Source organism: Paenibacillus sp. TSM33 (genome assembly GCF_056099025.1).
The window spans coordinates 1-55,667 of record NZ_JBLZXB010000021.1 but is presented as its reverse complement, the minus strand read 5'-3'; the positions used below and the strand labels follow the sequence as shown (position 1 = coordinate 55,667).

The 55,667-nt window shown below is 45.1% G+C and carries 71 protein-coding genes, 1 rRNA gene and 1 other annotated feature (1 of these 73 running past the window's edge); of the genes, 70 read left to right on the top strand and 2 right to left on the bottom strand.

Going from position 1 to position 55,667, the window contains the following annotated elements:
• The 67 genes from clpC to ACN6NF_RS22020 form a co-directional block, all read left to right on the top strand.
• A protein-coding gene (gene clpC / locus ACN6NF_RS22350) for an ATP-dependent protease ATP-binding subunit ClpC (protein WP_016818634.1) crosses the window boundary here: on the top strand, positions 1–246 show its 3' portion. Its footprint begins 2,199 nt before the window's first position; the window shows 246 of its 2,445 coding nt (coding positions 2,200–2,445); its start codon lies beyond the left edge, outside the window; the stop codon is at positions 244–246.
• A 242-nt stretch (positions 247–488) separates the two neighbouring features.
• On the top strand, positions 489–1,862 hold the full coding sequence (gene radA / locus ACN6NF_RS22345; protein WP_474319604.1) for a DNA repair protein RadA: 1,374 nt from the start codon (positions 489–491) through the stop codon (positions 1,860–1,862).
• Between the two features lie 12 nt (positions 1,863–1,874).
• Positions 1,875–2,951 (top strand): DNA integrity scanning diadenylate cyclase DisA, encoded by a 1,077-nt coding sequence (gene disA / locus ACN6NF_RS22340; protein WP_474319603.1) that lies wholly within the window; start codon positions 1,875–1,877, stop codon positions 2,949–2,951.
• A 54-nt stretch (positions 2,952–3,005) separates the two neighbouring features.
• Complete coding sequence (pssA, locus tag ACN6NF_RS22335; protein ID WP_474319601.1) at positions 3,006–3,749, top strand: CDP-diacylglycerol--serine O-phosphatidyltransferase; 744 nt, start codon at positions 3,006–3,008, stop codon at positions 3,747–3,749.
• Between the two features lie 190 nt (positions 3,750–3,939).
• A complete protein-coding gene (locus tag ACN6NF_RS22330; RefSeq protein WP_474319600.1) occupies positions 3,940–5,025 on the top strand; it encodes a PIN/TRAM domain-containing protein in 1,086 nt (361 codons plus the stop codon).
• Positions 5,026–5,095: 70 nt separating this feature from the next.
• Positions 5,096–5,794 (top strand): 2-C-methyl-D-erythritol 4-phosphate cytidylyltransferase, encoded by a 699-nt coding sequence (ispD, locus tag ACN6NF_RS22325; RefSeq protein ID WP_474319598.1) that lies wholly within the window; start codon positions 5,096–5,098, stop codon positions 5,792–5,794.
• Complete coding sequence (gene ispF / locus ACN6NF_RS22320; RefSeq protein ID WP_474319597.1) at positions 5,791–6,267, top strand: 2-C-methyl-D-erythritol 2,4-cyclodiphosphate synthase; 477 nt, start codon at positions 5,791–5,793, stop codon at positions 6,265–6,267. The genes ispD and ispF overlap by 4 nt, the downstream gene beginning before the upstream one ends.
• A gap of 39 nt (positions 6,268–6,306) precedes the next feature.
• Positions 6,307–7,767: a glutamate--tRNA ligase gene (gene gltX, locus ACN6NF_RS22315; protein ID WP_474319596.1), complete on the top strand. Its 1,461-nt coding sequence runs from the start codon at positions 6,307–6,309 to the stop codon at positions 7,765–7,767.
• 480 nt (positions 7,768–8,247) lie between these two features.
• Entirely contained in the window at positions 8,248–8,928 is a 681-nt protein-coding gene (cysE, locus tag ACN6NF_RS22310) for a serine O-acetyltransferase (RefSeq protein ID WP_013373284.1), read from the top strand.
• 24 nt (positions 8,929–8,952) lie between these two features.
• The gene (gene cysS, locus ACN6NF_RS22305) at positions 8,953–10,350 is read left to right on the top strand and encodes a cysteine--tRNA ligase (RefSeq protein WP_474319595.1); all 1,398 of its coding nucleotides are present in this window, start codon (positions 8,953–8,955) and stop codon (positions 10,348–10,350) included.
• A complete protein-coding gene (locus ACN6NF_RS22300; RefSeq protein WP_474319594.1) occupies positions 10,347–10,805 on the top strand; it encodes a Mini-ribonuclease 3 in 459 nt (152 codons plus the stop codon). The genes cysS and ACN6NF_RS22300 overlap by 4 nt, the downstream gene beginning before the upstream one ends.
• Before the next feature lie 56 nt (positions 10,806–10,861).
• Complete coding sequence (rlmB, locus tag ACN6NF_RS22295; protein ID WP_474319593.1) at positions 10,862–11,608, top strand: 23S rRNA (guanosine(2251)-2'-O)-methyltransferase RlmB; 747 nt, start codon at positions 10,862–10,864, stop codon at positions 11,606–11,608.
• Positions 11,609–11,612: 4 nt separating this feature from the next.
• Positions 11,613–12,134: an NYN domain-containing protein gene (locus ACN6NF_RS22290; RefSeq protein ID WP_474319592.1), complete on the top strand. Its 522-nt coding sequence runs from the start codon at positions 11,613–11,615 to the stop codon at positions 12,132–12,134.
• 162 nt (positions 12,135–12,296) lie between these two features.
• A complete protein-coding gene (sigH, locus tag ACN6NF_RS22285) occupies positions 12,297–12,941 on the top strand; it encodes an RNA polymerase sporulation sigma factor SigH (protein ID WP_016324748.1) in 645 nt (214 codons plus the stop codon).
• A 333-nt stretch (positions 12,942–13,274) separates the two neighbouring features.
• Positions 13,275–13,424, top strand: coding sequence for a 50S ribosomal protein L33 (gene rpmG / locus ACN6NF_RS22280; protein WP_013373278.1), 150 nt, complete (start codon positions 13,275–13,277; stop codon positions 13,422–13,424).
• Positions 13,425–13,444: 20 nt separating this feature from the next.
• Entirely contained in the window at positions 13,445–13,636 is a 192-nt protein-coding gene (secE, locus tag ACN6NF_RS22275) for a preprotein translocase subunit SecE (RefSeq protein WP_013312170.1), read from the top strand.
• A 22-nt stretch (positions 13,637–13,658) separates the two neighbouring features.
• Positions 13,659–14,192, top strand: coding sequence for a transcription termination/antitermination protein NusG (gene nusG, locus ACN6NF_RS22270; RefSeq protein WP_007432596.1), 534 nt, complete (start codon positions 13,659–13,661; stop codon positions 14,190–14,192).
• 73 nt (positions 14,193–14,265) lie between these two features.
• Entirely contained in the window at positions 14,266–14,691 is a 426-nt protein-coding gene (gene rplK, locus ACN6NF_RS22265; RefSeq protein ID WP_007432595.1) for a 50S ribosomal protein L11, read from the top strand.
• A gap of 87 nt (positions 14,692–14,778) precedes the next feature.
• Complete coding sequence (gene rplA, locus ACN6NF_RS22260) at positions 14,779–15,471, top strand: 50S ribosomal protein L1 (protein WP_007432594.1); 693 nt, start codon at positions 14,779–14,781, stop codon at positions 15,469–15,471.
• Positions 15,472–15,539: 68 nt separating this feature from the next.
• Positions 15,540–15,691: a sequence feature (ribosomal protein L10 leader region), on the top strand.
• A 73-nt stretch (positions 15,692–15,764) separates the two neighbouring features.
• Positions 15,765–16,268 (top strand): 50S ribosomal protein L10, encoded by a 504-nt coding sequence (rplJ, locus tag ACN6NF_RS22255; RefSeq protein ID WP_025715687.1) that lies wholly within the window; start codon positions 15,765–15,767, stop codon positions 16,266–16,268.
• A 68-nt stretch (positions 16,269–16,336) separates the two neighbouring features.
• The gene (gene rplL, locus ACN6NF_RS22250; protein WP_013373275.1) at positions 16,337–16,702 is read left to right on the top strand and encodes a 50S ribosomal protein L7/L12; all 366 of its coding nucleotides are present in this window, start codon (positions 16,337–16,339) and stop codon (positions 16,700–16,702) included.
• A gap of 156 nt (positions 16,703–16,858) precedes the next feature.
• A complete protein-coding gene (locus tag ACN6NF_RS22245; protein WP_474319591.1) occupies positions 16,859–17,461 on the top strand; it encodes a class I SAM-dependent methyltransferase in 603 nt (200 codons plus the stop codon).
• Positions 17,462–17,817: 356 nt separating this feature from the next.
• Positions 17,818–21,363 (top strand): DNA-directed RNA polymerase subunit beta, encoded by a 3,546-nt coding sequence (gene rpoB, locus ACN6NF_RS22240; RefSeq protein ID WP_013373273.1) that lies wholly within the window; start codon positions 17,818–17,820, stop codon positions 21,361–21,363.
• A 140-nt stretch (positions 21,364–21,503) separates the two neighbouring features.
• Complete coding sequence (gene rpoC, locus ACN6NF_RS22235; protein WP_474319590.1) at positions 21,504–25,118, top strand: DNA-directed RNA polymerase subunit beta'; 3,615 nt, start codon at positions 21,504–21,506, stop codon at positions 25,116–25,118.
• A 221-nt stretch (positions 25,119–25,339) separates the two neighbouring features.
• Positions 25,340–25,591, top strand: a complete 252-nt coding sequence (locus ACN6NF_RS22230; protein ID WP_474319588.1) for a ribosomal L7Ae/L30e/S12e/Gadd45 family protein — start codon at positions 25,340–25,342, stop codon at positions 25,589–25,591.
• Positions 25,592–25,735: 144 nt separating this feature from the next.
• Entirely contained in the window at positions 25,736–26,158 is a 423-nt protein-coding gene (gene rpsL / locus ACN6NF_RS22225) for a 30S ribosomal protein S12 (protein ID WP_007432587.1), read from the top strand.
• A 50-nt stretch (positions 26,159–26,208) separates the two neighbouring features.
• Positions 26,209–26,679 carry a 30S ribosomal protein S7 gene (gene rpsG, locus ACN6NF_RS22220; protein ID WP_007432586.1) on the top strand — a complete coding sequence of 157 codons (471 nt, stop codon included), beginning with the start codon at positions 26,209–26,211 and terminating at the stop codon, positions 26,677–26,679.
• A 47-nt stretch (positions 26,680–26,726) separates the two neighbouring features.
• Entirely contained in the window at positions 26,727–28,805 is a 2,079-nt protein-coding gene (gene fusA / locus ACN6NF_RS22215; protein WP_430188830.1) for an elongation factor G, read from the top strand.
• Between the two features lie 92 nt (positions 28,806–28,897).
• Positions 28,898–30,088 (top strand): elongation factor Tu, encoded by a 1,191-nt coding sequence (tuf, locus tag ACN6NF_RS22210; protein WP_013373267.1) that lies wholly within the window; start codon positions 28,898–28,900, stop codon positions 30,086–30,088.
• Positions 30,089–30,428: 340 nt separating this feature from the next.
• The gene (gene rpsJ / locus ACN6NF_RS22205) at positions 30,429–30,737 is read left to right on the top strand and encodes a 30S ribosomal protein S10 (RefSeq protein ID WP_005544556.1); all 309 of its coding nucleotides are present in this window, start codon (positions 30,429–30,431) and stop codon (positions 30,735–30,737) included.
• Positions 30,738–30,769: 32 nt separating this feature from the next.
• A complete protein-coding gene (gene rplC, locus ACN6NF_RS22200; protein WP_013312161.1) occupies positions 30,770–31,393 on the top strand; it encodes a 50S ribosomal protein L3 in 624 nt (207 codons plus the stop codon).
• 26 nt (positions 31,394–31,419) lie between these two features.
• Complete coding sequence (gene rplD, locus ACN6NF_RS22195; RefSeq protein WP_013312160.1) at positions 31,420–32,043, top strand: 50S ribosomal protein L4; 624 nt, start codon at positions 31,420–31,422, stop codon at positions 32,041–32,043.
• A complete protein-coding gene (gene rplW / locus ACN6NF_RS22190; protein WP_013373266.1) occupies positions 32,043–32,333 on the top strand; it encodes a 50S ribosomal protein L23 in 291 nt (96 codons plus the stop codon). The genes rplD and rplW overlap by 1 nt, the downstream gene beginning before the upstream one ends.
• A 30-nt stretch (positions 32,334–32,363) precedes the next feature.
• Entirely contained in the window at positions 32,364–33,194 is an 831-nt protein-coding gene (gene rplB / locus ACN6NF_RS22185) for a 50S ribosomal protein L2 (RefSeq protein WP_016818651.1), read from the top strand.
• Between the two features lie 72 nt (positions 33,195–33,266).
• Positions 33,267–33,545 (top strand): 30S ribosomal protein S19, encoded by a 279-nt coding sequence (rpsS, locus tag ACN6NF_RS22180; protein WP_007432579.1) that lies wholly within the window; start codon positions 33,267–33,269, stop codon positions 33,543–33,545.
• Between the two features lie 35 nt (positions 33,546–33,580).
• Positions 33,581–33,913: a 50S ribosomal protein L22 gene (gene rplV, locus ACN6NF_RS22175; RefSeq protein ID WP_007432578.1), complete on the top strand. Its 333-nt coding sequence runs from the start codon at positions 33,581–33,583 to the stop codon at positions 33,911–33,913.
• Positions 33,914–33,926: 13 nt separating this feature from the next.
• Complete coding sequence (gene rpsC, locus ACN6NF_RS22170) at positions 33,927–34,592, top strand: 30S ribosomal protein S3 (RefSeq protein WP_007432577.1); 666 nt, start codon at positions 33,927–33,929, stop codon at positions 34,590–34,592.
• Between the two features lie 2 nt (positions 34,593–34,594).
• Positions 34,595–35,029: a 50S ribosomal protein L16 gene (gene rplP, locus ACN6NF_RS22165; protein WP_007432576.1), complete on the top strand. Its 435-nt coding sequence runs from the start codon at positions 34,595–34,597 to the stop codon at positions 35,027–35,029.
• Complete coding sequence (gene rpmC / locus ACN6NF_RS22160) at positions 35,019–35,216, top strand: 50S ribosomal protein L29 (RefSeq protein ID WP_007432575.1); 198 nt, start codon at positions 35,019–35,021, stop codon at positions 35,214–35,216. The genes rplP and rpmC overlap by 11 nt, the downstream gene beginning before the upstream one ends.
• Positions 35,217–35,266: 50 nt before the next feature.
• Entirely contained in the window at positions 35,267–35,530 is a 264-nt protein-coding gene (rpsQ, locus tag ACN6NF_RS22155) for a 30S ribosomal protein S17 (protein ID WP_007432574.1), read from the top strand.
• A gap of 34 nt (positions 35,531–35,564) precedes the next feature.
• The gene (rplN, locus tag ACN6NF_RS22150) at positions 35,565–35,933 is read left to right on the top strand and encodes a 50S ribosomal protein L14 (RefSeq protein WP_007432573.1); all 369 of its coding nucleotides are present in this window, start codon (positions 35,565–35,567) and stop codon (positions 35,931–35,933) included.
• Between the two features lie 36 nt (positions 35,934–35,969).
• The gene (gene rplX / locus ACN6NF_RS22145; RefSeq protein WP_013312155.1) at positions 35,970–36,323 is read left to right on the top strand and encodes a 50S ribosomal protein L24; all 354 of its coding nucleotides are present in this window, start codon (positions 35,970–35,972) and stop codon (positions 36,321–36,323) included.
• A gap of 31 nt (positions 36,324–36,354) precedes the next feature.
• Positions 36,355–36,900: a 50S ribosomal protein L5 gene (rplE, locus tag ACN6NF_RS22140; RefSeq protein ID WP_007432571.1), complete on the top strand. Its 546-nt coding sequence runs from the start codon at positions 36,355–36,357 to the stop codon at positions 36,898–36,900.
• 75 nt (positions 36,901–36,975) lie between these two features.
• The gene (locus ACN6NF_RS22135; protein ID WP_010348808.1) at positions 36,976–37,161 is read left to right on the top strand and encodes a type Z 30S ribosomal protein S14; all 186 of its coding nucleotides are present in this window, start codon (positions 36,976–36,978) and stop codon (positions 37,159–37,161) included.
• A 32-nt stretch (positions 37,162–37,193) separates the two neighbouring features.
• Positions 37,194–37,592, top strand: coding sequence for a 30S ribosomal protein S8 (gene rpsH, locus ACN6NF_RS22130; protein ID WP_007432570.1), 399 nt, complete (start codon positions 37,194–37,196; stop codon positions 37,590–37,592).
• Positions 37,593–37,625: 33 nt separating this feature from the next.
• Entirely contained in the window at positions 37,626–38,168 is a 543-nt protein-coding gene (rplF, locus tag ACN6NF_RS22125; RefSeq protein WP_025715677.1) for a 50S ribosomal protein L6, read from the top strand.
• Positions 38,169–38,281: 113 nt separating this feature from the next.
• Complete coding sequence (rplR, locus tag ACN6NF_RS22120; protein WP_007432568.1) at positions 38,282–38,650, top strand: 50S ribosomal protein L18; 369 nt, start codon at positions 38,282–38,284, stop codon at positions 38,648–38,650.
• 27 nt (positions 38,651–38,677) lie between these two features.
• Entirely contained in the window at positions 38,678–39,175 is a 498-nt protein-coding gene (gene rpsE / locus ACN6NF_RS22115; protein WP_013373261.1) for a 30S ribosomal protein S5, read from the top strand.
• 12 nt (positions 39,176–39,187) lie between these two features.
• Positions 39,188–39,373 (top strand): 50S ribosomal protein L30, encoded by a 186-nt coding sequence (gene rpmD, locus ACN6NF_RS22110; RefSeq protein ID WP_013373260.1) that lies wholly within the window; start codon positions 39,188–39,190, stop codon positions 39,371–39,373.
• A 43-nt stretch (positions 39,374–39,416) separates the two neighbouring features.
• Positions 39,417–39,857, top strand: coding sequence for a 50S ribosomal protein L15 (gene rplO / locus ACN6NF_RS22105; protein WP_013312149.1), 441 nt, complete (start codon positions 39,417–39,419; stop codon positions 39,855–39,857).
• Complete coding sequence (gene secY / locus ACN6NF_RS22100) at positions 39,857–41,155, top strand: preprotein translocase subunit SecY (protein ID WP_013373259.1); 1,299 nt, start codon at positions 39,857–39,859, stop codon at positions 41,153–41,155. Before rplO ends, secY begins: the two co-directional genes overlap by 1 nt.
• 90 nt (positions 41,156–41,245) lie before the next feature.
• The gene (locus ACN6NF_RS22095) at positions 41,246–41,890 is read left to right on the top strand and encodes an adenylate kinase (protein WP_013373258.1); all 645 of its coding nucleotides are present in this window, start codon (positions 41,246–41,248) and stop codon (positions 41,888–41,890) included.
• 5 nt (positions 41,891–41,895) lie between these two features.
• The gene (locus ACN6NF_RS22090) at positions 41,896–42,435 is read left to right on the top strand and encodes a M24 family metallopeptidase (protein WP_474319587.1); all 540 of its coding nucleotides are present in this window, start codon (positions 41,896–41,898) and stop codon (positions 42,433–42,435) included.
• Between the two features lie 9 nt (positions 42,436–42,444).
• The gene (locus tag ACN6NF_RS22085) at positions 42,445–42,753 is read left to right on the top strand and encodes a KOW domain-containing RNA-binding protein (protein ID WP_013373256.1); all 309 of its coding nucleotides are present in this window, start codon (positions 42,445–42,447) and stop codon (positions 42,751–42,753) included.
• 2 nt (positions 42,754–42,755) lie between these two features.
• Positions 42,756–42,971, top strand: a complete 216-nt coding sequence (gene infA / locus ACN6NF_RS22080; protein ID WP_006212898.1) for a translation initiation factor IF-1 — start codon at positions 42,756–42,758, stop codon at positions 42,969–42,971.
• 118 nt (positions 42,972–43,089) lie between these two features.
• On the top strand, positions 43,090–43,203 hold the full coding sequence (rpmJ, locus tag ACN6NF_RS22075) for a 50S ribosomal protein L36 (RefSeq protein WP_003333770.1): 114 nt from the start codon (positions 43,090–43,092) through the stop codon (positions 43,201–43,203).
• 21 nt (positions 43,204–43,224) lie between these two features.
• Complete coding sequence (gene rpsM / locus ACN6NF_RS22070; RefSeq protein WP_007432560.1) at positions 43,225–43,593, top strand: 30S ribosomal protein S13; 369 nt, start codon at positions 43,225–43,227, stop codon at positions 43,591–43,593.
• A gap of 19 nt (positions 43,594–43,612) precedes the next feature.
• Entirely contained in the window at positions 43,613–44,008 is a 396-nt protein-coding gene (gene rpsK / locus ACN6NF_RS22065; RefSeq protein ID WP_007432559.1) for a 30S ribosomal protein S11, read from the top strand.
• Positions 44,009–44,143: 135 nt separating this feature from the next.
• Entirely contained in the window at positions 44,144–45,088 is a 945-nt protein-coding gene (locus ACN6NF_RS22060; protein WP_013373254.1) for a DNA-directed RNA polymerase subunit alpha, read from the top strand.
• Positions 45,089–45,122: 34 nt separating this feature from the next.
• A complete protein-coding gene (rplQ, locus tag ACN6NF_RS22055) occupies positions 45,123–45,488 on the top strand; it encodes a 50S ribosomal protein L17 (protein ID WP_013373253.1) in 366 nt (121 codons plus the stop codon).
• Between the two features lie 151 nt (positions 45,489–45,639).
• Entirely contained in the window at positions 45,640–46,425 is a 786-nt protein-coding gene (gene truA, locus ACN6NF_RS22050; RefSeq protein WP_025365929.1) for a tRNA pseudouridine(38-40) synthase TruA, read from the top strand.
• A gap of 183 nt (positions 46,426–46,608) precedes the next feature.
• Positions 46,609–47,046 (top strand): 50S ribosomal protein L13, encoded by a 438-nt coding sequence (gene rplM / locus ACN6NF_RS22045; RefSeq protein WP_013373251.1) that lies wholly within the window; start codon positions 46,609–46,611, stop codon positions 47,044–47,046.
• Positions 47,047–47,066: 20 nt separating this feature from the next.
• Positions 47,067–47,459 carry a 30S ribosomal protein S9 gene (gene rpsI, locus ACN6NF_RS22040; protein WP_013373250.1) on the top strand — a complete coding sequence of 131 codons (393 nt, stop codon included), beginning with the start codon at positions 47,067–47,069 and terminating at the stop codon, positions 47,457–47,459.
• 1,016 nt (positions 47,460–48,475) lie between these two features.
• Positions 48,476–49,168 carry a phosphoadenylyl-sulfate reductase gene (locus tag ACN6NF_RS22035; protein ID WP_019688711.1) on the top strand — a complete coding sequence of 231 codons (693 nt, stop codon included), beginning with the start codon at positions 48,476–48,478 and terminating at the stop codon, positions 49,166–49,168.
• Positions 49,169–49,223: 55 nt separating this feature from the next.
• Entirely contained in the window at positions 49,224–50,393 is a 1,170-nt protein-coding gene (gene sat, locus ACN6NF_RS22030; RefSeq protein WP_474319586.1) for a sulfate adenylyltransferase, read from the top strand.
• Between the two features lie 68 nt (positions 50,394–50,461).
• The gene (gene cwlD / locus ACN6NF_RS22025) at positions 50,462–51,238 is read left to right on the top strand and encodes an N-acetylmuramoyl-L-alanine amidase CwlD (protein WP_457906016.1); all 777 of its coding nucleotides are present in this window, start codon (positions 50,462–50,464) and stop codon (positions 51,236–51,238) included.
• 59 nt (positions 51,239–51,297) lie between these two features.
• The gene (locus ACN6NF_RS22020; protein WP_474319585.1) at positions 51,298–52,404 is read left to right on the top strand and encodes an Mrp/NBP35 family ATP-binding protein; all 1,107 of its coding nucleotides are present in this window, start codon (positions 51,298–51,300) and stop codon (positions 52,402–52,404) included.
• Positions 52,405–52,437: 33 nt separating this feature from the next.
• Here the strand turns inward: ACN6NF_RS22020 and gerD are convergent, their stop codons facing one another.
• Positions 52,438–53,169 (bottom strand): spore germination lipoprotein GerD, encoded by a 732-nt coding sequence (gene gerD / locus ACN6NF_RS22015; protein WP_474319584.1) that lies wholly within the window; start codon positions 53,167–53,169, stop codon positions 52,438–52,440.
• Between the two features lie 108 nt (positions 53,170–53,277).
• On the bottom strand, positions 53,278–54,057 hold the full coding sequence (gene pdaB, locus ACN6NF_RS22010; RefSeq protein ID WP_474319583.1) for a polysaccharide deacetylase family sporulation protein PdaB: 780 nt from the start codon (positions 54,055–54,057) through the stop codon (positions 53,278–53,280).
• Between the two features lie 96 nt (positions 54,058–54,153).
• On the opposite strand from pdaB, the gene ACN6NF_RS22005 reads away from it, so the two are divergent.
• The 3 genes from ACN6NF_RS22005 to ACN6NF_RS21995 form a co-directional block, all read left to right on the top strand.
• Positions 54,154–54,768: a stage II sporulation protein M gene (locus ACN6NF_RS22005; RefSeq protein ID WP_474319582.1), complete on the top strand. Its 615-nt coding sequence runs from the start codon at positions 54,154–54,156 to the stop codon at positions 54,766–54,768.
• 196 nt (positions 54,769–54,964) lie between these two features.
• Positions 54,965–55,195 carry a hypothetical protein gene (locus ACN6NF_RS22000; RefSeq protein ID WP_013312131.1) on the top strand — a complete coding sequence of 77 codons (231 nt, stop codon included), beginning with the start codon at positions 54,965–54,967 and terminating at the stop codon, positions 55,193–55,195.
• Positions 55,196–55,562: 367 nt separating this feature from the next.
• Positions 55,563–55,667: ribosomal RNA gene (locus tag ACN6NF_RS21995) — 16S ribosomal RNA — on the top strand; the annotation flags it as partial.

Below are 55,667 nucleotides of genomic sequence, written 5' to 3'. Positions count from 1 at the left end.
CGTCTGAATGAGTATGAGGTTGACTTTGAGTTGACAGACAAGGCTAAAAATTTCCTTGCCAAGGAAGGCTTCGATCCAGCGTATGGTGCGCGTCCATTGCGTCGTGCAATCCAGAAGCATATTGAAGATCGCCTGTCCGAGGAACTGTTGACTGGAAACATTTCTAAAGGCGACTCTCTCTACATTGATGAAGAGAACGGTGCATTGACAGTAACGAAAAAGGATAATGTATCCGCGAAGTCCTAAAGCAGTTTAGTAAATAAAACATTAGAAAAGGGTGTCTCGCAGGCTGGAAAGCTATTGCGAAGGCACCCTTTTTGTGTATGGAACACCTTGAAAGGGTAGGGTAAAAGCTTTGGGAAAGTTTGTGATATTGCTTTACGTCCGCCAAGCTTCAATGGTAAACTTTTATTGTTACAGCTCTTTCAGGTGCTGTGTGAAGATAAATTTGACATCATCGTTGTCAAGAAGGAGCCAGGGAATAAAGTATGGCTAAAGTGAAAACTAAATTTTCCTGTACGGAATGTGGCTATGAATCGCCTAAATGGTACGGAAAATGTCCTGGATGCCAGGCATGGAATTCCATGGTCGAAGAAACGGAAAGCGTTGTAAAAACTCAAGGAATGGGATCTTCCATTCTTACTCATAGCACAAAAGACAAACCGCTTCCTATTATTGAAGTAGAGAGTGGCAAAGAAACACGAATTTTGACCGGAATAGGTGAATTAAATCGTGTACTTGGTGGAGGTGTGGTGCCAGGTTCGCTTGTTCTGGTAGGTGGTGATCCGGGGATCGGCAAGTCTACGCTTATGCTGCAAACCTCTAATGAGCTGGCTTTAACTGGTTTAAAGGTACTGTACGTGTCTGGTGAGGAATCCGTCCGCCAAACGAAGCTACGTGCAGACCGCCTAGGTGCCTTATCTCCCAGTCTATACGTATTATGTGAGACGAATTTGGAGACGATTGAAGAAGCAGTAGACAGTTTGAAGCCAGAGTTTTTGGTCATCGACTCGATACAAACTGTATATTTGCCTGAGGTGACAAGTGCGCCTGGTAGTGTAGCCCAGGTGCGTGAGTGTACTTCACGATTTATGCGGATTGCCAAGGGATTAGGTATTGCTACAGTATTGGTAGGACATGTGACCAAGGAAGGTGCTATTGCAGGTCCGCGTTTGTTGGAGCATATGGTTGATTGTGTACTTTATTTTGAAGGAGAGCGCCATCATACGTATCGGCTGTTGCGTGCGGTTAAGAATCGTTTCGGTTCTACGAATGAAATTGGTATTTTTGAAATGGCCGAAAGTGGTTTGCGTGAGGTGGCGAATCCTTCTGAGCTCTTCCTGTCCGAACGGCCACTGGGGGTGGCTGGTTCCACTGTCGTTGCCAGTATGGAGGGAACCCGGCCTGTGTTGGTTGAACTGCAAGCACTCATTGCGGCTACACATTTTCCATCTCCACGCCGAATGGGTACGGGGATTGACCATCATCGGATGGGATTAATAATAGCCGTACTAGAAAAGCGGATGGGCATGTTTTTGCAAAACCAGGACGCTTATCTCAACGTTGCTGGAGGCGTAAAGCTGGATGAACCAGCGGTGGATTTAGCTATAGCGGTGAGCATTGCTTCCAGCTTTAGGGATGCTCCTACCAAGCCGTACGATGTGATTTTTGGTGAAGTAGGACTGACAGGCGAGGTGCGGGCTGTATCCCGAGCAGAACAGCGAGTGCGAGAAGCAGAGAAATTAGGTTTCAAACGGGTGATCATGCCCGAGAAAAGCTTGAAGGGCTGGACACATCCGAAAGGGATACAAATTATAGGAGTTGGAACGGTGGCAGATGCACTAGCAGCCGCATTAGATTAGGGGGCAATGAGAATGAAGGAAGCGAGCCAACTGGATAAAATGAACGATTTGCTGCGGCTTGTGGCACCGGGAACTCCCTTTCGCGACGGATTGGAAAACGTTTTGCGTGCCAAAACGGGAGCCCTTCTGGTCGTTGGCTATAGCCCGGAAGTAATGGAAGTCGTGGATGGCGGTTTCTCTATTAATTGTGACTTTTCGCCGAACTATTTGTATGAGCTAGCTAAAATGGACGGCGCAATCATATTAAGTGAGGATTTAAAACGAATTTTATATGCTAATACACAATTGATTCCCGATTCCTCCATTTCGTCCATAGAAACAGGGATTCGGCATCGGACGGCGGAACGAGTTGCAAAGCAGACTGGCAAACTGGTTGTGTCTATTTCCCAGCGTCGTAACATTATTACGTTGTATCAGGGGACTTTACGGTATGCGCTCAAGGAAATCGGGGTTATTTTAACGAAAGCTAATCAGGCTATTCAGACGTTAGAAAAATATAGATCCGTATTGGGGCAAGCCTCAACGAATTTAACTGCATCTGAATTCGAAGAACTGGTTACCATGCCGGAGGTCGTTAATGTCATTCAACGGATCGAAATGGTGCTGCGCATCAAAATGGAGATCAAACGGTTTATTAACGAGCTTGGGAATGAGGGCAGGCTGATCAGCATGCAGATGGAGGAGCTTGTCAGCAATATTGAGGAAGAAGCTTGGTTGTTGTATAAGGATTATGCCAAAGACGACAGCGACGAGAAGATTCGTGAAATTATATTGGGACTCAAACGTTCTACAGACGACGAATTACTGGATGTGAATCATATTGTACGTTTATTAGGCTACCCTTCTTCAGCAGCGACATCAGAAGAATATATTGCTGCACGCGGCTATCGGGTGCTGAACAAAATACCTCGTTTGCCTAATGTAATTATTCATAATCTGGTGGAACGATTTGAACGTTTTCCACATGTCATGACAGCAACGATTGAAGAACTGGATGAAGTGGATGGTATAGGAGAGGTTCGGGCGCGTACGATTAAAGAAGGGCTTAAACGTTTGCAGGAACAAGTTTTCATTGACAGACAAATGTAAATGTAATACAGTGAAAGGATTATAATGGAACAATTCATACATTGAGGTGAAGAGATGATTACCAAATCAATTCCGAACATGTGTACCTTGGGTAACTTGTTTCTCGGAATGATCGCCATTTTATTGGCCGTAGACGGAAAATACAGTCTTGCCGCTATTATGGTTATTGTCGCCATGTTGTTGGACGGACTGGATGGAAGGATGGCCCGGGCCCTCAATGCCCAGAGCGAATTCGGTAAAGAACTGGACTCCTTATCAGATATGATATCTTTTGGTGTTGCTCCCGCAGTTATTATGTACTTGGTTGCTTTTCACGATGCGAATTCGGCTCTAGCTTGGACGGTTACAGCCATTTTTCCGATGTGCGGAGCATTGCGTTTGGCTCGCTTTAACGTACGTCCCGGTGTACCAGGTTATTTCACAGGTTTGCCCATTCCGGCAGCAGGTGGAGTATTAGCCACTTTGTCCTTATTCCATAACGAGATTTCTTTGTTATACATGTCGATTGCTATGTTGCTAGTCTCTTATTTGATGGTTAGCTCCATGAGATATCCGAATTTCAAAAAGGTCGGCCTTCCGAAAAAAGCGATCTGGGTTGCTCCATGGGTTGTAATTGCAGCGGTGATTCTGGCTGTTAAATTTCCCGATCAGCTGTCGAAGCTGATTTTTGTGCCACTAGTGCTATATGCATTGTACGGTATGAAGCTGAACATTCGGAAGCTATCACGCAGACGTGGACGTGAGCGGGATCGTTCTAAGGAAGAACAGGACGACCAATATCGTCATTCGCAACGTTAGTGTCAGACAAGAATTAGAAGAAGCATTTATTTCCTTGATTCATTCAGGGAGATAAATGCTTTTTTTATGCATAAAAAATGAAAACACAGGGTTAGTTATGTGGGAAATGGATCATACTGGTAAGGAAAGTGCTATGTATCCAATAAATAGCAGACTATTGAAAAGAAAATAAAGGAGGTATAGAGACTCAATGTGGAGAAAGGCTATTTTAACTTTTACAGGATTGTGCGGCGCGTGGTTTGGCTATACGTTATACCAGCGGATAGGAGGCTTCGTATCGTGGATGCCACAATGGTTGAGTGATGGTTCTTTACCAGGGGTGGCTGTTTGGATGTTAGCGGGAGCGGTACTATTTATGGCTGGCTGCTCATTCGCAGGGGCATCCGTGGCGAATCGATTGCAGCAGGGTATTGAAGGCTTGGTACGAATTCCGATGAATGAGATGATGGCAGGTGTGATGGGCTTAGCGGTGGGGCTGATCCTTTCCTTGGCAGTTTACCCACTCTTATCAGGGTTGGGGGCACCTGGTTTACTTATCCAGACCGCGGTTACCTTGGTATGCGGATATGTGGGATTAATGGTTGGGCTAGAAAAACGAGACGAGCTGTCATCCTTTTGGAGTTCAGGCTTTTTTGGTCGAGGAACGGATGTAGAAGAACGCAAGCTGGAGGAACATAAAATTTTGGACACCAGCGTCATTATAGATGGACGTATTGCGGATATCTGCAAGACAGGTTTTATTGAAGGAACCATTGTGATTCCTGAATTTGTGTTGGAGGAGCTTCAGCATATCGCAGATTCTTCAGATTTACTTAAGCGTAACCGTGGGCGGCGGGGTCTGGATATTTTGAATAAAATCCAAAAAGAGCTAGATGTGAATGTGCTGATTTATGAGGGAGATTTTGAGGAAATTTCAGAGGTCGACAGTAAGCTGGTTAAGCTTGCAAAGGTGTTGCAGGGTAAAGTTGTAACTAATGATTTTAACCTGAATAAAGTATGCGAACTTCAAGGTGTGTCTGTGCTGAACATCAATGATTTGGCGAATGCAGTGAAGCCTGTCGTACTGCCTGGTGAGGAGATTATGGTACAGATTATCAAAGACGGCAAGGAGCATGGGCAGGGTGTGGCTTATCTGGATGATGGTACGATGATTGTTGTAGAGGGTGGACGTGACTATATTGGCTCTCTCATGGAAGTACTGGTCACAAGCGTACTTCAGACCTCTGCGGGTCGCATGATCTTTGCTAAACCGAAATTATTGGAAAAAGCTCAATAAACGAGGTATGATGAAGTAGATGTGTTATCATACGGATCGTCCAAGTGCGATCAGGGCAGGAGTTATTTGAATGAATAATCAGGTAGGAGTCGTGATTGTGGCGGCCGGGCGCGGCTCCCGTATGGGAACGCAGGAGAGCAAGCAATTTCTGCTTTTGCGAGACAAGCCCATCTTCATACATACACTTGAAATATTCGCAGCAATACCTGAAGTGGATGAAATGGTGATGGTTACTGGTGCTGGAGATGTGGAACGCTGCAGAGACTGGATTCATCAATACAAGATTGGTAAAAATGTACGGGTGGTGGCTGGTGGCAGTGAACGCCAGCATTCGGTTTATCGCGGTTTGCGCCACTTGCAAACAGATTGGGTGATGGTGCATGATGGTGTGCGTCCACTGATTCAACCTGAGCTTGTACGTTCATGCCTGGAGGCTGCTCAGCGTACTGGTGCTTCTGTAGCGGCAGTACCTGTAAAGGATACGATCAAGCAAGTGAACGGGGATGGTATCATTACAGCAACGCCGGATCGCCGAAGTCTGTGGAGTATTCAAACGCCACAGACTTTTCGTCTTTCCGATCTGCTGCGGGCCTATGAGGAAGCGGAGCAGGCAGGATTTTTGGGGACAGATGATTCTATGTTGGTGGAGCGGCTAGGCATTCCGGTTACTGTCGTTCAAGGCAGCTACAAGAACATCAAAATTACTACGCCTGAGGATTTGGAGATGGCGGCGTTATGGGTAAAGACAGAGGGAGAGGATATCAAATGATCAGAGTGGGGCAAGGATTTGACGTCCACCAGCTGGTGGAAGGAAGGCCATGCATCATCGGAGGCGTAAATATTCCGTATGAAAAAGGTTTACTGGGTCATTCCGATGCAGACGTGTTGCTGCATGCCATTAGCGATGCTATCCTGGGTGCGCTTGGTTTGGGAGACATCGGAAAGCATTTTCCAGATAACGACCCTGAATTTAAGGATGCGGATAGTCTTAAGCTACTAGAGCATGTGTGGGGGCTGGCTAAAGAGCAGGGATATCGATTGGGGAACATCGATTCTACGATTATTGCGCAAAAGCCCAAGATGGCGTCGTACATCCCGCAGATGAATGAAATCATCGCCCGGGTGCTGGAAGCAGAGGAGTCATCCCAGGTAAATGTCAAGGCGACGACGACAGAGCAACTCGGGTTTGCCGGGCGAGGCGAGGGAATCGCGGCTCAGTCGATTGTCTGTCTAATCAAGTAAATGCTATCATCTTGAGTAATTCTATTTGGAGGAGATTATATGAGCACGGAAGTTCGTGTACGCTATGCACCAAGTCCAACAGGACATCTGCATATTGGAAATGCTAGAACGGCATTATTTAATTATTTGTTTGCCCGCAATCAAGGTGGGAAATTTATCATTCGCATCGAAGACACAGATGTGAAGCGCAATATAGAGGGTGGAGAAGAAAGCCAGCTTAAATATTTGAAATGGTTGGGTATGGACTGGGATGAAAGTATAGATGTGGGCGGCGAGTTTGGACCTTATCGCCAGACCGAACGCTTGGACATTTACAAAACATACTGGCAGGATTTGCTGGATCGTGGTTTGGCATACCGCTGTTATTGCACGGAAGAAGAGCTTGAACGCGAGCGTGAAGAACAGATGGCACGTGGGGAGACACCACGTTACTCAGGAAAACACCGTGATTTAACAGAAGAACAGTGCCAAGCATTTGAAGCAGAGGGTCGTGTACCAAGTATTCGTTTTCGCGTACCAGAAGATCGAGAATATACGTTTGACGATATGGTTAAAGGTCAAATTACGTTTAATTCCAAAGAAAGCGGCGATTTTGTTATCGTCAAAAAAGACGGTATTCCGACATATAACTTCGCTGTAGCGGTTGACGACTACTTAATGAAAATATCGCATGTACTACGGGGCGAGGATCATGTGTCCAATACACCGCGGCAGTTGATGATTTTTGAAGCTCTCGGTTGGGAGCCTCCACGCTTTGGTCATATGACGCTGATCGTGGGCGAGGATCACAAAAAGCTCAGCAAACGAAATGAATCCATTATTCAGTTCATGGAGCAGTACGATAAGCTGGGCTATCTGCCGGAAGCTATATTCAATTTTATTGCACTGTTGGGCTGGTCTCCGGAAGGGGAGGAAGAGATCTATGATCGGGAACAACTAATTTCGATTTTCGATCCTAATCGCTTGTCCAAAAGCCCAGCTGTATTTGATACGAACAAGCTTGCTTATTTGAATAATCATTATATTAAAAAAGCTGATCCTGAGCGGATTGCTAGCATGGCAATTCCACATTTGCAGGCAGCAGGGTTGTTGCCAAATGAATTATCCGCGGAACAACAGGATTGGGCTAAAGCTCTTGTCCGCTTATACCAAGAACAAATGACTTCAGCGTCTGATATTGTAGCGTTGTCTGAGTTGTTCTTCCGTTCACATCTGGAGCTGGACGCCGATGCAGCGGCTGTCCTGGCCGAAGATCAGGTTCCTGATGTACTTAGAGCCTTTGCGGGTAAGGTTGAAACGAGCGAGGAATTTACGGCTTCACAAATGGCCAAGCTGATCAAGGAAGTGCAAAAGGAAACTGGTTTTAAGGGGAAACAGCTGTTCATGCCGATTCGTGTGGCCTTAACAGGTCAAACTCATGGACGGGATCTGAATGAGACTATCTATTTGCTTGGACGTGACAAGGTGTTGGACCGTCTTAAGGCACAAATTAAAGGCTGATATTTCTTGTCAATTTGTTGTCTTTTCGCTATAATGACTCCATTGATATGGATTATACTTACGTGTAAAGGCTGCGAACAGGAGAAGTACACTGCATAAGGGCATCTGCCAGAGAGGACGGTCGAGGGGAAACCCCAGGCTGAGAACCGTCTAGATGACCTGCGGAGGAAATGCGCCTGGGAGCCGTGCGCCCGAACCCTCGTTAGCCTACAATGCTAATGTGGCAAGGGCTTGCCGATTCGTTCCCGTTACAGGACGCCAAAGACGGACCTTTCTGCTTTTTTTGTAGCAGATATGTTCGAAGCAGAGTGGGACCACGTATATGCGTCTCTGCAGCCTAGGCTGCGGAGGCGCTTTTTCATTTTTATCAGATTCAGACTCGCTGTAGACTGAAAATTGTCGAAGAATGCTGGTGACTACGAAAATTGGCGAAATGTGAAGTGTGATGCGGCAAGGATATGGAGGGAATAGGAGGGCGACATGTTCAGGCATTTCAAATCCGATATTCAAACTGTTTTGGATAATGATCCGGCCGCCCGGAGTAAGCTGGAAGTCATTTTTACGTATTCTGGCGTTCATGCCCTTTGGGCACACCGAATTGCACATTGGTTTTATTTGCGAAAGTGGTGTACTCTAGCCCGTGTTATATCCCAGGTATCGAGGTTTATGACAGGAATTGAAATTCATCCTGGCGCTCGTATCGGAGATCGGCTGTTCATTGACCACGGCATGGGTGTTGTCATTGGCGAAACCTGTGAAATTGGCGATGATGTCGTATTGTATCAGGGGGTTACTCTTGGAGGAACTGGAAAAGAGAAAGGGAAGCGCCACCCCACCATTGGGAATAATGTCGTTATAGGCTCCGGTGCAAAAATATTGGGTTCATTTACGATTGGGGCGCAATCCAATATTGGCTCCAACTCGGTTGTGCTAAAAGAAGTTCCGCCAAACAGTACGGTAGTGGGTATCCCCGGGCGAGTGGTCAGACAGGATGGCAGACGTCCAGATCGACTTAGTCACCAGTTGCCTGACCCGGTCGTCGATTCCATACGGTCTCTTCAAATGGAAATAGAACGATTACGAGCAGAATTGTCTGATTTGAAGGAGGAGCAATCTGCTCAGAAACATCAGGTGACCCAAGAGAATAAATTACAAGGATAATTTTCATGAGGGAGGAACATAACGATGTCGCTTCAAATTTATAATACAATGACAAGGAGCCGGGAGCCTTTTGTGCCACTGGAGCCTGGAAAGGTTAAAATGTATGTATGTGGTCCTACAGTGTATGATTACATTCATATTGGTAATGCACGACCTGTAATTGTGTTCGACGTGGTACGCAGCTACTTGGAGTATTTGGGCTATGATGTAAACTATGTGGTGAATTTTACGGACGTTGATGATAAGTTGATCCGCAAAGCTCGGGAACTTAATATGGAAGTTCCGGCAGTTGCCGAGAAGTTTATTGCTGCCTATCATGAGGATCTGACAGGATTGAATGTTCCTGCTGCCAGCATAAATCCTCGTGTAACCGAAAGCATGGATCTGATTATTGATTTTATCAAGGACCTGGTAGACAAAGGCTATGCCTACGAGAATGATGGTGATGTCTTCTACCGGACCAAAATGTTCAAAGACTACGGACAGCTGTCAGGCCAAAATTTGGAGGAACTCCAGTTTGGGATTCGCATCAATGTGGATGAACGCAAGGAGAATGCCGAGGATTTTGTACTCTGGAAAGCAGCGAAACCGGGAGAAATTTACTGGTCAAGTCCTTGGGGGGATGGACGCCCAGGCTGGCATATCGAATGCTCTGCTATGGCTCGTCACTATTTGGGGGATACATTGGACATTCATGGAGGCGGACAGGATCTGCAATTTCCGCATCATGAATGTGAATGCGCACAATCCGAAGTCGTCACAGGTAAACCATTATCACGCTACTGGATGCATAACGGATATATTCGCATAGATAATGAAAAAATGTCGAAATCACTCGGTAACGGTATTCTGGTTAAAGATCTGCGGGCTCGTCACAAGCCCGAAGCTTTACGTTATTTTATGCTGTCGACACATTACCGCAATCCTTTAAACTACAACCAAGAGACGATGAGTCAGGCGGAGAATAGTGTCGAACGGATTGCGAATGCAGTCGCCAACGTAAAGCATCGTTTAGCCATTGCTTTAGAAGGAGAAGTGTCGGCTGAGCTGCAAATGAAGCTTGACGGGATATTACGGCAATTCGAGGAAAAAATGAATGATGATTTCAATACACCTGATGCCATTACTGCGGTATTCGAGTGGGTCAGCGAAGCCAATCTTTTGTTGCAGCGTGATGTTGTCAATCAGGCGGAACTACAGGCTGTGCTGCAAACCTTCCACTCGATGAATAGTGTACTTCGCATTTATTCAGAACCGAGTGAAGAACTGCTGGATGACGAAATAGAGCAGTTAATTGCAGAACGTGTCGAAGCTCGTAAAACCAAAAATTGGGGTAGAGCGGACGAAATTCGCGATCTATTGGCTGCTAAAGGTATTGTGCTTGAAGATACGGCGCAGGGGATGCGGTGGCGGCGGAAATGAGTGATAATCCATTGAACTCAGGAGCTGTGGAAGGCGCGGGAAACTGGTTTCCGTATCCTGCGTCCAAGCCGGCTCGCTTGATGCCCCCCATTGCGTTAGCTTACATTGGTGATGCAGTGTATGAGGTGGCTGTCCGGCAATATCTGTTGGCACAGCCCAACCTGCGTCCCAATCATTTACATCGACGAGCTACAAAGCTAGTCTCCGCCAAGGCACAGAGCCGTATGTTGGGATTGCTAGAAACGGTGCTGACGGATGAAGAACGTGATATTGTCCGACAAGGGAGAAATGCCAAATCAGGGAGCCTGCCCAAAAATGCTGATGTGCTTGAGTATCGGCATGCCACGGCGCTGGAAGGCTTGATTGGTTATCTTTACTGTGATGGACATTTGGACAGATTGAGAGAGTTGGTTACGTACGGAATTGCACAAATGGAAAATACCGAAAAAACATAAATTGGGAACGGGTTGAATAGGTTTGTATTTGACCGTTTTCCGGGAGGAAGCTAGAGATGGAAGAAGAATGGATTGCCGGTAAGCACTCGGTAACAGAGGCGCTGCGTTCAGGCAGGACGATAAATAAAATATGGATTGCGGATAATGCACAAAAGCATTTGACACTGCCGATTACGGCTGAAGCGAAAAAAGAAGGAATCATTGTCTTGCAGGTGGACAAGCGTAAGCTCGACCAAATGGTTCCAGGCATTCAGCATCAGGGAGTGGTTGCGCAAGCTGCGCCTTTTGCCTATGCTGAAGTGGAAGATTTGCTTGCTAGTGCTCGTGCTAAGGGAGAAGAGCCGTTTTTGATTTTGTTGGATGAGATTGAAGACCCTCATAACTTGGGCTCCATCCTTCGTACGGCGGACTGCACTGGAGCACACGGTATAATAGTGCCGAAAAGGCGTTCAGCAGCTGTAACTGTAACGGTGTCTAAAACATCGGCAGGTGCTGTAGAATATGTCCCAGTGGCGCGTGTAAGCAATCTGGGACAAACCATTGACCGTCTTAAAGAAGAAGGTGTATGGGTAGTTGGCACGGATGTTACAGCAACCGATCCCGTCTTTGGGAATGGAGTATTTACCGGTCCTGTAGCGATTGTCATTGGTAACGAAAATAAAGGAATGGGCCGTTTGATCCGTGAGAAATGTGATGTACTCGTCAAGTTGCCAATGGCGGGACAAATCAATTCCCTCAATGCTTCTGTAGCTGCAGGTGTCGTCATGTACGAAGTCTTGCGCGGTCGACAGGCACGGGTCTAACGATATGGCTGACACGCGGGATGTTCTGCTTGTGGACGGTTACAACATGATTGGAGCCTGGCCCGAACTTTCCGCACTGGTACAATCTGGTATGCAGGAAGCGAGGGACAGACTTCTTGAACGACTGGCGGATCATCAGGCGTATTCGGGCAGAAGAGTCATTGTCGTGTTTGATGCTTACAGGGTGCCAGGATTAGGTAAAACCTTTGCCCAGAGCAAAGTCCAGATTTATTTTACGAGAGAAAAAGAGACAGCCGACGAGTGCATCGAGCGATTGGTTCGGGAGCTGAGCAGCAAGAGGAGAAGCATTTACGTAGCGACAAGTGATCAGGTCGAGCAGCATGTGGCCTTTGGTCAGGGAGCACTCAGAGTATCGGCACGAGAATTACTGATTGAGATTGAGGAATCTGAATGGGAAGTTCAGAAGCGAATTCAGCAGGATAACGCCAAATTGTCCCGCAACTCGTTGGACGCCAAACTGAGTCCGGAGCTTCGAAAGCTGTTCGAACGATGGAGAAGAGAATAGCCCAACAATTGGGATACTCTCCATTTTGAAACCATTGACAATTTTGTTAGCGCTCTTCTTTTTTAGGTTGTTGTGGTTGACGGTATCAGGTTACATCGCGTATACTTGTCGTATATTTGAGAGAGTAACGGGTACCTTGCGTTGCAGCCGGAGGGATTGTTAGTGAGTGTGGACCTCAAAGATATCATGTTGTCAAAGTTTGATTACAAAAATGATGAAGACATTGTCGGAGCAGTCCATGAAGGTGATGGGGAAGCGCTGGAGTTTCTGATTAACAAATACCGGAACTTTGTGCGGGCCAAGGCCAGATCCTACTTCCTGATTGGTGCTGATCGCGAGGATATTATTCAGGAGGGCATGATTGGTCTCTACAAATCCATTCGTGATTTTAAGGGAGACAAGCTTGCTTCGTTCAAGGCTTTCGCCGAGTTGTGCATTACACGACAGATTATTACGGCAATTAAGACGGCTACACGACAAAAGCACATTCCTCTGAACTCTTACGTATCTCTGGACAAGCCCATCTATGATGAAGAGTCAGACCGGACGTTGCTCGATGTGATTTGCGGAACACAAGTAAGTGACCCTGAAGAGCTGATTATCAATCAGGAGGAGTTTGTGGGTCTTGAGGACAAAATGTCCGAGATTCTGAGCGAGCTAGAACGCAAGGTACTTATGTTGTATCTGGACGGACGTTCGTATCAGGAGATTGCTGAAGATCTGGATCGTCATGTGAAATCCATTGATAACGCGCTGCAACGGGTCAAGCGTAAACTTGAAAAGTACCTGGAAGTAAGGGATAGTTGAAAGTAGAGGCTGACATGGAAAAGGCTCGAGTTTGAGTCTTTTTTTATTCGTTTTGGGTAAGCTGTGCAGGTTTATAAGTGTTGTAAATGATTTATACTAAAAAAGATGAATAATAGATATCGCTTTGATTTTGAAGCAGTATTTCAGAGAAATGCTTCAAAGGATGGACAGATGTAAAAATGCACCACAACCGGGACTGCGAAATGTATGCAAACATTCGTTGACATGGAAAACCCCGTGTGATAAAGTGTTTTAGGTAGGCCTAAATTCGCGGTTTTTTTTAGGATCAATTATGAGACTTCCGGTGTTGGATGTCTTCGGGAGGTGCACATCATGCGGGTAATTATTACTTTGGCTTGTACAAATTGCAAACAAAGAAATTACACAACGACGAAAAACAAGCGTAATCACCCCGACCGCATGGAGATGAAGAAATTCTGTAAGTCCTGTAACGAACAGACTTCTCATCGGGAAACCAGATAGTTTTTGGAGGTGTAGTCGGCGTGAAACGCAGTTTCAAGTCTCTGTTTTCCTTTTTCTCTGAAAGCTGGGCTGAACTCAAGAAAGTTCGCTGGCCCAATCGTAAAGAACTGACCAACTATACGCTGATTGTCATAGGGACGATTGCGTTCGTCACGATTTATTTTTGGGTTCTCGATATCGGCATTTCCGCTGTGATCGAAGCGATTATCTAGGAAGGGTTCCAGGTGGCTTGATATGGAAAAAAGATGGTACGTCGTTCATACCTATTCAGGGTATGAGAACAAAGTCAAAGCCAATTTGGAAAAACGCGTTGAGTCCATGGGCATGGAAGACAAGATATTCCGTGTTCTTGTTCCTATGGAAGAAGAACTGGTAACCAAGGACGGTAAGAAAAAAACCGTTATGCGTAAAGTCTACCCTGGTTATGTCTTGGTCGAAATGGTCCAAACTGATGATTCTTGGTATGTTGTACGCAACACACCAGGTGTTACGGGATTTGTAGGGTCGACAGGCTCGGGTTCCAAGCCGACGCCATTGCTTCCAGAAGAAGTTGAACAGATTCTGAAGCATATGGGCATGGTAGAGCCGAAACCGAAGATTGAATTCGATGTTAAGGAATCCGTGCGAATTAAAGTTGGTCCTTTTGCGAATTTTGTGGGCTCCGTGGAAGAAATTTTGGTTGAGAAGAGCAAGCTTAAGGTTCACGTCAACATGTTTGGACGGGAAACCCCGCTTGAGTTGGATTATACTCAAGTGGAGAAAATATAGATTTTTCTTACAGGTTTCTTGTGGGAGGATCAATAGGTCCGTCTACCACTATTGAGTCAAGGAGGTGTCATCCATGGCAAAAAAGGTAATTAAAATGGTAAAACTGCAGATTCCTGCAGGGAAAGCTAATCCAGCGCCTCCAGTAGGTCCAGCTTTGGGTCAAGCAGGTGTCAACATTATGGCATTCTGTAAAGAGTTCAATGCTCGTACTGCTGATCAAGCAGGCCTGATTATTCCGGTTGAAATTTCGGTATTTGAGGATCGTTCTTTTACGTTCATCACCAAAACTCCACCGGCTGCTGTTCTGTTGAAAGTTGCTGCTAAAATCGAAAAAGGTTCCGGTGAACCGAATAAAACGAAAGTTGCAACTGTAAATCGCGCTGCTGTTCGTCAAATTGCAGAGCAAAAAATGCCTGACCTTAACGCAGCTTCCGTAGAATCGGCAATGCGTATGGTTGAAGGTACTGCTCGCAGCATGGGTATCACCATCGTAGATTAATTTTATTAATCTACGTGTGCCGGCAGTTTGACTGTCCGGTAAGTGTGGGAGGAATATCCGCTAATACCACATAAGGAGGAAAACATTATGGCTAAACATGGTAAGAAGTACCTGGAAGCTGCTAAGCTGATTGACAGCGAAGCAACTTATGAGCCTTTGGAAGCCGTTGAATTGGTGAAAAAGGCTGCAACTGCTAAATTCGACGAAACCGTTGAAGCTGCAGTTCGTCTGGGCGTAGATTCCCGTAAACAAGACCAGGCTGTTCGTGGTGTTGTTGTCCTGCCACATGGTACGGGTAAAACACAACGCGTTCTGGTATTTGCAAAAGGTGACAAAGTGAAAGAAGCGGAAGCGGCTGGCGCTGATTTTGTTGGTGATCAAGATATGATCAACAAGATTCAACAAGGCTGGTTCGAATTCGACGTCTGCGTTGCGACACCTGATATGATGAGTGAGGTTGGTAAACTGGGTCGTTTGCTTGGTGGTAAAGGTTTGATGCCTAACCCTAAAGCCGGCACAGTTACTTTCGACGTTGCCAAGGCTGTTCAAGAAATTAAAGCTGGTAAAATCGAATACCGTCTCGACAAAGCAGGTCAAATTCACGCACCAATCGGCAAAGCATCTTTCAGTGCTGAACAACTGAACGAAAACCTTAAAGCCTTGATTGAAGCCTTGAACCGTGCGAAGCCAGCGGCTGCTAAAGGTGTATACCTGAAGAATATCGCTATTTCTTCGACTATGGGACCAAGTGCACGTGTGAACGCATCTGTTTACAGATAATATTTTGGTTGACATGTTCAATCAAATTTGTTATTCTGTAAAAGTTGTGAGTCCTTGTGACTGACCGTTAAAGTTGAATATGCTTACCGTAGACAGTAGGTGCCTTCGGGCTTAATTTCCTACCGAGGTGTTATGATAGAACGTTTCATGCGACGGGCTTGTCCCGTCCATGTGGATTTATCAAGCCTTCGTACTCTACGGAGGCTTTTTTCATGCTCAAGAAAACGACTTTGGTAGAGCACCAGAATGGGTGTTTCGAACAAAGTAGATAAATTGATCAGGAGGTGTACAGTTTGGCAAATGCAAAGGTGATTCAAGCAAAACAAGAAGCTGTTGAAGTTGTAGCTGCAAAATTGCGCGAGAGCGTAACAACTGTGGTTGCAGACTATCGCGGTCTGAATGTTGCCCAAGTAACTGAGCTGCGTAAGCAGCTTCGCGAAGCCGGAATCGAATTTCAAGTGCTGAAAAACACACTGCTCCGCCGTGCAACTGCGGCAGCAGAATTGACTGAACTGGACGCAGTATTGACAGGTCCTACTGCAATCGCGTTCGGCAAAGATGATGCAGTGTCTGCAGCTAAAATCTTGAACGATTTCGCTAAGAAAAACAATGCATTGGAACTGAAAGGTGCAGTTGTAGAAGGTCGTGTGATCGGTGTTGAGGAAATCAAAGCACTGGCAGAACTGCCATCCCGCGAAGGTCTCCTTTCCATGCTCCTCAGCGTGCTTCAAGCTCCTATGCGCAACTTCGCGCTTGCAGTTAAAGCTGTTGCAGAAAAAGAAGAGCAAAGCGCTTAAGTTTGGAATTAAACCTGCTGTATAGCAGTTAAGAACAAAAAAATACGAATTTAAATGGAGGTTCAACCATGAGTAAAGAGCAAATCTTGGAAGCAATTAAAGGTATGTCCGTATTGGAACTGAACGATCTCGTGAAAGCAATCGAAGAAGAATTCGGCGTAACTGCAGCAGCTCCAGTAGCTGTAGCAGGTGGCGCAGCAGGTGGCGCAGCAGAAGCTGAGCAATCCGAGTTCGACGTAATCTTGACAAGCGCTGGCGCTTCCAAAATCAACGTTATCAAAGCAGTTCGCGAAATCACAGGTCTTGGCCTGAAAGAAGCAAAAGAACTGGTTGACAACGCTCCAAAACCACTGAAAGAAAAAGTTGCAAAAGAAGAAGCTGAATCCGTTAAAGCAAAATTGGAAGAAGCAGGCGCTTCTGTAGAAGTGAAATAATTGACTGCTCTCTAGTAGACAATGAATTAAAACAAACCCCTTGAGGTGATCTTCAAGGGGTTTGTTGCTGTAAAACGGTATTATAAACAGGTCTGAGATATTATTCTAAAGGCTATGATGTTAGTACGACCGTACAACCGAAAGAGGTGGACGTGAATGGCTGATCATTATTACTCCAAGCGGCCAGAGACGGCACATGAACGACGAAGTTTAGAAGCAGTGCTGCGTGGGCGTTCATATCGATTTGCCAGCGATTCAGGTGTTTTTTCAAAGCAGGGGATTGATTATGGGAGTCGTGTGCTGATTGAAGCTATGCAGCTTCCTGCAAACGCCTCGGTGTTGGATGTTGGATGTGGTTACGGACCGATTGGTTTGACGGCGGCTGCGCTTGTCCCGGACGGACACGTTACAATGGTTGATATTAACGAGCGAGCCGTTCAACTAGCCATAGAGAATGCGGAGCGTAATGGAATTAAAAATGTCACCATTAAGCAAAGTGATTTGTTTGCAGAAGTGCAACACGAACGTTTTGACGTGATCTTGACGAATCCTCCTATACGTGCAGGTAAAGAAACGGTGCATACCATATTTGAACTTGCATATGAACATTTAAACGAGGGCGGAGCTTTGTGGGTCGTCATTCAAAAAAAGCAGGGTGCTCCTTCGGCAAGTGCTAAAATAGAGAGTCTTTTCGGTCATGTGGAGGAAGTTACGAAGGATAAAGGTTATCGGATTTTAAAGGCAGAAAAAAAGTTTTAGAAAAATGCAATAGGACCATTGACTTGAATCCTGGTCTGTGATATCATTATAAAATGTCAGTATTAGGATGCCCTCCATGGCTTTAGTTTGTTGAAATGTCAATAGATTTATGCGTATCAGGGTATAGTATTTATATCTATTACGTATAATATAACCATTTTGGGCAAATCTACAAGTGATGAAGATCTTCCGGTATGAGGATTCTGCAGATACGTCGCTCTTTTTTCGAATGCATTCGAGTAAGGGCTTTTCTGTATTTGTAAGATCGAATCTTCTGTATGTGTCTTATTATAAGGTCACAAACAGAGGTTCGCAATGTATTTTTAAAGTGAGTAGACATGAGGGGTGAGTTTAAGTTGGCAGGACATCTTGTTCAATATGGTCGACGCACTCGGCGCAGTTATGCACGTATTAATGAGGTACTCGAGGTTCCCAACCTGATTGAGATCCAACAAAAATCTTATGATTGGTTTTTGGAGGAAGGACTACGGGAAATGTTTCGGGATATTTCTCCAATTCAAGATTTCACAGGAAATCTGATTCTGGAGTTTATCGATTACTCTCTCGGAGAACCCAAATATACCGTTGACGACGCAAAGGAACGCGACGTTACGTATGCAGCACCGCTTCGGGTAAAAGTCCGGCTTATTAATAAAGAAACCGGGGAAGTGAAAGAGCAGGAAGTATTCATGGGAGACTTCCCGCTGATGACTGAAACGGGTACGTTTATTATTAACGGTGCGGAACGGGTTATTGTCAGCCAGTTGGTTCGCTCTCCCAGCGTCTATTTCAGCACAAAAGTCGACAAGAATGCGAAAACGACATACACCGCAACGGTAATTCCTAACCGGGGGGCTTGGCTCGAACTGGAGATGGATGCGAAGGATATTATCTATGTCCGGATTGACCGTACCCGTAAAATTCCGGTTACGGTGTTGCTGCGTGCGCTTGGCTTTGGCACTGATGCTGAGATTCTGGATTTGCTCGGCAATGACGAATATATCCGCAACACACTTGATAAAGACAACACAGATTCCACGGAGAAAGCGCTGATTGAAATTTATGAGCGTCTTCGTCCGGGTGAGCCACCAACATTGGATAACGCAAAGAGCTTGCTTGTTGCACGCTTCTTTGATCCAAAACGTTATGACCTGGCTAACGTAGGCCGTTACAAAATCAATAAAAAGCTTCATATCAAAAACCGTCTATTCAATCAACGTCTTGCTGAGACACTGATTGATACGACAACTGGTGAAATCATCGCTGAAGCAGGGCAAATGGTAGATCGCCGCCTGTTGGACGAGATTTTGGCTCAACTGGAAGAGTCGGTTGGACACCGTACGTATCATGTTGCTAGTGGCGTATTGGAAAGCAACGATATTCCGCTTCAAACGATTGATGTATTCTCGCCAATTGAAGACGGTAAAGTAGTAAAACTGATTGCCAATGGGAATATCGATAAATCGGTTAAGAACATTACGCCTGCCGATATTATTTCCTCCATCAGTTATTTTATTAACTTGCTTCACGGAATCGGAAGTACGGACGATATTGACCATTTGGGTAACCGTCGTTTGCGTTCTGTAGGTGAGTTGCTTCAAAATCAGTTCCGGATCGGTTTGTCCCGTATGGAACGCGTGGTGCGCGAAAGAATGTCGATTCAGGATGCTAATGTAATCACGCCACAGGCGCTGATTAACATACGTCCGGTAATTGCGTCGATTAAAGAGTTCTTTGGTAGCTCCCAGTTGTCTCAGTTTATGGATCAGACAAACCCGCTTGCTGAATTAACGCACAAACGTCGTCTGTCTGCACTCGGACCCGGCGGCTTGACGCGCGAACGCGCGGGTATGGAAGTACGTGACGTCCATCCAAGTCACTACGGCCGTATGTGTCCTATCGAGACACCAGAGGGACCGAACATTGGTTTGATCAACTCTTTGTCCACTTTTGCACGTATCAACGAGTACGGATTTATCGAAGCTCCTTATCGTTGGGTAGATCCGAAAACCGGAAAAGTTACAGACCAAATTGATTACCTGACTGCTGATGAGGAAGATAACTACATCGTTGCACAGGCAAATGCGGAATTGACGGAAGAAAATACCTTTAAGGATGAAATCGTTATTGTCCGCTATAACAAGCAGTCTGACAACATTATTCCGATGGCAAGTAGCCGTGTCGATTACATGGACGTATCGCCTAAACAGGTCGTATCGGTCGCAACTGCACTGATTCCGTTCCTGGAGAATGATGACTCGAACCGCGCATTGATGGGTTCCAACATGCAGCGGCAGGCTGTCCCACTGCTGATTCCGAAAGCGCCTTTGGTAGGAACAGGGATGGAACATAAGTCTGCAAAAGATTCTGGTGTTTGCGTTGTGTCCAAGTACAACGGGGTAATTGAACGTTCTTCGGCTAACGAAATTTGGTTGCGTCGTATTGAAACTGTAGATGGTACTGAAGTAAAAGGCGATATTGTTAAGTATAAATTACACAAATTTATGCGTTCTAACCAAGGAACATGCATTAACCAGCGTCCAATCGTAAACAGAGGCGATATTGTCAAGGTTGGCGATATTCTAGCGGATGGTCCATCCACAGAAATGGGCGAGTTGGCATTGGGACGTAACGTTGTCGTTGCGTTCATGACTTGGGAAGGTTACAACTACGAGGATGCGATCTTGCTGAGCGAGAAGCTGGTTAAAGAGGATGTATACACTTCGATCCATATCGAGGAATATGAATCTGAGGCCCGTGATACGAAGCTTGGACCAGAAGAAATCACTCGTGATATTCCGAACGTTGGTGAAGAAGCGCTTCGCAATCTAGATGAGCGCGGCATCATTCGCATCGGTGCGGAAATCGCCGCAGGTGACATTCTTGTTGGTAAAGTAACACCTAAGGGTGTGACTGAGCTGACAGCTGAAGAACGTCTCTTGCATGCAATCTTCGGTGAGAAGGCGCGCGAGGTTCGCGATACTTCCTTGAGAGTTCCTCACGGAACTGACGGGATCGTTGTAGATGTTAAAGTATTTACACGTGAAAATGGCGATGAGCTGCCACCGGGTGTAAACCAGCTGGTACGCGTATACATTGCTCAAAAACGTAAAATTTCCGAAGGCGATAAAATGGCCGGACGTCACGGTAACAAGGGTGTCGTTGCCCGTATTCTGCCTGAAGAAGATATGCCATTCTTGCCAGATGGTACCCCAGTACAAGTCGTTCTGAACCCACTGGGCGTACCTTCACGGATGAACATTGGACAGGTGCTCGAAGTGCATCTGGGTATGGCTGCAATGCGTCTTGGTATTCATGTGGCAACTCCAGTATTCGATGGTGCCAAGGAGTATGACGTATTTGATACTATGGAAGAAGCGGGTATGCAACGCAATGGTAAGACGGTGTTGTATGATGGGCGTACAGGTGATCGTTTTGAACGTGAAGTTACTGTCGGTGTCATGCACATGATCAAACTGGCGCACATGGTCGACGATAAGATCCATGCTCGTTCTACAGGTCCTTACTCTCTTGTTACGCAACAGCCGTTGGGTGGTAAAGCCCAATTCGGTGGTCAGCGCTTCGGGGAGATGGAAGTATGGGCACTGGAAGCCTACGGTGCAGCGTACACGCTTCAGGAAATTTTGACTGTGAAATCCGATGATGTGGTTGGACGTGTTAAAACTTACGAATCCATCGTCAAAGGTGAAAATGTCCCTGAACCGGGTGTTCCTGAATCATTCAAGGTCTTGATCAAAGAGCTGCAAAGCTTGGGTATGGACGTGAAGATTCTGTCTGAAGACGAACAAGAGATTGAAATGAGAGAGCTTGATGATGAAGATGACACAACTGGCGATAAGCTGAGTTTGAATCTGGAAGGCTCTGAGGTTGGCGTAGAGTAATTTGACTGCTGACTTACTCATATCAGCTTTGTTATATGCCTTGATCCATTTTTGGATGGATCAGGCTTCTTGATACCGCCCGGTGCTGCCGGGCGGTATCAAACCTAAAAACTCAGGATTTGGTTAAGGAGGGTTGCTCCTTGTTGGACGTTAACAATTTCGAATATATGAAAATCGGGCTTGCTTCCCCCGAAAAGATTCGTTCTTGGTCCCGCGGAGAAGTCAAAAAACCGGAGACGATTAACTATCGTACGCTTAAACCGGAAAAAGAAGGACTATTTTGCGAGAAAATTTTCGGACCTACGAAAGATTGGGAATGTCATTGTGGTAAGTACAAACGTGTACGCTATAAAGGTGTTGTCTGCGACCGCTGTGGAGTAGAAGTTACTCGCGCTAAGGTTCGTCGTGAGCGTATGGGCCACATTGAGTTGGCAGCTCCTGTATCGCACATTTGGTACTTCAAAGGCATTCCGAGTCGTATGGGTCTTGCTCTTGATATGTCTCCAAGATCTTTGGAAGAGATCATTTACTTCGCATCTTATGTTGTAACCGATCCAGGAGATACGCCTTTGGAGAAAAAGCAACTCCTGTCCGAGAAAGAATACCGTAGCTATCGTGAGAAATATGGGTACGGATTCCAGGCGGGAATGGGCGCTGAGGCGGTTAAAAAGCTTCTTCAAGATTTAGATATAGACAAAGAATTGGAATTTTTGAAGGAAGAGCTGCGCACAGCTCAAGGACAACGTCGAAACCGTGCGATCAAGCGCCTTGAAGTTATTGAGGCATTCCGTAACTCTGGCAACCAACCGGATTGGATGATCATGGACGTACTGCCTGTTATTCCTCCTGAGCTTCGTCCAATGGTACAGCTGGATGGTGGACGTTTTGCTACTTCTGACCTTAATGATCTGTATCGTCGTGTTATTAACCGTAATAACCGTCTGAAACGCTTGTTAGATCTGGGTGCGCCAGATATTATCGTGCAAAATGAAAAACGGATGCTGCAGGAAGCTGTTGACGCTCTAATTGATAATGGTCGTCGTGGTCGTCCTGTTACAGGTCCGGGTAATCGTCCTTTGAAATCCCTCAGCCACATGCTGAAAGGTAAACAAGGTCGTTTCCGTCAAAACTTGCTCGGTAAACGTGTTGACTACTCCGGTCGTTCTGTTATCGTAGTAGGTCCGTACTTGAAGATGTACCAATGCGGTCTGCCTAAAGAAATGGCGCTGGAGCTGTTTAAGCCTTTTGTTATGAAAGAGCTTGTTAACAAAGGTTTGGCACACAACATTAAGAGCGCGAAGCGTAAAGTAGAGCGTGTGAGTGCTGAAGTGTGGGATGTACTCGAAGAAGTAATCAAGGAGCATCCGGTTCTTCTAAACCGTGCCCCTACGTTGCATAGATTGGGTATTCAAGCGTTTGAACCGATTTTGGTTGAAGGTCGTGCGATTCGTTTGCATCCGCTCGTATGTACGGCATACAATGCCGACTTTGACGGTGACCAAATGGCGGTTCACGTTCCGTTGTCTGCAGAAGCTCAAGCGGAAGCTCGTTTGCTCATGCTGGCGTCCGGCAACATTTTGAATCCAAAAGACGGCAAGCCTGTTGTTACTCCTTCCCAGGATATGGTCCTTGGTTCATTCTATTTGACAATGGACAACAAGGAAGAAGAAGGAAGCAACATGATCCTTCGCAACCCGAATGAGGCTATCTCAGCTTACCAGCGCGGAACAGCGGGGCTTCATGCTCGTGTAGCTATTCCGGTTAAAGCTTTGAATAAAACGAGCTTTACAGAGAAGCAACAGGATGCGATGTTGATTACAACTGTGGGTAAAATTATCTTTAATGAGATTTTCCCAGCAAGCTTCCCGTATATCAATGACGCTACTCGTGCCAACCTGCTTTATGGTACTGCTGAAGAGTTCTTTGTTTACGAGAAAGGTGTAAACCTTACTGAAGCCATCCAGAACGCTCCGCAAGCTAGTGGAGTGGGCAAGGATTACCTTGGTAATATCATCGCCCGTTGCTTTGAGATTTACCATACGACAGAAACCGCTGTGATTTTGGATAAAATTAAACAGCTTGGCTTTACGTATTCTACTCGTGCAGGTGTGACGGTCGCTGTGGCGGACGTAGTTGTACCTCAAGAGAAACAGGATATCCTTAAGGCATCTGATGATAAAGCACAAGTCGTGACTAATCAGTACCGTCGTGGTCTGATTACGAACGAGGAACGCTATGACCGGATTATTGATATTTGGTCCAAGGCTAAAGACGATATCACAGACATTTTGATGAAATCCATGGATCGCTACAACTCTATCATGATGATGGTTGACTCCAAAGCGCGTGGTAACAAATCGCAGATTACCCAGCTTGGCGGTATGCGTGGACTGATGGCGAATCCATCTGGTCGTATTATTGAGCTCCCAATCAAATCAAATTTCCGTGAAGGTCTGACAGTACTCGAGTACTTCATCTCCACTCACGGAGCGCGTAAAGGTTTGGCGGATACAGCCTTGCGTACGGCTGACTCTGGTTACCTGACTCGTCGTCTCGTTGATGTGGCGCAGGATGTTATCGTGCGCGAAGATGACTGCGGAACGGATAAAGGCTTTACAGTAAGTCGTATCCAGGACGGTAAAGAAGTCATTGAGGATCTGTACGATCGTCTGGAAGGTCGTTATTGCTTCGAAACCGTACGTCATCCTGAAACGGGCGAAATCTTGGCTAGACGCAACGAACTGATTGACTCCAATAAAGCTGAAGCGATCGTTAAAGCTGGTGTGGATAAAGTTCAAATTCGTTCCGTACTAAGCTGCCGTGCCAAACATGGCGTCTGCAAAAAATGCTACGGCCGTAATTTGGCTACTGGCAAGCACGTTGAGATTGGTGAAGCGGTTGGTATTATCGCGGCTCAATCCATCGGTGAACCAGGGACACAGCTCACCATGCGCACGTTCCACACAGGTGGTGTAGCGGGTGACGATATCACGCAAGGTTTGCCTCGTATCCAGGAGCTTTTCGAAGCACGTAATCCTAAAGGTCAGGCAACCATCAGTGAAATTGACGGTGTAGTTAAAGAGGTTCGTGAAGGGAAAGATCGTCGCGAAATCGACATTCAAGGTGAAGCTGAAACAAAAACCTATTCGGTCACTTATGGTTCACGTCTACGCGTAAGCGAAGGCATGACTGTTGAAGCAGGGGACGAACTGACGGATGGTTCGATCGACCCTAAAGAAATGCTGCGTATTAAAGGTATTCGCGGGGTGCAGAACTATATCCTTCAGGAAGTTCAACGTGTATACCGGAACCAGGGCGTAGAAATCAACGACAAGCACGTAGAAGTTATGATTCGTCAGATGTTGCGTAAAATTCGTATCATTGATGCGGGTGACACAACACTACTTCCAGGTTCATTTGTGGATGTGCATGAGTATGAAAATGCAAACAAGATAGCGATTCTCAGCGGCCAAGAACCAGCGGTAGCCAAACCGGTTCTCCTTGGTATTACCAAGGCCTCTCTGGAAACTGACTCCTTCTTGTCAGCAGCTTCCTTCCAGGAAACTACTCGTGTCCTGACAGATGCAGCTATCAAAGGAAAAGTCGATCAGTTGCTTGGATTGAAAGAGAATGTAATTATCGGTAAATTGATCCCTGCGGGCACAGGTATGAACCGTTACCGTAGCGTCAAATTTGCCCAGCCTGAAGAGGGGCAATCCTTATCTGAGGAACTCGAACCTATTTCAGCTGAGTAGTAATATAAAAATATTATGATAAGCCCGGAACACCGTAGATATAAGCTTTAGCAAAGGCTGTAACAACGGTGCTCCGGTGCTTCTTATAAAAATGTAACGTATTACTTTGTTTAAATAGATTATAGTTGATAATTGTCTTGACATTGTTCATAGTCAATGCTAATATAGCAAAGGTGCGTGAGCAGCCTATATGCTATTGGGTCTTTTCGGAGGAATGAGATATGTCTAAAGAACAGGGACTGCAAGATGCTCATGTCAGAATCGGTACCAAACAAACCATTCGTATGGTAGAATTGGGCTTCGCCTCGGAAGTATATGTGGCAGAAGACGCAGATCAGCGTCTCACTTCCAACATCATTGATTTATGCGATAAGCACGGGGTCAAAGTGACTCTTGTAGACACAATGAAAAATCTCGGAGCTGCATGCGGGATTGAAGTGGGAGCCGCGATGGCTGCTATCGTAAAACAATAGGGTAAGGAACGTTTTTGTCTAGGGAATCGTTATTCTTGGCGGCAAAGACTTTTCATTTGTTCTTTTATGAACCGCCTGGGTCTGTGGGCTTAGATAAGGTTTGTAAAGTAACAGCAAAAATTGAGGAAGGGGGTGGCAACCAACATGCCAACTATTAACCAACTGGTTCGTAAAGGACGTCAAGCCAAAATCGAGAAATCGAAATCACCGGCTTTGCAAAAAGGTTTTAATGCCTTGAAACGTGAAGCTACCGACATCAGTGCCCCGCAAAAACGCGGAGTTTGCACTCGTGTAGGTACTATGACTCCGAAAAAACCAAACTCCGCACTTCGTAAATATGCTCGTGTTCGCTTGACGAACCGTGTAGAGGTGACTGCTTACATTCCAGGTATTGGACATAACCTTCAAGAACACAGCGTAGTGCTGATTCGTGGCGGTCGTGTAAAAGACCTTCCGGGTGTGCGTTACCACATCGTTCGCGGTGCTTTGGATACTGCAGGCGTAAACAACCGCATGCAAGCTCGTTCCAAATACGGCGCAAAACGCCCTAAAGCTAAAAAATCCTAATGAATATAAACCGCGTATGCAGGTTTAACATGTAAGAAAGGGGGATATCCATGCCACGCAAAGGTCCAGTTACCAAAAGAGACGTGTTGCCAGATCCGGTATACAACAGCAAGTTGGTTACTCGCTTGATCAACCGCATCATGCTCGACGGAAAACGAGGCGTTGCTCAAAGCATTCTGTATAATGCGTTCAAGCTTATCCAAGAACGTACGGGTAATGACCCGATGGAAGTATTTGAAGCAGCTATCAAGAATATCATGCCAGTCCTGGAAGTTAAAGCACGCCGTGTCGGCGGTGCCAACTACCAAGTACCAATCGAGGTAAAACCAGAAAGACGTACGTCCCTGGGATTACGTTGGCTCGTAAACTACTCCCGCAACCGCGGCGAGAAAACTATGGAAGAGCGTTTGGCGGCTGAGATTATCGATGCTTCCAACAACACAGGCGCTTCCGTGAAGAAACGTGAAGACACGCACAAAATGGCTGAAGCGAACAAAGCGTTTGCTCACTATCGTTGGTAGGATTCAGCTTAAAAAAATAACTTCAATTTTGAAGGGAGACCCATTTCATGGCAAGAGAGTTCTCCTTGAAAAATACACGTAATATCGGGATCATGGCTCATATTGACGCGGGTAAAACCACAACAACAGAGCGGATCTTGTTCTACACAGGCCGTACGCACAAAATCGGTGAAGTTCACGAAGGTGCTGCGACAATGGACTGGATGGAACAAGAACAAGAGCGCGGAATCACGATTACTTCCGCTGCGACGACCGCTGCCTGGAAAGGTCACCGCGTCAATATCATCGACACCCCGGGGCACGTTGACTTCACTGTTGAAGTTGAACGTTCCCTTCGTGTATTGGACGGAGCAGTTGGTGTTTTCAGTGCGAAAGAAGGCGTTGAGCCTCAGTCTGAAACCGTATGGAGACAGGCTGATCGCTATGGCGTTCCACGGATCGCATATGTGAACAAAATGGATATTATTGGTGCCGACTTCTTGAACGTTGTAGCTGATATGCGTGATCGCCTTCAAGCGAACGCAGTTGCTATTCAACTTCCAATCGGTGCAGAAAATGACTTTTTAGGTATCATCGATATTGTTGAACAAAAGGCTCATATGTACAAAGATGACCTTGGTCAAAATATCGAAGAAGCCGAAATTCCTGCGGAATACAAAGACAAAGTCGAGGAACTCCGCAACGAATTGATCGAGAAGGTTGCTGAACTGGATGAAGATTTGACTATGAAATACCTTGAAGGCGAAGAGATCACGGTTGAAGAAATTAAAGCCGCTCTCCGTAAAGGTGTTGTAGAAGTTAAGATCTTCCCAGTTATCTGTGGATCTTCTTACCGTAATAAAGGTGTTCAGTTGATGCTGGACGCTGTTGTTGATTACCTGCCAGCTCCTATTGATGTACCAAGTATTCAAGGTCATCTGGAAGATGGAACGGAAGTTGAACGTCATTCTTCTGATGAAGAGCCTTTCTCCGCATTGGCCTTCAAAATTATGACGGACCCTTACGTTGGTAAACTGACATTCTTCCGCGTATATTCCGGTGTTCTTCAATCCGGTTCTTACGTATTGAATGCAACAAAAGGCAAACGCGAACGTATCGGACGTATCCTTCAAATGCACGCGAACAGCCGTCAAGAAATCACTGAAGTATACTCCGGTGACATTGCGGCAGCCGTAGGTTTGAAAGATACAGGTACAGGTGATACACTGTGTGATGAGAAGAATCCTGTTATTCTCGAATCCATGAACTTCCCTGATCCGGTTATCGAAATCGCGGTTGAGCCTAAAACCAAAGCTGACCAAGACAAAATGGCAGTTGCACTCGGTAAGTTGACCGAAGAAGATCCAACTCTTCGCGCTTCGACTAACGAAGAAACTGGCCAAACTATCTTGGCAGGTATGGGTGAGCTTCACTTGGACATTATCATTGACCGTATGCGTCGTGAGTTCAAAGTGGAAACCAATGTTGGTAAACCACAGGTAGCATACCGTGAAACATTCCGTGCTCCAGCACGTGTTGAAGGTAAGTTTGTTCGTCAATCCGGTGGTCGTGGTCAATATGGTCACGTATGGGTTGAGTTCGAACCACTCGAAGCAGGTACTGGTAGCCAGTTTGAAAGCAAGGTTGTCGGTGGCTCTGTTCCAAGAGAATACATCGGACCTGCACTTGCTGGTATTGAAGAGCAAATGAAGAACGGTGTCCTTGCAGGCTTCCCGCTGGTGGACGTTAAAGCTACAATTGTGGATGGATCATACCATGATGTCGATTCCAATGAAATGGCATTTAAAATTGCCGGTTCTATGGCGCTGAAAGCAGCGAAAGACAAATGTAAACCTGTATTGCTTGAGCCGATTATGAAAGTTGAAGTAACGGTTCCAGAGGAATACATGGGAGACGTAATGGGTATGCTGAACTCCCGTCGTGGTCGGATTGAAGGTATGGATTCCCGTGGCGGTGCCCAAATTATTCGTGCAATGGTTCCGTTGTCCGAAATGTTTGGATATTCCACTACACTTCGTTCCGGTACACAAGGACGCGGTGTGTTCTCCATGGAGCTTCATCACTATGAAGAAGTTCCGAAGAGCATTGCTGAAGAGATCGTTGCCAAAACCAAAGGCGGCGAGTAATACAGTGTATTAGCTGATCGGATACTCTAGGTTTTCCAAGAGGTTTCCGACAGCCTAAAAATAAAACATGTTATTGAGGAGGAATTGTTCAAATGGCAAAGGCTAAGTTTGAACGTAACAAACCGCACGTTAATATCGGTACAATTGGTCACGTCGATCATGGTAAAACAACTTTGACTGCTGCAATCACAACTGTACTTTCCAAAACTTACGGTGGTGCTGCTGTAGCATTCGATCAAATCGATAAAGCTCCAGAAGAGCGCGAACGCGGTATCACAATCTCCACTGCACACGTGGAATATGAAACACCTAACCGTCACTATGCACACGTTGACTGCCCAGGTCACGCCGACTATGTTAAAAACATGATCACTGGCGCTGCACAAATGGACGGAGCGATTCTGGTTGTATCCGCAGCTGACGGTCCTATGCCGCAAACTCGCGAACACATCCTCTTGTCCCGTCAAGTAGGTGTTCCATACATCGTTGTATTCCTGAACAAATGCGACATGGTTGAAGACGAAGAGTTGTTGGAATTGGTTGAAATGGAAGTTCGCGACTTGCTGAGCGAGTACGACTTCCCAGGCGACGACACTCCAATCACTCGTGGTTCTGCTCGTGAAGCACTGCAAAACCCAGATGGCGACTGGGCTAAGAAAATCGTTGAAATGTTCGAAACAATCGACACTTACATCCCAACTCCAGAACGCGACACTGACAAGCCTTTCCTTATGCCTGTCGAGGACGTATTCTCCATCACTGGTCGTGGTACAGTTGCTACAGGCCGTGTAGAGCGTGGTACAGTTAAAGTGGGCGACGAAATCGAAATCATCGGTATTCAAGAAGAATCCCGTAAATCCGTAGTAACAGGCGTAGAAATGTTCCGTAAACTGCTTGACTCCGCTCAAGCTGGTGACAACATCGGCGCACTGCTTCGCGGTGTAGATCGTGCACAAATCGAGCGTGGCCAAGTATTGGCTAAACCAGGTTCTGTTAACCCACATACAGAATTCTCTGCTCAAATCTACGTTTTGACTAAAGAAGAAGGCGGACGTCACAAACCTTTCTTCACTGGTTACCGTCCACAGTTCTACTTCCGTACAACTGACGTAACTGGTATCATTACTTTGCCAGAAGGTTCCGAAATGGTAATGCCTGGTGATAACATTACGGTTACTGTTCAACTGATTAGCCCAATCGCGATTGAAGAAGGAACTAAGTTCTCCATTCGTGAAGGCGGTCGTACAGTTGGTGCAGGCGCTGTAGCAACAATCTCTAAATAATAGGGCTACGAGCCTTGAATATAGCAACATTGTACTGGAACGAGTAACATTGTATTGGAACGAAGTAAAACGAGCCCCTGCCATGGTGCGGGGGCTTTTCTCTTGAGGAAAATCGCGAGCTGCGAGCACAAATGTTATCTTTGAAAATAAGATACATTGTTTTTTTCGTTTTTGCTTGCAATAGGCAGAAGTATTCGATATAATAACTAATGTTGTTTGTGACTGTGCGATGATGTGAGAGGTTACTGACACACCCGGCCCCTTTGCCATGGGAGGGCTGTCGGAAAATTTTCACGGAGTATGTCCGATACCAAATTGGGCGATAGAAGGAGGGACTAAAATGGCAAAGCAAAAAATTCGTATTCGTTTGAAAGCTTACGATCACAGAATTCTTGATCAATCCGCTGAGAAAATTGTTGAAACAGCTAAACGTTCGGGTGCAGGTGTTTCCGGACCAATTCCGCTGCCAACTGAAAAACAAATCATTACTATTCTCCGTGCGGTACACAAGTACAAGGATTCTCGGGAACAATTCGAAATGCGCACACACAAGCGTTTGATCGACATTGTTAATCCGACTCCACAAACTGTGGATGCCTTGATGCGCTTGGACCTGCCGTCCGGTGTAGATATCGAAATTAAATTGTAATATGTAATCAGGAAAAGAAAAGAGGTGTCAACATGAAAGGTATCTTAGGAAAAAAACTCGGAATGACTCAAGTGTTTACCCCTGAAGGTAACGTGCTTGCTGTTACGGTTATCGAAGCTGGTCCTTGTGTTGTTCTGCAAAAGAAAGATCTGGAAAACGATGGATACGAAGCTATCCAACTCGGATTTTCTGATAAAAAAGAAAAAAGATCCAACAAACCTGAAGCAGGGCATGCCAAAAAGGCAAATACTGCACCTAAGCGCTACGTTCGTGAACTTCGTGGCATCGACCTTGCTGCGTACGAGGTTGGCCAAGAACTGAAGGCTGATGTCTTCACAGAAGGCGAATTCGTTGACGTAACAGGTATTTCTAAAGGTAAAGGTTTTGCCGGCGTTATCAAACGTTGGGGACAAAGCCGCGGACCAATGGCACACGGCTCGCGTTACCACAGAGGTCCAGGTTCTATGGGTTCCATTCAAGCTAACCGCGTTCCTAAAGGTAAACACCTGCCAGGACACATGGGGCATGAAACGGTAACAATCCAACGCCTTGAAGTTGTTAAGATCGATACAGAACGTAATGTATTGCTCGTGAAAGGTTCCATTCCAGGGCCTAAAAACAGCTTCGTTAAAGTATTAGAAACGGTGAAAAAATAATCAACTGAAGAAAGGAGGAACACAAAATGCCAAAAGTAGCACTATTTAATATTAGCGGCAGCCAAGTTGGCGAAATTGAATTGAACGATGCAGTGTTCGGTATCGAGCCGAATAAACACGTTCTTCATGACGCTGTTGTTATGCAATTGGCTTCCCTGCGTCAAGGTACTCACAAAGTAAAAGGACGTTCTGAAGTACGTGGCGGCGGACGTAAACCTTGGAAACAAAAAGGTACTGGCCGCGCTCGTCAAGGTTCGATTCGTGCACCACAATGGGTTGGTGGCGGTACTGTATTTGGTCCGACTCCACGCAGCTATGCTTATAAATTGCCTAAAAAAGTTCGTCGTCTGGCGATCAAATCGGCACTGTCATCCAAAGTGATTGAGAATGAAATCATCGTATTGGACGCTCTTACACTGAACGGACCTAAAACGAAAGAATTCGCAGCCATTTTGAATAACCTTAAAGCAGATCGTAAAGCATTGATTGTAGCTCCTAGCTATGATGATAATGTAGCACTGTCCGCTCGTAATATTCCTGGTGTGAAGTTTGTAGCCGCAGACGGCATTAATGTTCTTGATGTGCTCGGACACGACAAACTGATCATTACGAAGGAAGCAGTTCAGAAGGTAGAGGAGGTGCTCGCGTAATGAAGGATCCTCGTGATATTATCAAGCGTCCGATTATCACCGAACGTACGGCTGGTATGATGAATGACTTGAAATATGTTTTCGAAGTTGACATTCGTTCCAACAAAGTCGAAGTTAAGAAAGCAATCGAAGCAATTTTTAACGTGAAAGTAAGTAACGTTAATACACTTCGTGTTCCTGCAAAACCAAAACGCTACGGACGTCATTCCGGCTATACGAGCGAGTGGAAAAAAGCGTTCGTAACGCTGAGCAAAGACAGTAAGCCGCTTGAGTTTTTTGAAACAGTATAATTAAATCTGTAAAGTAAGGAGGGAAACTCAGTGCCAATTAAAAAGTATAAACCGACGTCCCCGGCCAGACGTGCAATGTCTGTATCTACTTTCGAGGAGATCACAACAAACCAGCCCGAGAAATCGTTGCTGGCACCTCTGAGTAAGCAAGCTGGACGTAATAACCAAGGTAAAATTACAGTTCGTCATCATGGCGGCGGACACAAACGTAAATACCGTATTATTGACTTCAAACGTAACAAAGATGGAATACCGGGCCGCGTTGCTACGATCGAATATGATCCAAACCGTACGTCCAACATCGCACTTATCCACTATGTGGATGGTGAAAAACGTTACATCATCGCTCCTAAAGGTCTGAAAGTAGGAGATGTAGTGGTATCCGGTCCGGACTCCGACATTAAAATCGGTAACTCCTTGCCATTGGAAAACATTCCGGTAGGTACGGTTATCCACAATATCGAATTGAAACCGGGTAAAGGTGGCCAACTTGTTCGTGCTGCTGGTACGGAAGCCCAACTTCTTGGTAAAGAAGAGAAGTATGTTACAATTCGTTTGACTTCTGGCGAAGTACGTCGCATTCTGAAAGTTTGCCGTGCTACAATCGGATCTGTAGGTAACGAAGACCACGAGCTTGTTAAGATCGGTAAAGCTGGTCGTAGTCGTTGGTTGGGACAACGTCCTGAAGTTCGCGGTGTTGTTATGAACCCTAACGATCACCCACACGGTGGTGGTGAAGGTCGCGCTCCAATCGGACGTAAATCTCCAATGTCTCCATGGGGTAAACCAACCCTTGGTTACAAGACGCGTAAAAAAGGAAAAGCATCTGATAAGTACATCGTTCGTCGTCGTACTAAGTAATAAAACGTGCGCTTAAGTCGCACGTTAACATATTAAAGAACGACTACGTTTTAACGAAGGGAGGATTCACAAATGGGTCGCAGTCTCAAAAAAGGACCATTTATTGATGGTTACCTGTTGAAAAAAGTAGAGGTTTTGAACGAGTCTGACAAAAAAGTCGTGATCAAAACTTGGTCCCGTCGCTCTACAATTTTCCCGCAATTTATCGGACACACGTTTGGTGTATATGATGGTCGTAAACACGTGCCTGTATACGTAACGGAAGATATGGTTGGACACAAGTTGGGCGAATTCGCTCCAACGCGTACGTACAAAGGCCATACGGATGACGATAAGAAAACAAGAAGATAATCAACACAGCGTAGTGTTTGAGAGGAGGTAACTCAATGGAAGCAAAAGCACATGCTAAATCCGTGCGGATTTCTGCTCGCAAAGTGAAACTTGTTATCGATTTGATTCGTGGCAAGCAGGTAGGTGAGGCGATTGCAATTCTTCGTCACACTCCGAAATCCGCTTCTCCAGTCGTTGAGAAATTGTTGAATTCTGCTATCGCGAACGCAGATCACAACTACTCTATGGACGTAAATAAATTGGTAGTGTCTGAGGTTTTTGTAAACCAAGGTCCTACAATGAAACGGTTCCGCCCGCGTGCAATGGGTCGTGCAAGCCGCATCAATAAACGCACCAGTCATATTACTCTGGTGGTATCTGAAAAATAAGGAGGGAAAACGTGTGGGCCAAAAGGTAAATCCCGTCGGACTCCGAATCGGTATTATCCGTGATTGGGAATCCAAATGGTATGCAGGCAAAGATTTCGGTGATCTTTTGCTAGAAGACGTTAAGATTCGTGAGCATCTGAAGAAAAGATTGAAAGACTCCGCTGTATCCCGTGTTGAAATCGAGAGAGCAGCTAACCGTGTCAACGTAACGATTCACACTGCGAAACCAGGTATGGTTATCGGTAAGGGTGGTTCCGAAGTTGAAAATCTGCGTAATGAAATCACTAAAATCGCAGGCGGTAAAAAGGTACACATCAATATCTCTGAAATTAAAAATCCTGAACTGGATGCAATTCTTGTTGCTGAAAGCATTGCACAACAATTGGAACGTCGTGTTTCTTTCCGTCGTGCGTTGAAACAAGCAATTCAAAGAACTATGCGTTCCGGTGCAAAAGGAATTAAAACTCAAGTAGGCGGACGTCTTGGCGGTGCTGAAATCGCTCGTTCCGAAGGATACAGCGAAGGAACTGTTCCACTGCATACGCTTCGTGCTGACATCGACTACGGTACAGCAGAGGCTCATACTACTTATGGCCGTCTTGGCGTAAAAGTATGGATCTATCGTGGAGAGGTTCTTCCTCCAGCTAAGAAACAAGCTCCTCAGGAAGGAGGCAACTAATCATGTTGGTACCTAAACGCGTAAAACATCGTAAACAACAACGTGGTCATATGAAGGGTCGTGCAAAAGGCGGTACTACACTGAATTTCGGTGAGTACGGTTTGCAAGCTACTGAACCAGCATGGATCACTAACCGTCAAATCGAAGCTGCTCGTATTGCGATGACTCGTTACATCAAACGTGGTGGTAAGGTTTGGATTAAAATATTCCCTGACAAACCAATTACTCAAAAGCCTCTTGAGGTTCGTATGGGTAGTGGTAAAGGTAACGTAGAAAAATGGGTTGCAGTAGTGAAACCAGGTAAGATCATGTTTGAACTTGCTGGTGTACCGGAAGAGATTGCTCGTGAAGCAATGCGTCTTGCCGCTCACAAACTGCCAATCAAAACTAAGTTTGTGAAACGTGAAGAATTGGGTGGTGAAGCAAATGAAGGCTAGTGAATTCCGCAACCTTACCACTGCTGAAATCGAACAAAAGATCTCTGGTTTTAAAGAAGAACTTTTCAACCTTCGTTTTCAACTCGCTACCGGTCAGCTTGATAACCCGACTCGGATCGGTGCTGTGCGTAAGGAAATTGCTCGTGCTAAAACTGTGATCCGTGAAAGAGAACTTGGGATTAGCTAAGATATTAGACCGGGTGGAAATTCCGCCTGTAATTAGGAAGGAGGCCAACAATGAGCGAACGTAATGCCCGTAAAGTATTAGTCGGTAAAGTAGTCAGCGACAAAATGGATAAAACGATTGTGATTGCTGTAGAAACTTACAAAAAACATGATCTCTATCATAAACGCATTAAAGTGACTAAAAAATTCAAAGCTCATGATGAAAACAACACTGCACAAATCGGTGATACTGTTAAAATCATGGAAACTCGTCCTTTGTCCAAAGACAAAAACTGGAGACTGGTCGAAATCGTTGAAAAAGCTGTTATAATCTAATGTAGTGTAGTTTTTCCGAAAGGAGGATAAATAAATGATTCAACCATTTACACGTTTGACTGTAGCTGACAATTCCGGCGCTAAGGAACTGATGTGTATCCGTGTGCTCGGTGGTACGGGACGTCGTACAGCTCAAATTGGTGACCTGATCGTTTGTTCCGTAAAACAAGCAACACCAGGCGGCGTTGTCAAAAAGGGTGATGTAGTAAGAGCGGTTGTCGTCCGCACTAAACGTTCTATCCGCCGTAAAGACGGTTCCTACATCGGATTTGATGAGAACGCAGCAGTGGTCGTTAAAGAAGACAAGAGCCCACGCGGTACTCGTATTTTCGGACCAGTTGCTCGCGAACTTCGTGACAAAGACTTCATGAAAATCGTTTCCTTGGCTCCGGAAGTGATCTAAATTCACCTTAAAATGTGCCCGTAGGAGGTGTACGAAATGCCAAAAGTGAAAAAAGTTCTGGAATCCCATAACAACAAGCTGCACGTCAAGAAAGACGACACTGTTCTGGTGATTACAGGTAAAGATAAAGGTAAAAAAGGTCGCGTTATCGCTGCTTACCCTCGTCAAAACCGTGTGCTTGTGGAAGGTGTTAACATGATTAAAAAACACCAAAAGCCTAATCAGCTGAATCCACAAGGCGGCATCATCGAGAAAGAAGCTCCGATTCACGTTTCCAACGTTATGCACATTGATCCGAAGAGCGGAAAAGTAACTCGTGTTGGTTACAAAGTTTTGGACAATGGGAAAAAAGTACGTATTGCAAAACGTTCAGGCGAAGTGATCGACTAATTATTTTCTGAAGAAAGGAGGACTATGATTCATGGCAACAACAAGAATGAAAGAACGTTTCTTGAAAGAAATCACTCCTGCTTTGATGCAGAAGTTCAACTATACAACAGTGATGCAAGTGCCTAAAATCGAGAAAGTGGTAATCAACATGGGTGTTGGCGACGCTGTCCAAAACTCCAAAGTACTTGATTCTGCTCTCAACGACATGCAGTTGATCGCTGGTCAAAAACCAGTTATCACTCGCGCAAAAAAATCTATCGCAGGTTTTAAATTGCGTGAAAACATGCCGATCGGTGTAAAGGTAACACTTCGTGGTGAGCGTATGTATTACTTCTTGGACAAATTGTTCAACATTACACTCCCTCGCGTACGTGACTTCCATGGTGTATCAACAAAAGCTTTTGACGGACGTGGTAACTACACGCTTGGTTTGAAAGAACAGTTGATCTTCCCGGAAATTGAGTACGATCAAGTTGATAAAGTTCGTGGTATGGATATCGTTATCGTAACGACTGCCAAGACTGACGAAGAGTCCCGTGAGCTTCTGACTCAGCTGGGCATGCCTTTCGCGAAATAATGTTGGCATAACGTTTCGGGCGTCTGATTCAAAGACACCCTGTTCTCCGAAACTATTTAGGAGGTGTCAGGCTAAGTGGCAAAAACTTCAATGAAAGTCAAACAACAACGCGCACCAAAGTTTAAAGTTCGTGCTTATACTCGTTGCGAACGTTGTGGTCGTCCACATTCGGTGCTGCAAAAGTTTAAGATCTGCAGAATTTGCTTCCGTGAATTAGCTTATAAAGGCCAGATTCCTGGCGTGAAAAAAGCAAGCTGGTAAAAAGTCCTGTTTGGGAAGGAGGTTTATACACAATGACTATGTCTGATCCAATTGCAGATATGCTTACTCGTATTCGTAACGCGAACACTGTTCGCCACGAAACAGTAGAAATGCCTGCATCTACAATGAAAAAACAAATCGCCGACATCCTGAAACGTGAAGGATTCATTCGTGATGCGGAATTTGTTGAAGATAGCAAACAAGGGATCATCCGTATTTTCTTGAAATACGGTGCGAACAACGAGCGTGTTATCACAGGTTTGAAAAGAATCAGTAAGCCAGGTCTTCGCGTTTACACGAAGAGCAATGAGATTCCACGCGTATTGGGTGGACTCGGGATCGCAATCATTTCAACATCCAAAGGTATCATGACCGACAAAGAAGCACGTCAGTCCAAAGCCGGCGGAGAAGTGGTTTGCTACGTTTGGTAATTTAACGTTTAAAAGATAGGAGGTGCAACAGATATGTCCCGTATTGGTCGTAAACCAATCACAGTACCAAGTGGTGTTGACGTGACTTTGAACAACACAGTGATCACAGTTAAAGGTCCTAAAGGAACATTGACTCGTGAACTTCATAAAGACATGTCCGTTACTGTGGAAAATAATGAAATTAATGTAGTTCGTCCTTCGGACAACAAACTTCACCGTTCTTTGCATGGAACAACCCGCAGCGTTGTCAGCAACATGGTAAGTGGTGTAACTGAAGGCTTTTCAAAATCTCTGGAGCTGGTTGGGGTCGGATATCGTGCAAGCAAATCCGGAGATAAAATCGTTCTGAACGTTGGATACTCTCACCCGGTTGAAATTACACCGGAAGCGGGCATCGAGTTCGAAGTTCCTTCGAACACTAAAATTATCGTTCGCGGAATTGATAAAGAGCGTGTAGGTGCCTATGCTGCTAAGATTCGTTCCGTTCGTGAACCTGAACCGTACAAAGGTAAAGGGATTAAATACGAAGGCGAGCGCATCATCCGTAAAGAAGGTAAAGCCGGTAAGAAGAAATAAGTTTCTTACCGACTTTGTGCGGTCTTTCTACTGGAAAGACTTGTACTCTTTTTTACCCAGTGCGTCTTAGTATAAAGTTTTAAAAGGCAAACTGAAGGGAGTGAAAACTTGAGATGATTACAAAACAAGATAAAAATAAAGCACGTGTCAGAAGACATCTGCGTGTACGTAAGAAAATCGAAGGTACGGCTGTACGTCCTCGTTTGAACGTATTCCGCTCTTCCAAGCATATCTACGCACAACTGATTGATGATGTTGCTGGTGTAACATTGGTTTCTGCATCCACTATGGATAAAGAGCTGAGCAGCGAAATCAAAAACGGTGGTAGTGTAGAAGCGGCTCGTAAGGTTGGCGAACTCGTTGCTAAACGTGCGAAAGAAAAAGGCCATGCTAACATCGTATTTGATCGTGGTGGATACTTGTATCATGGACGGATTCAAGCTTTGGCTGATGCAGCTCGCGAAGCAGGCCTTGAATTCTAAGACATTTCTCAAAAGGAGGTTAACGACTTGCGTGTAGATCCGAATACTTTGGAACTGACTGAAAGAGTAGTAAATATTAATCGTGTAGCTAAAGTTGTCAAAGGCGGACGCCGTTTTAGCTTCAGTGCTCTGGTAGTAGTGGGCGACGGCAACGGCTGGGTAGGCGCTGGAATCGGTAAAGCGGGCGAAGTACCTGATGCGATTCGCAAAGGTATTGAAGATGCTAAGAAAAACCTGGTTCACGTTCCACTCGTAGGCACAACAATTCCTCACCTTGTTACAGGTAAGTTCGGTGCTGGCCGGGTTCTGTTGAAACCGGCATCGGAAGGTACTGGGGTTATCGCTGGTGGTCCAGTTCGTGCTGTACTGGAACTTGCTGGTGTAGGTGATATCTTGACAAAATCTTTGGGTTCTTCGAATTCCATGAATATGGTCAATGCGACTTTGGAAGGTTTGTCCCGCTTGAAACGCGCTGAAGATGTTGCTAAATTGCGCGGCAAATCCATCGAAGAGCTGCTGGGCTAAGGAGGGAATATCATGGCGAAATTAGAAATTACCCTCGTTCGTTCGTTGATCGGCCGTCCTGGTACTCAGAGAACGACTGTTAAAACGCTCGGCTTGCGTAAAATCAACCATAAAGTAGTTCAACCCGACAATGCAGCAATTCGCGGGATGATTAATCAAGTTAGCCATTTGGTTTCTGTTAAAGAAATTGAGGCTTAAGAAATAAAGTATTTTAACAATAATCAAGGAGGTGCAACGAACGATGAAGTTACATGAGCTTTCCCCAGCTCCAGGCTCCCGCAAAGAACGTAAACGTTTGGGTCGTGGTCCTAGTAGCGGTACGGGTAAAACTTCTGGTCGTGGTCATAAGGGTCAAAACGCTCGTTCCGGCGGTGGTGTACGTCCGGGCTTCGAGGGTGGTCAAAACCCACTGTATCGTCGCTTGCCTAAACGCGGTTTCGTAAACCCTACTCGTAAAGAGTATGCGGTTTTGAATATCGAAGATTTGAACAGTTTTGCAGCGGGTACAGAAGTAAGCCCTGAGTTTTTGCTGAACAATGGTATTGTGAAGAACGCGAAATCCGGAATTAAAATTCTGGGTAACGGTGAAATCACTGTGAAATTGACAGTTAAAGCGAACAAGTTCTCTCAATCTGCGGTAGAGAAAATTGAAGCTGCCGGCGGTAAAACCGAGGTGATCTAATGTTCAAGACCCTGAAAAATATATGGCGGGTTGAGGATCTTAGAACCCGAATCCTGTTTACCCTGTTTATACTATTTGTATATCGTATTGGCTCCTTCGTGCCGGTTCCCGGTGTGAATAAGCAAGTCTTTACTTCTCAGGATCAGGCAGGAAGCGAGTTGTTTGGACTCCTTAACACCTTCTCAGGGGGCGCATTGTATCAGTTTTCGATCTTCGCCCTCGGGATTATGCCATATATTACAGCGTCCATCATTGTACAGTTGCTGTCAATGGACGTGATTCCGAAACTTGCGGAATGGGCTAAACAAGGAGAGCATGGTAAAAAGAAATTGGCTCAAATTACACGGTATGGTACTGTAATACTGGGCTTAATCCAAGCATTCGGAACGTCGATTGGTTTCAATCGACTGTACGGTGCAGCGATGATTCCAGGTGCTACTTTTGCAGATTATCTGGTTATTGCCATTGTGCTTACAGCAGGAACTACATTCCTTATGTGGCTTGGTGAGCAAATTACCGAAAAGGGAATCGGCAATGGTATTTCTATTGTAATCTTCGCAGGGATCGCGGCAGGTATTCCAAGACATATTCGGACGATTGTAGAATCTCAGTTTATTCAAGCAGATCAGCTGTTTATGAATATTCTGAAGGCAATTATCATTGCCTTGGTGGTTGTTCTGATTATTGTTGGTGTTATCTACATCCAGCAAGGTATTCGGAAGATTCCAGTACAATACGCGAAACGTGTAGTTGGCAACAAAATGTACGGTGGCCAGAATACGCATATTCCGATGAAAATTAATGCGGCAGGCGTTATTCCGGTAATCTTTGCGGTATCATTGCTGCAATTCCCGACAATTATTGCGAGTTTCTGGGCAGATCATGCTTGGGCTAAGTGGATTACCACTTACTTGTATTATGACAAGCCACTGGGCATGGTTTTGTATGTCGTAATGATTATCGGTTTCACATTCTTCTATACCTTTGTACAGATGAATCCGCAGCAAATGGCCGACAATATGAAGAAAAACGGCGGCTATATTCCGGGCATTCGCCCAGGTAAAGCCACGGAGAAATACTTGACACGAGTAATGTCACGTTTGACAATGACAGGAGCTTTGTTTCTGGCAGTCATATCCGTTTTGCCGGTATTCTTCGGTTCGCTTTCGGGCTTGCCTCGTTCCGTGCAAATTGGCGGTACTTCATTGCTCATCATAATTGGTGTAGCATTGGATACGATGAAGCAAATCGAAAGCCAACTGATCAAACGCCATTACAAAGGCTTCATCAACAAATAGGCAATAGGTACCGGCTTAGGATGTTCGCATGCTTACCGGCACCTTTTGTGCTGTTTCTTGTGTAGGGGTCGTCTTGAGGAGTGACAGATTGTGAATATTTTGATCATGGGCCCTCCGGGGGCTGGTAAAGGTACACAAGCAGATGTCATTGTGAAGGAGTTCGGCATTCCTCATATCTCGACAGGTGATGCGTTTCGCCTAGCGATGAAACAGGGAACACCTATTGGCATTAAAGCCAAAGAGTATATTGACAAGGGTGAACTTGTTCCGGATGATGTAACAATCGGTATCGTTGAAGAACGACTACAGCAGCCGGATTGCAAGAAAGGTTTCTTGCTAGACGGTTTTCCAAGAACTTTAGCTCAAGCTGAAGCCTTGGACCAAATTCTGGGTCGCTTGAACACGAAGCTGGATGATGTCATCAACCTGAAAGTGGATCGTGACAACTTGTTGGCACGAATCACAGGACGGCGAGTTTGTAAAAGCTGCGGAGCTAGCTATCATATTGTCTTTAATCCTCCTAAGGTTGAAGGCATTTGCGATAAAGACGGTGGTGAACTCTATCAGCGTCCTGACGATAACGAAGATAGCGTAAGAACACGACTTGACGAATATAGTAATAAAACAGCACCACTCCTCACGTTTTATGAGAACCAGAATCTTCTGCGTCATATTGACGGAGAACAGGATATTGATGTGGTTTCCCAAAATATCGTGTCCTTGTTGCGGGGTTAGCTGTAATGATCATTTGCAAGTCGGGGACGGAATCAAGCTTTATGAGGAAAGCTAGGAAAATGAATTCGGCAACGAGTCATTTCTTAGCAGGACACATCGAGCCCGGTATTACGACCGGTGAACTTGATCATTTAGCTGATCGGTATATTCGCAGTCAGGGAGCTGTGCCGTCTTTTAAAGGTTATAACGGTTTTCCTGCTAGCATTTGCGCTTCAGTCAACGAACAACTGGTGCACGGATTTCCCGGCAAACGCAAGTTAAACAAAGGCGATGTCATTACAAAAACTCGTCAGTTTACAATGTCGCATGCCATTCGGCAATATATTGAGAATCCAAACCGTGGTATTCCTGAGCAGGGGCCGAGGCTGAAAACCGGCATTGTGCTGGCTATTGAATCAATGATTCCAATAGGTGCTCGCCTTGTAGGGACGCTGGAAGACAACTGGACGGTCGTTACGATGAACGTAATCTCTTGTACTCATTTTGAGCAAGTGGTGACGGGCGAAGCGGACGGCATGGACATTTTCACGAAACTGAGTGCGTAGGTGATTGGAATGAATCAGCAAGGAAACCTGCAAATCGGTCAGCTGGTGAAGATTCTGAAGGGCAGAGGTGCCGGACAGATTGCGGTTGTCGTTTCAATAGCAGATAGCAGGTTTGTGTATATTGCGGATGGGGATAAACGAAAGTTTGATCAAGCGAAGAAGAAAAATGTTCTTCATTTGGTACCTCAGCCAAAGATTAGTAGCGAGATTGTAAATAGTTTAAACGAAAGCGGTCGGGTGACGAACGGAAAACTGCGGCATGCAGTGAAAACTTTCCTGGACTCGTCCGAATACCAAGCTGAAGAGAAAGGAGACTGACTTTGGCCAAAGAAGATGTCATTGAGGTTGAAGGTACGGTAATCGAGCCACTGCCGAACGCTACGTTCAAGGTAGAGCTGGAGAACGGTCATCAAATTCTTGCTCATGTTTCCGGAAAGCTGCGGATGCACTTTATCCGTATTTTGACAGGCGACAAGGTGGTTGTACAGTTATCGCCTTACGATTTAACTAAAGGCCGTATAACGTACCGCAAGTAATTCATGCAGGTTTTTATTAAACGTACGTCATTTAAAAAAACTTGTTTTGCTCGGCAAAACGATGTGAATGTTCACGAAGCGAGTTTTACCAGGGTAAAGCTTGGAGGAGGTAATCAACATGAAGGTAAGACCTTCTGTAAAACCTATTTGCGAGAAATGCAAAGTCATTCGCCGCAAAGGGAATGTAATGGTTATTTGCGAAAATCCGAAACACAAACAAAAACAAGGTTAATAGAAGGGGGTGTAGCGTAAAATGGCTCGTATAGCTGGTGTGGATTTGCCACGTGACAAACGCGTTGAGATCGCCTTGACTTACATTTTCGGAATCGGTAAGACGACTTCTCAGAAAATTTTGAAGGAAACAGGCATCAGTGCAAACACGCGTGTTCGTGATTTGACTGAAGATGAAGTGAGCAAATTACGTGAAACGATCGACAAAGAAGTTAAAGTAGAAGGCGATCTGCGTCGTGAAATTTCCTTGAATATTAAACGTCTGACTGAGATTGGCTGCTACCGTGGTGTTCGTCACCGTCGTGGATTGCCTGTTCGCGGACAACGTACTAAAACTAATGCTCGTACCCGTAAAGGTCCTCGTCGGACTGTAGCGAACAAGAAGAAATAAGAAGGGAGGATAACATTCAATGGCTAAACCGAAAAAAGTTGTACGCACAAAACGCCGTGACCGTAAAAATATCGAGAGTGGCGTGGCACACATCCGTTCCACGTTCAACAACACGATCGTTACGATCACAGATCCACACGGTAACGCAATCTCTTGGGCCAGCTCAGGCGGCATGGGATTCCGTGGTTCCCGTAAATCTACTCCATTCGCAGCGCAAATGGCCGCAGAAACTGCTGCTAAAGCTGCTATGGAACACGGCATGAAGACAGTCGAAGTCATGGTTAAAGGACCTGGTGCAGGTCGCGAAGCAGCAATCCGCTCTTTGCAAGCTGCTGGTCTGGAAGTTAACCTGATCAAAGACGTAACTCCGGTACCTCATAACGGATGCCGTCCTCCAAAACGTCGTCGCGTCTAATGAGATTTCTCCTCTGCGTGTAGTATAGATCCGGCACAAACTGCCAAGAATGGATGTTTAGGTATACTGCATGATAGACTATGGATAAGGTGAATGTTTCATATAGGAGCGACGTTTTGAAGGAGGGATATTGCAGTGATAGAAATCGAAAAGCCGAAAATTGAGACGGTTGACGTCAATGATGATGGCACCTATGGAAAATTCGTAGTAGAACCGCTGGAACGCGGATACGGTACGACGCTGGGGAACTCGCTTCGCCGTATTCTGTTATCCTCGTTACCGGGGGCAGCAGTCACATCGGTTCAGATCGATGGGGTTCTGCACGAGTTTGCAACGGTTCCCGGTGTGAAGGAAGACGTAACGGAGATCATTCTGAACTTGAAAGCTTTATCGCTTAAAATCCACTCAGATGAAGAGAAAGTACTCGAAATCGATGCGGAAGGCGAAGGAGTTGTAACGGCAGGTGATATCCGTGCGGATAGTGATGTGGAAATTCTTAATCCGGATCTTCACATTGCAACGCTCGGACCGGGTTCGAGACTTCACATGCGTATTTTTGCCAATCGCGGTCGCGGTTACGTTAAGCAGGATCGGAATAAACGTGATGACCAGCCGATCGGCGTCATTCCCGTCGACTCCATCTACACTCCGATTGCACGCGTGAACTACGGCGTAGAAAATACGCGTGTCGGCCAGGTTACGAATTATGACAAGCTGACACTTGAGGTTTGGACAGACGGAACTATTCGTCCTGAAGAAGCTGTGAGCCTTGGAGCCAAAATTTTGACCGAGCATGTGATGCTATTCGTGGGTCTCACGGATGAAGCAAAAGATGCAGAAATTATGGTCGAAAAAGAAGAAGACAAGAAAGAAAAAGTTCTTGAAATGACGATCGAAGAGCTGGATCTCTCCGTCCGTTCCTATAACTGCCTTAAGCGCGCTGGTATCAATACGGTACAAGAACTCACGACTAAATCTGAAGAAGATATGATGAAGGTCCGTAACTTGGGTCGCAAATCTTTGGAAGAAGTACAAGAGAAGCTCGAGGAACTTGGTTTAGGACTTCGTACGGAAGAATAGCACAGCAACGTTTTTGTGAAGGAGGGGAAACTACATGGCATACCAAAAATTGGGCCGTAATTCCAGTGCCCGTAAAGCTTTGTTTCGTGATTTGGTAACCGATCTGTTCTTGTATGAGCGTATCCAAACTACTGAGGCTAAAGCGAAAGAAGTTCGTTCTATTGCTGAAAAACTGATCACCAAAGCGAAAAAAGGAGATCTGCACGCACGTCGTCAAGTGGCTGCGTTCGTTCGCCGTGAAACTTTGGATGGTGAGCAGGATGCAATCCAAAAGCTGTTTAGCGAATTGGCTACACGTTACAATGAGCGTCCAGGTGGATACACTCGTATCTTGAAACTGGGACCTCGTCGTGGCGACGCCGCTCCAATGGTATATCTGGAATTGGTTGACCGCGCGTAAACAGGCGAAGATGAGGGAAGGGTGGACAGAATCGGCTTGATTCTGAACAACCCTTTTTTTCTCTTGGAGGAGTCCTTGAGGGGCTTCTCCTTTGTTATGTTCGGTTATTTCCTGTAAGACCAGAGAATACCCCTGCAAAGGTGTGAGAAGCATGCGGAACTTGTGCATGAAGGTGAACTATGATGGAACCCACTATGATGGCTTTCAGACGCAGCCTAGTGGCAACACCATTCAGGACTGTCTTGAAAATGCTATATACTCATTGACGGGCGAACGTCTTAAAATTACGGGCTCAGGACGTACAGATGCAGGTGTGCATGCATACGGGCAGGTATTCAATTTTCATACTGAATCGCCGATTCCGATACATCGCTGGTGTCTGGCACTTAATGCCTGGCTGCCTCGTGATATCATCGTTACGGATGCGAGAGAGGTGCCACTGTCCTTTCATGCACGCCGCATGGCGAAGCGGAAGACGTATCGGTACAGTATTAATGCGAACCGGTTTCCAGACATCTTTCACCGTCGTACACAGGCCCATCATCCAACGAGTCTGGATGTAAGAGCGATGGAAAAGGGGTTGGCTCATTTAGTGGGCACCTTTGACTATACTTCGTTCGCATCTCGACGTTCCCAAAAGACGAATCATGTTCGCACTATTTACGAAGCCTATATAACGGTAGACCATTCCTTTTCACGTCCAGGGTCGGACGATCAGGGAATTATTCATACTTATATTACAGGTAGCGGATTTTTGCAGCACATGGTTCGGATTATAATGGGGACTTTGCTGGAAGTGGGAGAAGGCAAAAAATCGCCGGATGATATTCCTTCCATTTTGGAAGCAAAAAACCGTTCAAAGGCTGGCCCTACAGCCGTTGGACACGCTTTAACGCTCTGGAATGTAGAGTACGAAGAAAACATCAAAAAACATTGATTTTTTCCTTGCAGAATTGATGGTTATCCTGTAATATAAAAGTTGTGTTTTCTTAATGGCTTTCCCACAGCCCCAATTAAGATAATCACTTTATAGCAACATCTAATCCATCGATAATGCAGCAACTTAACGAACGAAGATAAATGATGATTTCTGTTAACGAACTTAAGGAGGATACTTTTCATGCGTACTACGTATATGGCGAAGCCAAATGAAGTTGAGCGCAATTGGCACATCATTGATGCCGAAGGCAAAACGCTCGGCCGTCTGGCAAGCGAAGCGGCTGCGTTGATTCGCGGCAAACACAAGCCACAGTTTACACCACATGTGGACACAGGTGATTTTGTTGTTGTAATCAATGCGGAGAAAATCGTATTGACCGGTAAAAAAATGGAGAACAAAAAATACTATCGTCACTCCCTGCACCCAGGTGGTCTGAAAGTAACAGTTGCACAAGATATGGTTAAGAACAAACCTGAACGTATGTTGGAATTGGCTGTTCACGGTATGCTTCCTAAAACTCGTCAAGGCGACAAAATGAAGCTGAGACTTAAAGCTTACAGAGGTACAGAGCATCCACATGCAGCACAAAAACCTGAAGTTTACGAACTTCGCGGATAATTAAAAGGGAGGACAGTTTCATGGCACAAGTACAATACTATGGGACAGGTCGTCGTAAACATTCGGTAGCTCGTGTTCGTCTCGTACCGGGTGAAGGACGCATTGTCATCAATAAGCGTGATATTAATGAATATTTCGGTTTGGAAACTCTCAAACTGATCGTAAAACAACCATTGAATCTGACAGAGACACTTGGTAGCTATGACGTGCTCGTTATCGCTCATGGTGGTGGTATCTCTGGTCAAGCAGGCGCAATCCGCCACGGTATTTCCCGTGCTCTGTTGAAAGCAGACCCAGAATTCCGTCCAGCTTTGAAAAAAGCAGGCTTCTTGACTCGTGACCCACGTATGAAAGAACGTAAAAAATACGGTCTCAAAGCTGCTCGTCGTGCACCACAGTTCTCGAAACGTTAATATTTCGAATACAGAAGAACCTTTTCCTTATGGAAAAGGTTCTTTTTATTTAGATCATTTGTTACTCATAACCACATGTGGATAAATGATCTATGCTAGAATTTCATGGTTTCATCTGCCCTAAAAATACATAAATTAGCGCATATACTGTCCGGAATATGTAAGTTATCCACGATGTAAGTAAAGTCGGTATAGTGATACACAAATAAAGTTTGCTATTTCAACACAGTTAATCCTGTAATGTTCACAACCTGTGACTAATTAAAAAGATCAGGGAATTTTTGCAGAGCAATCTCTAGTTTACTACTGCCCTTCTTCCCGGCGTCCGTATTTGCAGCGATGATGATGAGTTTTTTAACCATTGAGAATGGGCTAAGATAGGGCTCCAGTTATGTTAAGGTCTTAGCTGTGTCCGAATTCATTAATTTCTCAGGGAGGGCCTCTGTGAGCGCTACAGGAGTGGGCTGAGGCTTAATGGCGATCTGTATGGGGGCCTTCTCTTTTTTAATATCCCTAATAGAAGCGCGATTAGCATCAAAGTTCTCAATTCGGTAGTGGGATTCTTCGGATGTAAACCTTGTAGTCAGAGCTGGCTTACCTTGAGCTGATCACGGCCACGTATGCTTCATCTTTGGATGCAAATATAAATATGACAACCGAACCTTAATTATATTTCCTCGATCAAATCCAAGGATAATCTTGGCTCTAAGCAAGGACGCTTTTTCTTCGGATATGTTTACCTGATCATAATTACCAAACCTATTCAGATTACGATCGTATGGTATAAGAATATTTTATATAAAGCCAATAAACTTGATTGGATTTGCATGAGAGCATTAAAGAATGCTGACAGAACAACGTTCATGTATCATGCGAGAGGATAAATGTTTACAGTATGACGATGTTGCTTGGATTGACAATGAATATGAAAGTTTTATACTGTACTTAATCTTATTAGTTTAGTCGGCATTGAGGTATCACTTATTTATGAATCTTCATATGGAGGCGCATTGATAATGAATTTATTGGAGAAAGAAGCGTTGATTAGAGTCAAGGCAAGTGAACTGGAAGAGGCCACGCCTGAAGAAATTATCCAATATGCTGTTCATACATTTCCCAACCTCACCTTTGCTTGTAGCTTCGGAGCAGAAGATGTAGTACTAGTAGATATGCTACAAAGAATTAGCCCTTCTACCGATATTTTTTACTTGGATACCGACTTTCATTTTCAAGAAACTTATGATACGCGTGATCAGATGAAAGCTAGATACAATTTGGATTTTGTTAGAGTCTCTCCCTTAATCACTCCAGAAGAGCAAGCTGCGGAGCATGGAGAGGAGCTGTGGAAATCAAATCCTAATGCATGCTGTGGTATACGCAAGGTTGAGCCGCTGACACGCATTCTGTCTCAATACGATGCATGGATTACCGGTATCCGTCGCGATCAGGCTCCTACGCGTGCGAATGCAAAAAAGGTAGAGTATGATGAAAAGTTTGGTCTCGTTAAATTTAACCCCTTGGCAAGCTGGACTTCCGAGGATGTATGGAACTATATTCGCACTCATGATGTATTGTATAATCCATTGCATGACCGTAATTTTCCCAGTATTGGCTGTGAGCAATGCACACGTGAAGTCCTGCCAGGTGAAGATCCACGTGCTGGCCGTTGGTCAGGCAATGAGAAAACGGAGTGTGGGCTCCACCAATAAAAAATGGTATGTAGGTAGCTCTGAGACTTATTTATGAAGAGAAAGGAAGTGCATCATGACTGCAATTCTTCCGCATGGCGGAACGCTCGTTGATAGAAATATAACTGGACCGCAGCAAGAAGCACTGTTGCAGGCTGCAGGTGAATTGTTTCCTATCCCTGTAAACTCATGGACGATTTCTGATCTGGATTTAATTGGAGTAGGTGCCTTTTCTCCATTGACGGGATTTATGAATGAGTCAGATTATCGTTCAGTGGTAACGGATATGCGTCTTGCTGATGGTACAGTCTGGAGTATTCCCATTACTCTTGCAGTAGTAGAAACCATAGCCAGTGAACTGAAACTAGGTCAGCAGGTGGCTTTGGTGGGGGAAACAGATGGTATCATCTATGCTGTACTTGATATTGAGAGTATTTATCAGGTTGACCAGGCAGAGGAAGCCAGATGTGTATTCAAGACGGCTGACCCGGCCCATCCTGGCGTAAATAAATTGTTAGATCGACCTGCTACCTATGTAGGTGGAACGGTGCAAGTGCTGAATCGACCCAAACCTACTCAATTTAGCGAATTTTATTACACACCAGCACAGACACGTAGCCATTTTGCTGAAAAGGGCTGGAAGACAGTAGTCGGTTTTCAAACAAGAAATCCGGTACATCGGGCACATGAGTACATCCAAAAAAGCGCGATGGAAATTGTGGATGCTTTATTTCTAAATCCACTTGTTGGAGAGACCAAGTCAGATGACGTTCCAGCAGATGTGCGTATGAAGAGCTATCTAGTGTTGCTGGACAACTATTATCCGGCTGATCGAGCCTTTCTGGGGGTCTTTCCTGCTGCCATGCGATACGCTGGTCCTAGAGAGGCCATTTTCCATGCTATTGTGCGGAAGAACTTCGGCTGCACTCATTTTATTGTCGGAAGAGATCATGCGGGTGTAGGGGACTATTACGGTACCTATGAAGCGCAGGAAATTTTCAAGCACTTTACACCTGAAGAGCTGGGGATTACCCCGTTGTTTTTTGAACACAGCTTTTACTGCACCCAATGTGGAAATATGGCCTCAAGTAAAACATGCCCACATCCCAAGGAGCATCATTTGACGCTCTCTGGCACCAAAGTGAGGGAATTGTTACGCTCCGGGGTTTGTCCGCCACCGGAATTTACACGCCCGGAAGTCGCTCAAGTGCTGATTGAAGGTATGAAAGAATATGTTCATGCCTGAGTTGTACTAACTACACGCCTCGTCCCATATAGATTATTAGTATCTGTATAGGACGGAGGCGTTTTGTTATGCAAAAAAACAATCGTAAAAAAGAGGTCACACTGTGGATTCGCTATCGGACGCTGCAAAAAATGCTGTTAGGCTGTTGTCTCGCTGTTCTATTTATCATGCTGACACTGTATGAGATACCTGCTTCGAGAGCATGGATTCATTGGAGTCTACCGCTTACTGGTAAGGTAATTGCTATAGATGCCGGACACGGAGGACCTGATGGAGGAGCAGTTAGCAAAGAGGGAGTCATTGAAAAGGATATTAACTTGGCGATCGCTTTTTATTTGCGGGATTATTTGCAGCAAGCAGGAGCTGTTGTCGTCATGACACGCGAGGATGACCGCGATCTGGCGCAGCAAGAAACAAAAGGCTATTCCAGAAGAAAAACGGAGGATTTAAAGCAACGGGTACGTATGATTGAGGAGCAGAAAGCGGACCTCTTTTTAAGTATTCATATGAACAGTATCCCGTCGAGCCGTTGGAGTGGAGCCCAGACCTTTTTCGTACCTAATCATGCAGATAACGAGAATTTGGCATCCTTAATTCAGGAAGAAATCAAGCGCAACCTGGAAAATACGGATAGAGTAGCTAAGACCGTAAACACCGTCTATTTATTAAAGGCACTCAAAATGCCGGCAGCTCTTGTAGAAGTCGGATTTTTGTCCCATCCAGAAGAAGCCAGACGACTCAGTGACGAGAACTATCAGAGACAAGTGGCTGCATCTATATATAAAGGGATTTTGCGTTACAGTGCCGGGGAAAAGGGAACCTCATCAGCACCTGAAGTCAGATAGTGGTATACTGTAAGTGTTTACCACTACGTAAATCAATAAAGCAGAGGTGCTGATTATTCATGCAATCGAGAGAGCAAGTTATAGAGCTACTTCAGCAAGTGCAAGAGCCTCAAACGGGACGCCGTTTGGTTGACCTGCATTTTATTCGGGATGTGGTTGTTAAAGAGGATCGAGTATCATTGACTGCTATTACCCTGGATAGCCAGGAAGAGACGCGGACGGAATTGGATCGTGAAATCCGGCAGACGTTAGAAAAGGCGGGATTAAGTCACGTCCATATTCGAATTCGTGAAGCATCTGAGTCTGAAAAGTCAGCTATTCTAAATGGGGAGGATACTGAGGAGGTAGCTGATCCGGTATTGACCAAAGGACATGCTGTCGGTATGGAAGAACATGAGCTGCTTAACCCAGCATCTGGCGTACGATTTATTGCCATTGCAAGCGGAAAAGGTGGTGTCGGAAAGTCGACAGTAGCTGTGAATTTGGCGGCAGCTCTAGCCAGACAGGGTAAGCGAGTGGGTTTAATTGATGCTGATATCTATGGATTCAGTGTGCCGGATATGATTGGGGTAGAGGACGTACCTTCTGTCGAAGATGGTATCATTCAGCCAGTGGAGCGATTTGGTATCAAAATCATGTCCATGGGCTTCTTTGTGAGAGAAAACAATCCTGTTATTTGGAGAGGTCCCATGCTGGGGAGGATGCTTAGACAGTTTTTTAGTGATGTCGAATGGGGCAAGCTAGACTATATGATACTCGATTTACCACCAGGGACTGGTGACGTAGCGCTTGACGTACATCAAATGATCCCGCAGAGTGAAGAAATCATTGTCACTACTCCGCATGCGACGGCAGCTTTTGTAGCTGCACGTGCAGGGGCAATGGCCCTTCAAACGGATCATAGGGTCATAGGGGTCGTAGAGAACATGTCCTATTATGTATCCTCTACTGGAGAAAAAGATTATGTTTTTGGACGGGGAGGCGGGGCTATGTTAGCAGATATACTTCATACGAAACTTTTGGCACAAATTCCGCTGGGTATCCCAGATAATCATCCGTCAGAAGCCGATTTTTCTCCATCCGTATATAAATCGGAGTCTGCGACAGGAGCTATTTATAATGATATAGCTGCCCAAATTACGAGGATGCACTCGGAATCTGAATAATAAAAAAGGCTGGTTGTTGAACCAGCCTTTTTTTTATTGACCTCCTCCTTGACCTCCTTCACCTCCGCCTTGTTCTCCTTCACCCCCACCGCCTTCTTGCTTTTGATCCCCAGAGCCACCTTGCTCTCCGCCTTTTTTCTCAACCTTAGGTTGAAGTTCTTCTTGTACAACAGTTTTGAGTAAATTCATGACCTCAAGCCGAAAAATTGGATTCTGCATAGCATCATGCATGACTGTCATAGATTGTTTGCGATATTCTGGGGTTTTAGTTAAGTCCATATACATCTTGGTTAGTTCTGGCGATTTTAGCATCGCTTCAATTGATTTTTGGTAAGAAGGGTCTTTTATAAGCTGCATATGAAGCTGTTTGCTTTGACTGTTGATGGCTTTGGCAAATTCTCCAGCAAAACGCGGATCAGTCATAATTTTTTCGATTTCTTTTTTATATTCAGGTGAGATCAAAGTATCCTTTACTGCGATTTTCATCTGTTCAGCGGATTGCGTGGGCATAAGCATTTTCATTCCCATGCTGCCCCCAGATCCACCTCCTTCACCACTTTGACCGGATTGTCCTTCTTTTTCCCCTGTTAAAGCTTCTTCTACGGCTTTTTTTCCATCATCACTTTTCAGGATATCGACAACCATCGTTTTCATCTCTTTATAACTGTTCTGGGGAGGTGCAGAACCCTGATCCGAGCCGCAGCCGCTCAGTGCAACGCCCAGTATGCATACCATGCTAACAAATCGCAAACGAGTCCAATTCATAGCGCCGTATTCCTCCTTTATCATGAATGTGGATAGTATGCGGATGATTAGGGAGAAATATGTCGAGTTGCTTTTGGTTTTTAGCTGAGAACGATGTAAAATAACTCCTTAAAGACCCAAAGCTTGATCGCGAACCTCTTTACCTTTTACTGTACCCTGTTGAAGCAGTTCGGATACAGTCACAAATTCATAGCCTTGTGCCCGCAACTTGTCGATAATAATGGGCAACGCTTCATGAGTTTGTTTACAAGAATCACTGGCATGAAGAAGGACGATATCACCGGGATGTGCTTTATTTACAACACGGTCGATTATGACCTGCGTACCAGGGTTTTTCCAGTCTAGGGAGTCGGTATCCCATTGAATGGTTTTGTAGCCTAAAGTGCTGGCAACTTGAAGTACCCTTTTGTCAAAGTCACCATTAGGCATACGTATTAATTTGGGGGATTGTCCAGTCAGCTCGGTTAATGTGGTATGAGCCGTTGAAATTTGCTTACGAATCTCTTCATCGCTTAAGCTGCTATAATTTTCGTGTTTATGACCATGACTACCAATTTCAAATCCGCTTTCTTTAATTTGATTCACGAGTTCTGGGTGTGTTTTGCTCCAAGGGGCAGAAAGAAAAAAGGTGGACTTGGTCACTTTTTTATCTTCGAGAACTTTTAAAATGGGGGCAGTACGCTTATCCCCCCAGCTAATGTCGAAGGTGAGAGCGATCAGCTTTTTATCCGTAGGTACACTGTAAATGGCAGTTGGCGCTTCCTCGGAAAAAACCGTAACATTATCGGTTTCTACATAAATGACCCCGGCAGTAAAGACGGCCGCTGCCATTACGATCAAGAATCGTTTAATTTTTTTGCCGTTCAATACATAGAAAAAAGAATTCATGGTTAATGCCCCTTTCATCCTAGAAGTGCTTGTTTACTTAAAGCTATGCCAGGGGTTGTCAATTATTCCATTAGACTAATAGGAGGAATCTAACAAATGGGACTAAGAGCATTTTTTCATGATTTACGCACGATAAGACGGCTAATTTTGATCGCTGTACTTTTTTTCTGTGCAAGTATTGTAGTGGGATGGTTAAGTACAGGTGTTATTCAGTCTATGTTGGCACAACAAATGGAGGGACTGGGGGGAGTGGCGCAACGATTGCAGAACTCTGAGCATCCACAATGGAGTTTTTTTGTGTTTATCTTTTTCAATAATGCAATCAAATGCGTGCTGGTTATATATACCGGGGCTCTTTTTGGAATCGTACCGTTTATATTTTTGATTGTGAACGGAATGGTTTTAGGTTTTGTAGTACACCTTCAGACAGATATGGGAAGAAGTATGTATGAAATTGTCGTAAAAGGATTATTGCCTCATGGTGTGATTGAATTGCCTGTTTTGATTATTGCCTGTGCCTTCGGATTGAAGTTTGGATTCAATATAATATCTACCCTAGGTACAAGCATAGGACTAAAACGCAAAGATACTGGCCCATCGTGGGCGGTTTTTTTGAAACAAACGTTGACCGTGTCAATATGGTCTGTCATTTTATTGTTTATAGCAGCTGCGATTGAGAGCGGCATAACTTATCGTTTACTGTCGCATTAAAATAATATGGCCATTTATTTATATATTTCCCGAAAATTGAACATAACAAAGGGGAGAGCAGTAAAGAAAAGCATTAAAGATTACTTGGAGTAAGTTTGAAACCTTAGCAGTTGAGTTTAAAAACAGGTAAAGTTTGGAACAATTAATTGAGCAAATATAAGTACTATATAATCTGCTGATAAGGGAGTATGGTCATATGTTGGGAATGCTGTTTAACGAAAAAGAATGCAAGGAACTTGACTACGTTCTTCGTAAGGAACTAGATGAAATGCTGCTTGACATGAGTGATACCCGATTGGACCAGGATATCCGTTATGCTATAGCACTTCGATATAAAACAGTTTTCCGCATGTATGCCCGTTTTGCACCCGCCAAGGAATTATCCAAATATGCACGCAGAGGCCGTGTTCCGCAAACCAAACAATGAAAAGAGAAAGAAGAACTATATCAGAACGAGATATCAGGAAGTAAATATACTTTCTGATATCAAAAAAAGAGTTGACTCTATTCAATATTCATGTTAAATTAATTTTCGTTCCTTTTTGAAGGATTTGCTCGAAAAAAGAATTTTAAAAAAACTCTTGCAAAATTCAAAGAGAGATGATATATTATAAAAGTCGCCGCTGAGATGCGGTGATGAAGCAAAGTGAGATACAAAGAAAGTTTGATCTTTGAAAACTGAACAACGAGTGAGTAAACTGATTTTGTTCGCAAAATCAAACAAAGAGATATTTTATCTCGTCAGTTTCAACATGAGCTAATCGCTCTTTCGATAAACCAACCTCGGTTGGTCTTTAATGGAGAGTTTGATCCTGGCTCAGGACGAACGCTGGCGGCGTGCCTAATACATGCAAGTCGAGCGGGGTTAGTTAGAAGCTTGCTTCTAACTAACCTAGCGG

Excerpts from the sequence above, each read along its gene's own strand:
- radA (WP_474319604.1), top strand. The coding sequence starts at position 489 with ATGGCTAAAGTGAAAACTAAATTTTCCTGTACGGAATGTGGCTATGAA.
- disA (WP_474319603.1), top strand. The coding sequence starts at position 1,875 with ATGAAGGAAGCGAGCCAACTGGATAAAATGAACGATTTGCTGCGGCTT.
- pssA (WP_474319601.1), top strand. The coding sequence starts at position 3,006 with ATGATTACCAAATCAATTCCGAACATGTGTACCTTGGGTAACTTGTTT.
- ACN6NF_RS22330 (WP_474319600.1), top strand. The coding sequence starts at position 3,940 with ATGTGGAGAAAGGCTATTTTAACTTTTACAGGATTGTGCGGCGCGTGG.
- ispD (WP_474319598.1), top strand. The coding sequence starts at position 5,096 with ATGAATAATCAGGTAGGAGTCGTGATTGTGGCGGCCGGGCGCGGCTCC.
- ispF (WP_474319597.1), top strand. The coding sequence starts at position 5,791 with ATGATCAGAGTGGGGCAAGGATTTGACGTCCACCAGCTGGTGGAAGGA.
- gltX (WP_474319596.1), top strand. The coding sequence starts at position 6,307 with ATGAGCACGGAAGTTCGTGTACGCTATGCACCAAGTCCAACAGGACAT.
- cysE (WP_013373284.1), top strand. The coding sequence starts at position 8,248 with ATGTTCAGGCATTTCAAATCCGATATTCAAACTGTTTTGGATAATGAT.
- cysS (WP_474319595.1), top strand. The coding sequence starts at position 8,953 with ATGTCGCTTCAAATTTATAATACAATGACAAGGAGCCGGGAGCCTTTT.
- ACN6NF_RS22300 (WP_474319594.1), top strand. The coding sequence starts at position 10,347 with ATGAGTGATAATCCATTGAACTCAGGAGCTGTGGAAGGCGCGGGAAAC.
- rlmB (WP_474319593.1), top strand. The coding sequence starts at position 10,862 with ATGGAAGAAGAATGGATTGCCGGTAAGCACTCGGTAACAGAGGCGCTG.
- ACN6NF_RS22290 (WP_474319592.1), top strand. The coding sequence starts at position 11,613 with ATGGCTGACACGCGGGATGTTCTGCTTGTGGACGGTTACAACATGATT.
- rpmG (WP_013373278.1), top strand. The coding sequence starts at position 13,275 with ATGCGGGTAATTATTACTTTGGCTTGTACAAATTGCAAACAAAGAAAT.
- nusG (WP_007432596.1), top strand. The coding sequence starts at position 13,659 with ATGGAAAAAAGATGGTACGTCGTTCATACCTATTCAGGGTATGAGAAC.
- rplK (WP_007432595.1), top strand. The coding sequence starts at position 14,266 with ATGGCAAAAAAGGTAATTAAAATGGTAAAACTGCAGATTCCTGCAGGG.
- rplA (WP_007432594.1), top strand. The coding sequence starts at position 14,779 with ATGGCTAAACATGGTAAGAAGTACCTGGAAGCTGCTAAGCTGATTGAC.
- rplL (WP_013373275.1), top strand. The coding sequence starts at position 16,337 with ATGAGTAAAGAGCAAATCTTGGAAGCAATTAAAGGTATGTCCGTATTG.
- ACN6NF_RS22245 (WP_474319591.1), top strand. The coding sequence starts at position 16,859 with ATGGCTGATCATTATTACTCCAAGCGGCCAGAGACGGCACATGAACGA.
- ACN6NF_RS22230 (WP_474319588.1), top strand. The coding sequence starts at position 25,340 with ATGTCTAAAGAACAGGGACTGCAAGATGCTCATGTCAGAATCGGTACC.
- rpsL (WP_007432587.1), top strand. The coding sequence starts at position 25,736 with ATGCCAACTATTAACCAACTGGTTCGTAAAGGACGTCAAGCCAAAATC.
- rpsG (WP_007432586.1), top strand. The coding sequence starts at position 26,209 with ATGCCACGCAAAGGTCCAGTTACCAAAAGAGACGTGTTGCCAGATCCG.
- fusA (WP_430188830.1), top strand. The coding sequence starts at position 26,727 with ATGGCAAGAGAGTTCTCCTTGAAAAATACACGTAATATCGGGATCATG.
- tuf (WP_013373267.1), top strand. The coding sequence starts at position 28,898 with ATGGCAAAGGCTAAGTTTGAACGTAACAAACCGCACGTTAATATCGGT.
- rpsJ (WP_005544556.1), top strand. The coding sequence starts at position 30,429 with ATGGCAAAGCAAAAAATTCGTATTCGTTTGAAAGCTTACGATCACAGA.
- rplC (WP_013312161.1), top strand. The coding sequence starts at position 30,770 with ATGAAAGGTATCTTAGGAAAAAAACTCGGAATGACTCAAGTGTTTACC.
- rplD (WP_013312160.1), top strand. The coding sequence starts at position 31,420 with ATGCCAAAAGTAGCACTATTTAATATTAGCGGCAGCCAAGTTGGCGAA.
- rplW (WP_013373266.1), top strand. The coding sequence starts at position 32,043 with ATGAAGGATCCTCGTGATATTATCAAGCGTCCGATTATCACCGAACGT.
- rpsS (WP_007432579.1), top strand. The coding sequence starts at position 33,267 with ATGGGTCGCAGTCTCAAAAAAGGACCATTTATTGATGGTTACCTGTTG.
- rplV (WP_007432578.1), top strand. The coding sequence starts at position 33,581 with ATGGAAGCAAAAGCACATGCTAAATCCGTGCGGATTTCTGCTCGCAAA.
- rplP (WP_007432576.1), top strand. The coding sequence starts at position 34,595 with ATGTTGGTACCTAAACGCGTAAAACATCGTAAACAACAACGTGGTCAT.
- rpmC (WP_007432575.1), top strand. The coding sequence starts at position 35,019 with ATGAAGGCTAGTGAATTCCGCAACCTTACCACTGCTGAAATCGAACAA.
- rpsQ (WP_007432574.1), top strand. The coding sequence starts at position 35,267 with ATGAGCGAACGTAATGCCCGTAAAGTATTAGTCGGTAAAGTAGTCAGC.
- rplN (WP_007432573.1), top strand. The coding sequence starts at position 35,565 with ATGATTCAACCATTTACACGTTTGACTGTAGCTGACAATTCCGGCGCT.
- rplX (WP_013312155.1), top strand. The coding sequence starts at position 35,970 with ATGCCAAAAGTGAAAAAAGTTCTGGAATCCCATAACAACAAGCTGCAC.
- rplE (WP_007432571.1), top strand. The coding sequence starts at position 36,355 with ATGGCAACAACAAGAATGAAAGAACGTTTCTTGAAAGAAATCACTCCT.
- rpsH (WP_007432570.1), top strand. The coding sequence starts at position 37,194 with ATGACTATGTCTGATCCAATTGCAGATATGCTTACTCGTATTCGTAAC.
- rplF (WP_025715677.1), top strand. The coding sequence starts at position 37,626 with ATGTCCCGTATTGGTCGTAAACCAATCACAGTACCAAGTGGTGTTGAC.
- rplR (WP_007432568.1), top strand. The coding sequence starts at position 38,282 with ATGATTACAAAACAAGATAAAAATAAAGCACGTGTCAGAAGACATCTG.
- rpmD (WP_013373260.1), top strand. The coding sequence starts at position 39,188 with ATGGCGAAATTAGAAATTACCCTCGTTCGTTCGTTGATCGGCCGTCCT.
- rplO (WP_013312149.1), top strand. The coding sequence starts at position 39,417 with ATGAAGTTACATGAGCTTTCCCCAGCTCCAGGCTCCCGCAAAGAACGT.
- secY (WP_013373259.1), top strand. The coding sequence starts at position 39,857 with ATGTTCAAGACCCTGAAAAATATATGGCGGGTTGAGGATCTTAGAACC.
- ACN6NF_RS22090 (WP_474319587.1), top strand. The coding sequence starts at position 41,896 with ATGATCATTTGCAAGTCGGGGACGGAATCAAGCTTTATGAGGAAAGCT.
- ACN6NF_RS22085 (WP_013373256.1), top strand. The coding sequence starts at position 42,445 with ATGAATCAGCAAGGAAACCTGCAAATCGGTCAGCTGGTGAAGATTCTG.
- rpmJ (WP_003333770.1), top strand. The coding sequence starts at position 43,090 with ATGAAGGTAAGACCTTCTGTAAAACCTATTTGCGAGAAATGCAAAGTC.
- rpsM (WP_007432560.1), top strand. The coding sequence starts at position 43,225 with ATGGCTCGTATAGCTGGTGTGGATTTGCCACGTGACAAACGCGTTGAG.
- rpsK (WP_007432559.1), top strand. The coding sequence starts at position 43,613 with ATGGCTAAACCGAAAAAAGTTGTACGCACAAAACGCCGTGACCGTAAA.
- rplQ (WP_013373253.1), top strand. The coding sequence starts at position 45,123 with ATGGCATACCAAAAATTGGGCCGTAATTCCAGTGCCCGTAAAGCTTTG.
- truA (WP_025365929.1), top strand. The coding sequence starts at position 45,640 with ATGCGGAACTTGTGCATGAAGGTGAACTATGATGGAACCCACTATGAT.
- rplM (WP_013373251.1), top strand. The coding sequence starts at position 46,609 with ATGCGTACTACGTATATGGCGAAGCCAAATGAAGTTGAGCGCAATTGG.
- rpsI (WP_013373250.1), top strand. The coding sequence starts at position 47,067 with ATGGCACAAGTACAATACTATGGGACAGGTCGTCGTAAACATTCGGTA.
- ACN6NF_RS22035 (WP_019688711.1), top strand. The coding sequence starts at position 48,476 with ATGAATTTATTGGAGAAAGAAGCGTTGATTAGAGTCAAGGCAAGTGAA.
- sat (WP_474319586.1), top strand. The coding sequence starts at position 49,224 with ATGACTGCAATTCTTCCGCATGGCGGAACGCTCGTTGATAGAAATATA.
- cwlD (WP_457906016.1), top strand. The coding sequence starts at position 50,462 with ATGCAAAAAAACAATCGTAAAAAAGAGGTCACACTGTGGATTCGCTAT.
- ACN6NF_RS22020 (WP_474319585.1), top strand. The coding sequence starts at position 51,298 with ATGCAATCGAGAGAGCAAGTTATAGAGCTACTTCAGCAAGTGCAAGAG.
- gerD (WP_474319584.1), bottom strand. The coding sequence starts at position 53,169 with ATGAATTGGACTCGTTTGCGATTTGTTAGCATGGTATGCATACTGGGC.
- pdaB (WP_474319583.1), bottom strand. The coding sequence starts at position 54,057 with ATGAATTCTTTTTTCTATGTATTGAACGGCAAAAAAATTAAACGATTC.
- ACN6NF_RS22005 (WP_474319582.1), top strand. The coding sequence starts at position 54,154 with ATGGGACTAAGAGCATTTTTTCATGATTTACGCACGATAAGACGGCTA.
- ACN6NF_RS22000 (WP_013312131.1), top strand. The coding sequence starts at position 54,965 with ATGTTGGGAATGCTGTTTAACGAAAAAGAATGCAAGGAACTTGACTAC.